This window comes from Xenorhabdus aichiensis, from assembly GCF_028598775.1.
In the GTDB taxonomy this organism is placed as follows: Bacteria; Pseudomonadota; Gammaproteobacteria; order Enterobacterales; family Enterobacteriaceae; genus Xenorhabdus; species Xenorhabdus bovienii.
In genome coordinates this window covers 1-46,186 of the sequence record NZ_JAQRFO010000037.1, presented here as the reverse complement: position 1 = coordinate 46,186, position 46,186 = coordinate 1, and the positions used below count along the sequence as shown (strand labels likewise).

35 protein-coding genes and 6 tRNA genes are annotated in these 46,186 nt (G+C 45.7%); 31 read left to right on the top strand and 10 right to left on the bottom strand.

Translation table 11 applies throughout. The features are described 5' to 3' along the window. Nucleotides 1-58 precede the first annotated feature (58 nt). Nucleotides 59-135: transfer RNA gene (locus PSI22_RS15400), tRNA-Asp, on the top strand. Nucleotides 136-143: 8 nt separating this feature from the next. Further along, nucleotides 144-219: transfer RNA gene (locus PSI22_RS15395), tRNA-Trp, on the top strand. 150 nt (nt 220-369) lie between these two features. Here the strand turns inward: PSI22_RS15395 and hdfR are convergent. Further along, complete coding sequence (gene hdfR, locus PSI22_RS15390) at nt 370-1,206, bottom strand: HTH-type transcriptional regulator HdfR (RefSeq protein ID WP_273580511.1); 837 nt, start codon at nt 1,204-1,206, stop codon at nt 370-372. A gap of 116 nt (nt 1,207-1,322) precedes the next feature. Between hdfR and PSI22_RS15385 the strand changes: the two genes are divergently transcribed. After that, nucleotides 1,323-1,661 carry a MaoP family protein gene (locus PSI22_RS15385; RefSeq protein ID WP_273580510.1) on the top strand — a complete coding sequence of 113 codons (339 nt, stop codon included), beginning with the start codon at nt 1,323-1,325 and terminating at the stop codon, nt 1,659-1,661. A gap of 56 nt (nt 1,662-1,717) precedes the next feature. Here PSI22_RS15385 and PSI22_RS15380 read toward each other — a convergent pair whose 3' ends face one another. Further along, complete coding sequence (locus PSI22_RS15380) at nt 1,718-3,244, bottom strand: YifB family Mg chelatase-like AAA ATPase (protein ID WP_273580509.1); 1,527 nt, start codon at nt 3,242-3,244, stop codon at nt 1,718-1,720. Nucleotides 3,245-3,824: 580 nt separating this feature from the next. Between PSI22_RS15380 and ilvL the strand changes: the two genes are divergently transcribed. The 6 genes from ilvL to ilvA all read left to right on the top strand — a co-directional run bounded on the left by ilvL (nt 3,825) and on the right by ilvA (nt 10,396). Further along, a complete protein-coding gene (ilvL, locus tag PSI22_RS15375; RefSeq protein WP_071647081.1) occupies nt 3,825-3,923 on the top strand; it encodes an ilv operon leader peptide in 99 nt (32 codons plus the stop codon). A 133-nt stretch (nt 3,924-4,056) separates the two neighbouring features. Next, the gene (gene ilvG / locus PSI22_RS15370) at nt 4,057-5,703 is read left to right on the top strand and encodes an acetolactate synthase 2 catalytic subunit (protein WP_273580508.1); all 1,647 of its coding nucleotides are present in this window, start codon (nt 4,057-4,059) and stop codon (nt 5,701-5,703) included. Next, on the top strand, nt 5,700-5,957 hold the full coding sequence (gene ilvM, locus PSI22_RS15365; RefSeq protein ID WP_038248454.1) for an acetolactate synthase 2 small subunit: 258 nt from the start codon (nt 5,700-5,702) through the stop codon (nt 5,955-5,957). Before ilvG ends, ilvM begins: the two co-directional genes overlap by 4 nt. Nucleotides 5,958-5,981: 24 nt before the next feature. Further along, nucleotides 5,982-6,908, top strand: coding sequence for a branched-chain amino acid transaminase (locus tag PSI22_RS15360; RefSeq protein ID WP_038184417.1), 927 nt, complete (start codon nt 5,982-5,984; stop codon nt 6,906-6,908). 87 nt (nt 6,909-6,995) lie between these two features. Beyond that, nucleotides 6,996-8,846 (top strand): dihydroxy-acid dehydratase, encoded by a 1,851-nt coding sequence (gene ilvD, locus PSI22_RS15355; RefSeq protein ID WP_273580507.1) that lies wholly within the window; start codon nt 6,996-6,998, stop codon nt 8,844-8,846. 2 nt (nt 8,847-8,848) lie between these two features. Beyond that, nucleotides 8,849-10,396 carry a threonine ammonia-lyase, biosynthetic gene (gene ilvA, locus PSI22_RS15350; RefSeq protein WP_238097872.1) on the top strand — a complete coding sequence of 516 codons (1,548 nt, stop codon included), beginning with the start codon at nt 8,849-8,851 and terminating at the stop codon, nt 10,394-10,396. A 66-nt stretch (nt 10,397-10,462) separates the two neighbouring features. Here ilvA and ilvY read toward each other — a convergent pair whose 3' ends face one another. Continuing rightward, on the bottom strand, nt 10,463-11,344 hold the full coding sequence (gene ilvY, locus PSI22_RS15345; protein WP_273580506.1) for an HTH-type transcriptional activator IlvY: 882 nt from the start codon (nt 11,342-11,344) through the stop codon (nt 10,463-10,465). Between the two features lie 145 nt (nt 11,345-11,489). On the opposite strand from ilvY, the gene ilvC reads away from it, so the two are divergent. Next, nucleotides 11,490-12,968 (top strand): ketol-acid reductoisomerase, encoded by a 1,479-nt coding sequence (ilvC, locus tag PSI22_RS15340; protein WP_273580505.1) that lies wholly within the window; start codon nt 11,490-11,492, stop codon nt 12,966-12,968. 88 nt (nt 12,969-13,056) lie between these two features. Here ilvC and PSI22_RS15335 read toward each other — a convergent pair whose 3' ends face one another. Further along, a complete protein-coding gene (locus PSI22_RS15335) occupies nt 13,057-14,172 on the bottom strand; it encodes a histone deacetylase-like amidohydrolase (RefSeq protein ID WP_273580504.1) in 1,116 nt (371 codons plus the stop codon). A 795-nt stretch (nt 14,173-14,967) separates the two neighbouring features. On the opposite strand from PSI22_RS15335, the gene rep reads away from it, so the two are divergent. Continuing rightward, nucleotides 14,968-16,998 (top strand): DNA helicase Rep, encoded by a 2,031-nt coding sequence (gene rep, locus PSI22_RS15330; RefSeq protein WP_273580503.1) that lies wholly within the window; start codon nt 14,968-14,970, stop codon nt 16,996-16,998. Nucleotides 16,999-17,045: 47 nt separating this feature from the next. Here the strand turns inward: rep and gppA are convergent, their stop codons facing one another. Both gppA and rhlB read right to left on the bottom strand, forming a co-directional pair. Beyond that, nucleotides 17,046-18,554: a guanosine-5'-triphosphate,3'-diphosphate diphosphatase gene (gene gppA / locus PSI22_RS15325; protein WP_273580502.1), complete on the bottom strand. Its 1,509-nt coding sequence runs from the start codon at nt 18,552-18,554 to the stop codon at nt 17,046-17,048. 8 nt (nt 18,555-18,562) lie between these two features. Next, entirely contained in the window at nt 18,563-19,846 is a 1,284-nt protein-coding gene (rhlB, locus tag PSI22_RS15320) for an ATP-dependent RNA helicase RhlB (RefSeq protein ID WP_273580501.1), read from the bottom strand. A gap of 135 nt (nt 19,847-19,981) precedes the next feature. Here rhlB and trxA point away from each other — a divergent pair, with 135 nt between their 5' ends. From trxA to PSI22_RS15225, 19 genes are all read left to right on the top strand, one after another. Then, nucleotides 19,982-20,308, top strand: coding sequence for a thioredoxin TrxA (gene trxA / locus PSI22_RS15315; protein ID WP_038192803.1), 327 nt, complete (start codon nt 19,982-19,984; stop codon nt 20,306-20,308). A gap of 683 nt (nt 20,309-20,991) precedes the next feature. Beyond that, nucleotides 20,992-22,251, top strand: a complete 1,260-nt coding sequence (rho, locus tag PSI22_RS15310) for a transcription termination factor Rho (protein WP_012990443.1) — start codon at nt 20,992-20,994, stop codon at nt 22,249-22,251. Between the two features lie 331 nt (nt 22,252-22,582). After that, a complete protein-coding gene (wecA, locus tag PSI22_RS15305) occupies nt 22,583-23,671 on the top strand; it encodes a UDP-N-acetylglucosamine--undecaprenyl-phosphate N-acetylglucosaminephosphotransferase (RefSeq protein WP_273580500.1) in 1,089 nt (362 codons plus the stop codon). A 32-nt stretch (nt 23,672-23,703) separates the two neighbouring features. After that, a complete protein-coding gene (gene wzzE / locus PSI22_RS15300) occupies nt 23,704-24,759 on the top strand; it encodes an ECA polysaccharide chain length modulation protein (protein WP_273580499.1) in 1,056 nt (351 codons plus the stop codon). 162 nt (nt 24,760-24,921) lie between these two features. After that, complete coding sequence (wecB, locus tag PSI22_RS15295) at nt 24,922-26,052, top strand: non-hydrolyzing UDP-N-acetylglucosamine 2-epimerase (RefSeq protein WP_273580498.1); 1,131 nt, start codon at nt 24,922-24,924, stop codon at nt 26,050-26,052. Further along, entirely contained in the window at nt 26,049-27,311 is a 1,263-nt protein-coding gene (gene wecC, locus PSI22_RS15290) for a UDP-N-acetyl-D-mannosamine dehydrogenase (protein ID WP_273580497.1), read from the top strand. The genes wecB and wecC overlap by 4 nt, the downstream gene beginning before the upstream one ends. Continuing rightward, entirely contained in the window at nt 27,308-28,378 is a 1,071-nt protein-coding gene (rffG, locus tag PSI22_RS15285; protein ID WP_273580496.1) for a dTDP-glucose 4,6-dehydratase, read from the top strand. Before wecC ends, rffG begins: the two co-directional genes overlap by 4 nt. An 18-nt stretch (nt 28,379-28,396) precedes the next feature. Beyond that, a complete protein-coding gene (rfbA, locus tag PSI22_RS15280; protein ID WP_273580495.1) occupies nt 28,397-29,272 on the top strand; it encodes a glucose-1-phosphate thymidylyltransferase RfbA in 876 nt (291 codons plus the stop codon). Beyond that, a complete protein-coding gene (gene rffC / locus PSI22_RS15275) occupies nt 29,256-29,984 on the top strand; it encodes a dTDP-4-amino-4,6-dideoxy-D-galactose acyltransferase (RefSeq protein ID WP_273580494.1) in 729 nt (242 codons plus the stop codon). The genes rfbA and rffC overlap by 17 nt, the downstream gene beginning before the upstream one ends. A 1-nt stretch (nt 29,985) precedes the next feature. Beyond that, a complete protein-coding gene (gene rffA / locus PSI22_RS15270; RefSeq protein ID WP_273580493.1) occupies nt 29,986-31,116 on the top strand; it encodes a dTDP-4-amino-4,6-dideoxygalactose transaminase in 1,131 nt (376 codons plus the stop codon). A gap of 1 nt (nt 31,117) precedes the next feature. Further along, nucleotides 31,118-32,368, top strand: a complete 1,251-nt coding sequence (wzxE, locus tag PSI22_RS15265) for a lipid III flippase WzxE (protein WP_273580492.1) — start codon at nt 31,118-31,120, stop codon at nt 32,366-32,368. After that, complete coding sequence (locus tag PSI22_RS15260; RefSeq protein ID WP_273580491.1) at nt 32,365-33,444, top strand: TDP-N-acetylfucosamine:lipid II N-acetylfucosaminyltransferase; 1,080 nt, start codon at nt 32,365-32,367, stop codon at nt 33,442-33,444. The genes wzxE and PSI22_RS15260 overlap by 4 nt, the downstream gene beginning before the upstream one ends. Beyond that, a complete protein-coding gene (gene wzyE, locus PSI22_RS15255; RefSeq protein ID WP_273580490.1) occupies nt 33,444-34,862 on the top strand; it encodes an ECA oligosaccharide polymerase in 1,419 nt (472 codons plus the stop codon). Before PSI22_RS15260 ends, wzyE begins: the two co-directional genes overlap by 1 nt. Then, entirely contained in the window at nt 34,859-35,596 is a 738-nt protein-coding gene (gene wecG, locus PSI22_RS15250; protein ID WP_273580489.1) for a lipopolysaccharide N-acetylmannosaminouronosyltransferase, read from the top strand. The genes wzyE and wecG overlap by 4 nt, the downstream gene beginning before the upstream one ends. A gap of 284 nt (nt 35,597-35,880) precedes the next feature. Next, complete coding sequence (gene thrP / locus PSI22_RS15245) at nt 35,881-37,266, top strand: bifunctional threonine/serine APC transporter ThrP (RefSeq protein WP_273580488.1); 1,386 nt, start codon at nt 35,881-35,883, stop codon at nt 37,264-37,266. A gap of 148 nt (nt 37,267-37,414) precedes the next feature. Further along, a tRNA-Arg gene (locus tag PSI22_RS15240) sits at nt 37,415-37,491 on the top strand. A 96-nt stretch (nt 37,492-37,587) separates the two neighbouring features. Further along, nucleotides 37,588-37,663, top strand: a tRNA-His gene (locus tag PSI22_RS15235). 15 nt (nt 37,664-37,678) lie between these two features. Then, nucleotides 37,679-37,765: transfer RNA gene (locus PSI22_RS15230), tRNA-Leu, on the top strand. Between the two features lie 30 nt (nt 37,766-37,795). Further along, nucleotides 37,796-37,872, top strand: a tRNA-Pro gene (locus tag PSI22_RS15225). Nucleotides 37,873-38,626: 754 nt separating this feature from the next. Here PSI22_RS15225 and hemY read toward each other — a convergent pair. From hemY to hemC, 4 genes are read right to left on the bottom strand one after another with little or no spacing between them, the layout of a single operon-like run. After that, a complete protein-coding gene (gene hemY, locus PSI22_RS15220) occupies nt 38,627-39,832 on the bottom strand; it encodes a protoheme IX biogenesis protein HemY (RefSeq protein WP_273580487.1) in 1,206 nt (401 codons plus the stop codon). Nucleotides 39,833-39,834: 2 nt separating this feature from the next. Continuing rightward, nucleotides 39,835-41,022 (bottom strand): uroporphyrinogen-III C-methyltransferase, encoded by a 1,188-nt coding sequence (gene hemX / locus PSI22_RS15215; protein ID WP_273580486.1) that lies wholly within the window; start codon nt 41,020-41,022, stop codon nt 39,835-39,837. Nucleotides 41,023-41,042: 20 nt separating this feature from the next. After that, nucleotides 41,043-41,783 carry a uroporphyrinogen-III synthase gene (gene hemD, locus PSI22_RS15210; protein ID WP_273580485.1) on the bottom strand — a complete coding sequence of 247 codons (741 nt, stop codon included), beginning with the start codon at nt 41,781-41,783 and terminating at the stop codon, nt 41,043-41,045. Then, nucleotides 41,780-42,721, bottom strand: a complete 942-nt coding sequence (hemC, locus tag PSI22_RS15205; protein ID WP_273580484.1) for a hydroxymethylbilane synthase — start codon at nt 42,719-42,721, stop codon at nt 41,780-41,782. Before hemC ends, hemD begins: the two co-directional genes overlap by 4 nt. A gap of 637 nt (nt 42,722-43,358) precedes the next feature. Here hemC and PSI22_RS15200 point away from each other — a divergent pair. Continuing rightward, on the top strand, nt 43,359-45,959 hold the full coding sequence (locus PSI22_RS15200) for a class I adenylate cyclase (protein ID WP_273580483.1): 2,601 nt from the start codon (nt 43,359-43,361) through the stop codon (nt 45,957-45,959). The last annotated feature ends 227 nt before the right edge of the window (nt 45,960-46,186 follow it).

Below are 46,186 nucleotides of genomic sequence, written 5' to 3'. Positions count from 1 at the left end.
CCGGCTCATAAGCAGAAGTCGGCTGAAGTTCCAGTCAAATGGATAAAAGAAATTCGGTGGTGCGGTAGTTCAGTTGGTTAGAATACCGGCCTGTCACGCCGGGGGTCGCGGGTTCGAGTCCCGTCCGCACCGCCACCGTATTTAGGGGCGTAGTTCAATTGGTAGAGCACCGGTCTCCAAAACCGGGTGTTGGGAGTTCGAGTCTCTCCGCCCCTGCCAGTTAACAACTAAGTAATAATTGATATAGCTTTCAGATTAATAGCCCAGCTAAATTTAGCTGGGTTTTTTCTTGTTTGTAATTTACCTCGTGTTCATTGTCTACTTGTAGAAATTCTCTTTAAAATCCCAATTATTTTCACAATACGGTTCTTAGCTTGTTATAGGCGCTTTTTCGACAGGAATTTTTAACAACTGCTGAATAAATGTTTGTTGATCACTGTTTTGCAACCATACCGCATATAATGGGCGTTTGATTAGTTCTCTATTAGGTGACGTTACCAGCTTAGGATAATCTTCCTGCCAATGCACGGGCAGAAAAGCTGCAGCATTTACGCTATTCAGCAATTCTCTGGCAATATGTGCTGATGTGGTTGTAATGATCGGTGGATAGTCATTTTTTAAAATCTGTTGCTCTTGCTGGTGAAAATCAGCTCCCCACTCCAACTTGATGTAATTTTCTACGCCTTGTTTAAGATTATGTTGCGTTGTCAATAAAACGAGCTGGATATTACCGATCAATTGACTTTGGAATTCATCCATTTTGGGCGGTTCTGTCGTGATTAAGAGATCTAATTCACGGGAGTGTAGTTGTTTGACCAGAATTTGGCGTGTAGAAACTCGAGATTCAATTCTCATCCCTTGATGATGCTGATAAAAAGTATTCAGCCAAGATATCAGGTAGCCCTCCCATAAGGACGCAGTAGCACCGATAGAAAGTTCTGTATGCTGTGAGACATAACTGATTTCTTTCTTTGCTAACTGCCAAGTATTCATTAGTGATTCTGCATAGGGTACAAGGCGTTCCCCTGCGGCTGTCAGGCGAATATTATTACGATGCCGTGTAAATAAATTGGTACCCAGCTGATTTTCTAATTGGCGGATCCGAAAGCTAACAGCGGATTGTGTTAGATAGAGTGATTCAGCTGCCCGACCAAAGTGACGAGTCTTACTGACTTCCAAAAAGGTTTTCAGTAATTCAGTGTCCACATGTATCTCCAATAGTTTTTGTCGTTAAGATTTAAATATTTTGTTTTACAGAATGTCAAGCCTACCTAATACTCCGCGCCATAATTAGTATGACAGTAGAGTTAGGAGTGTGTCAGATGGCTGAAAGCTTCATCACGACTAATCGTTTTTTTGATAATAGAAATTATCCACGCGGATTTTCCCGTCATGGTGATTTCAACATCAAAGAGGCCCAATTGCTAGAACGTTATGGCCATGCGTTCAATGAATTGGATCTTGGTAAACGTGAACCTCAAACAGAAGAAGAAAAACTGTTTGTTGCCGTTTGCCGAGGTGAGCGTGCCCCTGCAACGACAGAGGAAAAAGTATGGACAAAGTATTTGGCAAAAATCAGCCGTCCAAAACGTTTTCATACTCTTTCCGGCGGAAAACCGCAGATAGATTCTGCGGAGGACTATACCGATACTGATGATTAATATCATCATTGATAGTAATGATCCATCAAGAGGGGCGAAATAGCCCCTCTTCCAGATTATCCGGCTTGTTTCTGTAGTTGAATAAGTAACCTATCGATACTCCGGTAGCTGAGTGCTTCCATAATATCTGGTCTTTCTATTCTTTGTTGTTCTTTCAGGTCTGCAATCGTGCGTGAAACTTTGAGTATTCGGTGCCAGGCACGTACAGATAAGCCTAATTTCAGTAGCGTATCTTCCAGAAAAATTGAATCTTCCATCTTAAGTTTACAAGCGTTATCAGTTTGTTTGCGATTGAGGTAAGCATTCACATGTCCACATCGTTCTATTTGCACTTTTCTGGCGATTTGTACCCGTTTTTTGACTTCATGGCTACTTTCACCATGTTTTTCTGATGACTGGCTTAAGATACCTGGAGGAAGTAAGGGAACTTCAATTGAGAGATCAAAACGATCTAAAAAAGGGCCCGATAATTTGGAGAGATAGCGTAATATCTGCTGTGGGCTACTGCGATTGTGCAATCCCTGATGATATCCAGTTGGGCTTGGGTTCATGGCGGCAATCAGTTGGACTTGAGCAGGGAAGCAGACTTTCGCTCTTGCACGGGATATGACTATTTCGCCGGATTCTAATGGCTCACGTAGCGCATCCAAGGCACCCCGGCTGAATTCAGGCAATTCATCCAAAAATAATACACCATTATGCGCAAGGGAAATTTCCCCTGGCTTAGGAATTGAACCTCCACCAACGAGAGCCGCCATTGATGAACTGTGATGAGGCGCTCTAAATGGGCGTGTATGCCATTTTTGAGGATTAACCGAGTTACCCGTTAGACTGTTGATTGCAGCGACGTCTAGAGCCTCTAGATGCGTTAAGGGTGGTAGTAAGCCACACAATCGGCTGGCCAGCATAGTTTTGCTTGTGCCAGGAGGGCCAAGTAGAAGAAGATTATGACCTCCAGCGGCGGTAATTTCCAGTGCACGCTTGGCTTGCTCTTGCCCGATAATATCCCGTATATCTAAAACAAGAGGGTCGGCCTGTAACGTAATGGGAGGTGGGGAGGATAAAATGGCGGTTTCTCCTCGCAGGAAGTGGCAGACTTGAAGTAAGTGATTGGCCACCAATGTTTCATTCTGGGATAAGATAGCCAGTTCAGCTTGATTTTCTATGGACAAAATCAATTGTCTTCCTGCTCTTTTCGCACTCAGTGCTGCGGGGATGGCACCCATGACTCGGCGTATTTCGCCAGACAATGCTAACTCCCCTAAAAATTCATAATTATGTAGCTTATCTGTCGGTATCTGATCTGATGCTGCTAAAATCGCGATGGCGATAGGTAAATCATATCTTCCCCCCTCTTTAGGGAGATCGGCAGGCGCCAGATTGACGGTGATCCTTTTTGGTGGATAAGTAAAACCGCTGTTGAGCAACGCGCTTCTGACCCGATCTCTCGCTTCCTTGACGGTGGTTTCAGGTAGACCAACAAGCGTTAAGCCGGGCAGGCCATTACTGATATGTGCTTCTATCGTGACAATGGGGGAATCAACGCCTATTGTTGCTCGAGTATAAATGACGGCGAGTGTCATGGTGCTCTCCTTAGCAAGAAAGTCGCTATCATGAATTGATAAAAAATAATAAAAAGTATTTTGTTATTATTTTGCGAAGAGGCTCGTAAATATATTGACTGCTATTGGTATTTTGAAATTCATTCACCATTTGGTTTTTCTAATTAACATTTTGTTATATATGAATAATTTAATATTTTAGGTGCTTTTTATAAAGAGAGTGAATGAAATCTGTATGATATTATTCGTCAGTTATTATATATAATTTATATTAATGAATTATCTGTTGTCCCATTTGTGCATAATAATGGGAGTAGATAAAAAATATCTGCTTGGATGTTACTTCCTATAGAAAGGTGATTAAGTCGAATTTTTATTATTTTCTGTATTAATTATTTTATTAAATATGCAGATGGCAATTTTTTCTGATAGCAAGAAGCATAAACGCCAGTGCATTTATCTGTTTAAATATCTATCTATATGAAAAATATAGTTAAAATAATTTTTTTGTGAAAAAAATAAAATTAATCGTTGTCAATAATCATGGAAAATGATAACTCTTAAATATACGTTGAGCATACGAGTTAAAACGAAAAAAATTATGAACACATTTGTCCTAGTGATTAGCCTAATTATCGTGAGCGTGGTGGTGATTATTATCCCACCGTGCGGGGCTGCACTTGGACGAAGGAAGGCTTAAACAGAAAAATAGCCAGATTTCACAAAGACCCCCGCACCGAAAGGCGCGGGGGTTTTTTTTGACACGTAGAAACGCATAACAAAACAACATCACAGCAAGCCATTTACAAGCTAAATACAACAGGGGAATGACAATGAACGGGGCGCAATGGGTTGTACAAGCATTACGAACACAGGGAGTTGAAAAGATTTTTGGTTATCCTGGTGGAGCAATTATGCCAGTTTATGATGCACTGTATGACGGGGGAATTGAACACTTGTTGTGTCGTCATGAACAGGGAGCGGTGATGGCAGCAATCGGCTATGCAAGGGCGAATGGCAAACCCGGCGTTTGCATCGCGACATCAGGGCCGGGGGCAACAAACTTAATCACCGGATTGGCGGATGCGCTGCTGGATTCTGTCCCCGTTGTGGCTATCACCGGTCAGGTAAGTTCTGAATTCATTGGCACTGATGCCTTTCAGGAAATCGATATGTTGGGGCTTTCCCTTGCTTGTACAAAACACAGTTTTCTGGTCGATTCGCTGGATAAATTACCCCAAATCATGGCTGAAGCCTTTGTCATAGCAACAAGTGGCCGCCCCGGCCCTGTACTGATTGATTTACCGAAAGATATTCAGTTAGCTCAAAGCGATTTAGCGCCTTACCTGATACCTGTTGTGTCCGAATCTTTCCTCCCTGAACGAGAATTGGAACAGGCTCGTTACATGATGCTCATGGCTCAAAAACCCATTTTGTATGTAGGTGGCGGTATTGGCATGGCTGATGCAGTACCTGAGCTGCGACGTTTTGTTACCGAAACGGGATTACCCGTTGTTTCCACGCTGAAAGGCTTGGGAGCTGCGGATGCCGAGCATGAATGTTATTTGGGGATGTTGGGGATGCATGGCACAAAGGCTGCCAATCTTGCTGTCCAATCCTGTGATTTATTGATTGCCGCTGGAGCCCGTTTTGATGATCGCGTGACAGGAAAATTAAATACTTTTGCCCCCCATGCCAAAGTGATCCATGTAGATATCGATTCTGTTGAATTCAATAAATTACGTCAGGCACATGTTTCATTACCGGGGAATTTAAAAACATTATTGCCCCACTTACAGCAACCTTTATCGATCGAATCCTGGCAACAGGAAGTCAAACAATTAAAAAACGAACATACATGGTGTTATGACTATCAAGGCGTAAGTATTTATGCGCCATCACTATTAAAACAGGTATCTGAACGTAAGCCATCCAATGCGGTAATCACAACTGACGTTGGACAGCATCAGATGTGGACAGCGCAGCACATGACATTTGATGGGCCGGAAAATTTTATTACTTCCAGTGGATTAGGCACGATGGGTTTTGGCATTCCAGCGGCGATTGGCGCCCAGATGGCTCGTCCGGAAGATATGGTGCTCTGCATATCCGGTGATGGTTCTTTCATGATGAATGTACAGGAGTTAGGCACCATCAAGCGTAAGCGGTTGCCGATCAAGATTATTTTATTGGATAACCAGCGTCTGGGCATGGTTCGACAGTGGCAAGAACTGTTTTTTGACAAACGCTATAGCGAAACGATCTTAAACGATAATCCTGATTTTATTGCCTTGGCAAAAGCTTTTGATATTCCTGGTCAACAAATCACTGATAAAACCCAAATCAATGCAGCGCTGGATGCTTTGTTCAGCAGCGAAGGTCCGTATTTATTACACGTATCCATTGACGAATTAGAGAATGTCTGGCCATTGGTTCCACCAGGCTCAAGCAATGCAACCATGTTGGAGAAGTCATTATGATGCAGCATCAACTTGCTATTCAGGCACGGTTTTGTCCTGAGATTTTGGAACGAATTCTGAGAGTTGCCCGTCATCGTGGATTTCAGATATGTGCATTGAATATGGATCATACAACAGATAGTGATAATGTAAGCATTGAACTCACAGTCGCCAGTCAACGCTCTGTAAATTTACTTTTTTCTCAACTGATGAAATTAGTCGATGTTGCTGGTGTTGAGATCCGGCACAAAGAATCACAATTAATAAGCGCATAAGGCGCAATTGAAGGAAATTGAAGAATGACAAAGCAAGCTGATTATATTTGGTTCAACGGTGAAATGGTTCCTTGGGCCGATGCGAAAGTCCACGTTATGTCTCACGCCCTGCATTACGGAACTTCTGTATTTGAGGGCGTTCGTTGCTATAACTCTCACAAAGGGCCAGTTGTTTTTCGTCATCGTGAACATATGCGGCGTTTGCATGACTCAGCCAAGATTTACCGTATGCCCGTGAGCCAGAGCGTTGATGAATTAATGGAAGCCTGTCGTGAAACACTCCGTAAAAATAAATTAGTCAGCGCTTACATTCGCCCATTGGTTTTTATTGGTGATGTTGGAATGGGGGTCAATCCTCCAGACGGTTATAAAACAGATATCATTATTGCGGCTTTTCCATGGGGGGCTTATTTAGGAGAAGAGGCGCTGGATCAGGGTATTGATGCGATGGTTTCTTCATGGAATCGTGTGGCAGCCAATACGATCCCAACAGGGGCAAAAGCAGGTGGTAACTATCTTTCCTCTCTGCTGGTGGGCAGTGAAGCACGACGCCATGGTTATCAGGAAGGTATTGCACTGGATGTTCATGGCTATATTTCAGAAGGCGCGGGGGAAAACCTGTTTGAAGTGAAAGATGGGGTGCTGTTTACGCCTCCATTTGCGTCATCAGCGCTGCCAGGGATTACCCGTGATGCCATTATCAAACTGGCGCAGGATCTTGGTCTGGAAGTGCGTGAACAAATACTTACCCGTGAATCGCTTTATTTGGCTGATGAAGTATTTATGACGGGGACAGCGGCAGAAATCACGCCGGTTCGTAGTGTTGATGGCATTCAAGTGGGTATTGGTAAATGTGGGCCAATCACTAAAAAAATCCAGAATGCCTTCTTTGGCTTATTTGATGGTACGACAGAAGATAAATGGGGCTGGCTGGACGCCGTTAATCCTTAATAAAAAAAGACAAAATGTAACAGGCGGCTCGTTCCCCGCCTGTTTTGATTGCTGATACTCATTAGATAAGACACGGGAGTGAAAACAATGCCTAAATACCGTTCTGCCACGACAACTCATGGCCGTAATATGGCGGGAGCACGAGCCTTATGGCGTGCGACGGGTATGACTGATGAGGATTTTGGAAAACCTATTATTGCGGTTGTGAACTCATTTACTCAGTTCGTGCCCGGGCATGTTCACCTGAGGGATTTAGGAAAACTGGTAGCAGAACAGATTGAGGCATCAGGAGGTGTCGCGAAAGAATTCAACACAATTGCAGTTGATGATGGTATTGCGATGGGGCATGGCGGAATGCTCTATTCCTTGCCTTCGCGTGAGTTGATTGCTGATTCTGTGGAATATATGGTCAATGCCCACTGCGCGGATGCGATGGTGTGTATCTCCAACTGTGACAAAATCACACCGGGCATGTTGATGGCATCAATGCGTCTGAATATCCCGGTTATTTTTGTTTCTGGTGGCCCGATGGAAGCCGGTAAAACCCGCCTGTCTGATCAGATCATCAAACTGGATCTGATTGATGCGATGATTCAGGGAGCCAATCCCAATGTCAGTGATGAAGAAAGCAATCAGATAGAACGTTCAGCTTGTCCGACATGCGGTTCCTGCTCAGGCATGTTTACGGCTAACTCCATGAATTGCCTGACTGAAGCATTGGGACTTTCGCAGCCGGGTAATGGTTCACTGCTCGCCACGCATGCGGATCGCAAGGCGCTGTTTTTAAATGCGGGCAAACGCATCGTCGAGCTGACCAAACGCTATTATGAGCAAAATGATGATAGCGCTTTGCCTCGTAACATCGCGACCAAAGCTGCCTTTGAAAATGCGATGATACTGGATATTGCGATGGGCGGGTCTACCAACACGGTACTGCATCTGCTGGCGGCGGCGCAGGAAGGCGATGTTGATTTCACTATGGCGGACATTGATCGTTTGTCTCGTCTAGTGCCTCATTTGTGTAAAGTGGCACCAAGCACCCAGAAATATCATATGGAAGACGTACATCGTGCAGGGGGAGTCATCGGGATCCTCGGTGAACTGGATCGTGCGGAGCTTCTGAATCGTGATGTGAAAAATGTTTTGGGGCTGGATCTGCCGCAAACGTTGGCTCAGTACGACATCATGCTGACACAGGATGAAGGTGTTAAGAGCATGTATTCTGCGGGGCCAGCAGGTATTCGAACCACTAAAGCCTTTTCGCAGGATTGCCGTTGGCCGTCATTGGACACAGATCGCAAGGAAGGGTGTATCCGTGAACGTACTCATGCTTATAGCCAAGATGGTGGTTTGGCAGTGCTGTCTGGTAACGTCGCGGCTAATGGCTGTATCGTAAAAACCGCTGGGGTGGATGAAGGAAGCCTGATTTTTCGTGGCCCAGCCAAGGTTTATGAAAGTCAGGATGATGCAGTAGAGGCGATTCTGGGAGGCAAAGTTGTTGCGGGTGATGTTGTGGTTATCCGCTATGAAGGCCCGAAAGGCGGTCCCGGTATGCAGGAAATGCTCTATCCAACCACCTATTTGAAATCGATGGGACTGGGTAAAAGCTGTGCTCTTATCACTGATGGTCGTTTTTCAGGCGGAACATCAGGGTTGTCGATTGGCCATGTTTCCCCTGAAGCGGCTAGTGGTGGTGTGATTGGGTTGGTTTATGATGGCGATATCATCGATATTGATATTCCGAACCGTAAAATCCATCTGGATGTTAACGAAACAGAATTGGCAGTACGTACACAGGCTGAACTATCTCGTGGAGATCAGGCATGGACACCTAAATCCCGTGATCGTCAGGTCTCTTTTGCCCTGCGGGCTTATGCTTTACTGGCGACCAGTGCCGATAAAGGTGCTGTACGCGATAAAGCAAAATTAGGGGGCTGACTGTGGCAGTTTATCCTCTTAATGCTGAGCCAAAGGGAGCGGAATACCTCAAAGCCGCCTTGAGTGCACCGGTTTATGATGTCGCCCAGGTTACCCCGCTGCAAGAAATGGAAAAAATCTCTGCCCGTTTAGCGAATACCATTTTAGTTAAACGGGAAGATCGTCAGTTAGTACACAGTTTCAAACTGCGTGGTGCATACACGATGATCGCGGGTTTGACTGAGGAGCAGAAAGCCAAAGGCGTGATTACCGCTTCTGCGGGCAATCATGCGCAGGGGGTGGCACTTTCTGCCAGCAAAGTGGGCACCAGAGCCATCATTGTCATGCCGATTGCCACAGCAGACATCAAAGTTGATGCAGTACGCAGTTTTGGTGGTGAAGTCCTGTTATACGGTGCTAATTTTGATGAAGCTAAGGCAAAAGCCATTTCGGTGGCAAAAGAGCACGGCTATACCTTTGTACCGCCGTTTGATCACCCTGCTGTGATCGCGGGGCAGGCAACACTGGCAATGGAACTTTTACAGCAGGATGTTCACCTTGATCGCATTTTTGTGCCGGTTGGCGGTGGCGGTTTGATTGCGGGTGTCGCAGTATTGATCAAACAACTTGTACCGGAAATGAAAGTCATTGGAGTGGAGGCCGAAGATTCCGCGTGTCTGAAAGCAGCACTGGAAGCAGGGCATCCAGTCGATTTACCGAGGGTGGGGCTGTTTGCAGAAGGCGTTGCAGTCAAACGTATCGGTGATGAAACATTCCGTTTATGCCAGCAGTATGTTGATGATGTCATTACGGTGGATAGTGATGCCATCTGTGCCGCCATGAAAGATATTTTTGAGGATGTCAGGGCGATTGCCGAACCTTCCGGTGCTCTGGCGCTGGCGGGTTTGAAGAAATACGTGCAGCAGCATCAGATTCAGGGAGAAAGGCTGGCGCATATTCTCTCAGGTGCCAACGTGAATTTTCATGGCCTGCGTTATGTTTCTGAACGCTGCGAACTGGGAGAACAGCGTGAAGCATTACTGGCTGTCACAATTCCTGAGCAAAAGGGAAGTTTCCTGAATTTTTGTCAGACGCTGGGAACGCGTGTTGTGACAGAATTTAGTTATCGTTATTCGGATGCGACTAACCCTGCTGAAGCCTGTATTTTTGTTGGCGTACGGCTGAATCGAGGCAATGCAGAACGTCTTGAAATCATCAATGAGTTGAAAGCATCGGGTTATCAGGTCGCTGACTTTACCGATGATGAAATGGCAAAACTGCATGTTCGTTACATGATCGGTGGCCGTCCTGCCAAGCCATTACAGGAACGGCTATACAGTTTCGAATTTCCTGAATCGCCGGGGGCTTTATTGAAGTTTTTGCAGACACTGGGAACACATTGGAATATCACACTATTCCATTACCGCAGCCATGGGATGGATTACGGTCGCGTATTGGCTGCCTTTGAACTTTCCGGCGCGGAAGTGCGTTTTGCTCGCCATCTTGATGATTTGGGTTATGAATACCATGATGAAACGAATAATCCTTCTTTTAACCTGTTGTTGAAATAGGATTCTTTGATCATCGGCATAAAAAATAGCACCTTGGCAGGTGCTATTTTCAGAATAAAGAATTGTTCACAACATCCCCCAAAATGCTTTAACCAACGGTTCCTGTAAGCGCTTACTCAGCGTACAGACGCCTAACTCAAATGGTTCGACCAGCGCAATATTCTCTAATAGCGATATACGATTGCGTACAGGCTCTGGGCTATTTTCGACGACAACCGCCGGGATCAATGCGATCCCGCAACCTAACGCAACCATCGAAACAATGGCTTCATGGCCTGAGACGGTAGCGTAAATCAAAGGATTAGGGATTTTATTCCGGCGGAACCAAAGTTCGATGCGTGTACGTGAAGGCCCATGTTCCGGCAGAATAAAAGGAATGGCATTCCAGTCAGGTTGTTCCTGTGTGGCAAGTGTTCTCACAGCACAAGGCAGGGAAGGGGCAATCAATACCAAAGGGATTTCGCCTATCTTGGTAAAACTGACATTATGGGGCAGTTTTTCCGGTTTGCCTGCAATGCCTAAATCGGCTTGGTCAGATTGGATCCTATCGACGGCATCAGCGGCATCTCCCGTTGTCAGTTTTATTTCTACCAAGGGATGCTCTGCACGAAATTTATCCAGTACCTGCGGAAGATGGCTATAAGCCGCCGTAACCGAACAGAACAGGCGTAATTCACCGCTCAATGAGGGACTCTGGTGATTTAATGAATGGTGTAACTGCTGATATTGCAGGAGTGTCTGCTGAGCAAATTGCTTTAGCTGTTCACCTGCGAAAGTGAGCTTGACTGTCCGGTTATCCCGCAGAAATAACGGATGCCCTAATAGTTCTTCAAGTCGTTGGATTTGGCGTGAAAGTGTGGATGGACTGACGTGTATAGCTTTGGCCGTGCGTCCAAAGTGACAACTTTCTGCAAGATGTAAAAACAGTTTTAAATCGCGTATATCCATCGAGTTCTGGCCTTCTTACCGTGACAAGTTTAATGTTGCATAAAATGCAACATAGTCTTGTTAATATATCAATTTAAGCAATGGCTTTCATGGCATATATTGGAATGATGCAAACGACCTCACAACAATAACATCGGAGTCACCCATGGCTAATTATTTTGATACGTTGAACCTGCGCCAGCAATTGGCGCAGTTAGGCAAATGCCGTTTTATGGCGCGGGAAGAATTTGCTGACGAAGCAGGATATTTAAAAGGCAAGAAAGTGGTCATTGTCGGCTGTGGTGCGCAAGGGCTGAATCAGGGTCTAAACATGCGTGATTCTGGTTTGGATATTGCCTATGCATTGCGTCAAGAAGCGATTGAAGAAAAACGCGCATCATGGCGTAAGGCAACGGAAAACGGCTTCAAGGTCGGCACCTATGAAGAGTTGATCCCACAGGCCGATTTGGTCATTAACCTGACGCCAGACAAACAGCATTCTGCGGTGGTTCAGGCAGTTCAGCCTTTGATGAAAGAAGGTGCAGCACTGGGATATTCTCACGGTTTCAATATCGTGGAAGTGGGCGAGCAGGTTCGTAAAGACATCACCGTCGTAATGGTTGCGCCTAAATGCCCAGGTACGGAAGTTCGCGAAGAATATAAACGTGGTTTTGGTGTCCCTACTTTGATTGCCGTGCATCCAGAAAACGATGTGAAAGGTGAAGGCATGGCGATTGCAAAAGCATGGGCTGCTGCAACGGGGGGTCATCGCGCTGGTGTGCTGGAATCTTCTTTCGTGGCTGAAGTGAAATCAGACTTAATGGGCGAACAGACCATTTTATGCGGTATGTTACAGGCGGGTTCTCTGCTTTGTTATGACAAGCTGGTGGCAGAGGGAACAGAGCCGGGTTATGCCGGTAAGCTGATTCAATTTGGCTGGGAAACTATCACGGAGGCATTGAAGCAGGGCGGTATCACATTGATGATGGATCGTCTGTCCAACTCAGCAAAACTGCGTGCTTATGCCCTTTCCGAGCAGTTGAAGGTTATTTTAGCACCGCTGTTCCAGAAACATATGGATGACATCATTTCCGGAACGTTTTCTTCTACCATGATGGCAGACTGGGCAAATGACGATAAAAACCTGCTGACTTGGCGTGCAGAAACAGGCCAGACACCATTCGAAAACTACCCGGATCACAGCGGCAATATCAGCGAGCAGGAATACTTTGATCATGGCGTGCTGATGATAGCGATGGTCAAAGCTGGGGTGGAGCTGGCGTTTGAAACTATGGTGGATGCCGGCATTATTGAGGAATCAGCCTATTATGAATCGCTGCATGAACTGCCATTGATTGCGAATACCATTGCTCGTAAGCGTCTGTATGAAATGAATGTGGTGATTTCCGATACGGCGGAATATGGTAATTACCTGTTCTCTCACGTTGCGGTTCCATTACTGAAAGAGAAATTTATGGCTACCTTGCAGGCAGGGGACATGGGTAAACCCGTGGCAGACAGCAGTATCGACAATGCCCAATTACGTGATGTTAACGAAGCGATTCGTCACCATCCGATTGAGACTATTGGTCATACTCTGCGTGGTTATATGACCGATATGAAGCGTATTGCAGTGGGTGGATAATTTACTTATCAGGCTGCTCTTATCGAGATGAACTCCTATAAAACAACGCCCGATGAAATTCTATCGAGCGTTGTTTTTTTATGGGCGTTTACAGGTCAAACCGTTGTTTCAGATCATCGATGGCCTGACGCTGTAAAATTTCAAAAGGTGCTCTCGGTTGCTGTAATTCGAGCATGGCAAGAGCTGGATCAATGACTTCAGTGCGAACACCTGACAATTCTTCCATGACGGCCAAGCCACAGAAAGGCACATAGGCTTCGGAATAACCGCCTTCGTGTACCATCACCAGTTTGCCATGACAGAGCTCATCCGCTACCTGCTGCATTTTACGCGTCATCTCACGGAAACTGTCACTGTGCAACTGCATCCGTGCCAGCGGATCAAAGCCATTGGCATCATAGCCACAGGCAATGATAATCAGCTCAGGCTGGTAACGTCGCAGTGCCGGCATGACAATTTGATCCATGGCATACATGTAGCTGTCATGGCCGGCACCAGCCATCAGTGGAATATTGATATTGAACCCTTCACCCGGACCTTCACCGATATCGTCTTCGCCACTGTAACCTACGGGATAGCAGCGATCCTGATGCAGTGAAATTGTCAGTACATCATCCCGTTGCCAAAAGATATGTTGTGTTCCATTACCGTGGTGTACATCCCAGTCGACGACTGCTACTCGGCCGAGGCCCAGTTGCTCTTTTGCTTTTTCAATCGCAAGAGAAATATTGGCGAGGAAACAGAAGCCCATGGCTTGATCGGGCAGGCAATGATGGCCGGGGGGACGAGAAAGGCTGTAGGCATTATCCAGTTCACCGTGTAATACGGATTTTACCGCAGCATAAGCCAGCCCCGCAGACAGTTTGGCAATATCATAACTGCCTGCTCCCAGCGATGCTTCAGACCCCAATGTACCGCCACCGTTATCGCTCAGGTACTTAAAGCGCTGTAAATAAGATTCTGTGTGAACGAGCCTTAATGTTGCTTCATCGATAGGTTCGGCGCTCATTAGCTGCAATGAATGACTTAAACCGGAAACATCCATTAAACTTTTCATTCTGCGTTTGGTTTCCGGTGACTCAGCATGTCCTGCACCACACGGCGGTTGTACCCATCCACCTACGGGAAATATGAAGGTATGTTGGGAACCCGTATTGTGCCAGAAACAAAGTTCATCAAAGAAAAAACCCGTTTTACGTAGCATATTGCACCCATTTTATTGATTCGATGATAATAAGATTATAGTGCTAATTAAGTTAAACAGATATTATGTGTTACTGTAAATAGAGGTTCACTATTGCATAGAAGAAGGGAATAAATCTATTTTTATAGAAATAACTTTAATCTTTATCACAAAATTAAATTATAAATAATAATGATCACATGACTAATTAAAATTGTTAATAAATATAAAATTTTTTGTATTAATTAATTTATTGATTTTTAAATAAAAACATTGAAATAAATATTTATTATCATGATTTGACAAGGTAGTGAATAATATATAATCAGGATGTTTTTTCGCTAATATGTACGGATGTTAAATAATAAATGTTAAATAATAAATGTTAAATAACAATAGGATATAAATTGTTATCGTTAAGGTTATGGTTAGTGTTTATTAATATTAATGCAAACAGAATGTCGTAAAAATTTATTTTTTCTTAATAATATAGTTACTGAAATAGAATAAATAATTTTAAAAAAGACTGGTGCGTATTTATGTATGAGAAGTATCTGTAAATATTCTATTTTAGCTCATGTGACTTTATTAAGTTAATAATAAAAATCAATATTTAATTTGTTAATGGTTTATTATGAAAAATGTTTATTTTTTTATTTCAATATAATTTTAAAAACAATTTTCATATAAATTAGGGTTAAAAAATAGAATGACTTAATTATTTTATCTCGCGATAACCAATTTATGTAAAGGAAACCTCCTTTCTGCTACACTTCTTACCCTCGATGTTTATCCTGATATAACCCTCTAAAGAGTATGCGATTAAATCCTAGTCAACAACAAGCGGTTGAATTTGTCACAGGGCCTTGTCTGGTTCTGGCAGGTGCAGGCTCTGGCAAGACCAGAGTGATCACCAATAAAATTGCCCACCTGATCCGTGCCTGCGGTTATCAGGCGCGTCATATCGCCGCAGTGACTTTCACCAACAAGGCGGCACGGGAAATGAAAGAGCGTGTCGCGCAGACTTTGGGGCGCAAGGAAACCAGAGGGTTGATGATTTCGACTTTCCATACTCTGGGTCTGGAAATCATCAAGCGTGAATACAAAGCGCTGGGCATGAAGAGTAACTTCTCGTTGTTCGATGATCAGGATCAAAGGGTATTGCTGAAAGATCTGACGGCGGATTTGCTGGAGGAAGATAAGGATCTACTGCAAAAACTGAGCTCCAGCATTTCCAACTGGAAAAATGATCTGATGTCACCAGAGCAGGTGATTAGGCAGGCTCGTTCGGCGCAGGAGCATCAATTTGCGGAGTGTTATCGCCGTTATGATCTGCATTTGAACAGTTGCAACGTTCTCGACTTTGATGACCTGATTACCAAACCTACATTGCTGTTAATGCAGAATGAAGAGGTTCGGGAACGTTGGCAAAATAAAATTCGTTATCTGCTGGTGGATGAATATCAGGATACCAACACCAGCCAGTATCAATTGGTGAAACTATTGGTGGGCAATCGGGCGCGTTTTACCGTAGTGGGTGATGATGATCAATCCATCTATTCATGGCGTGGTGCTCGCCCACAAAACTTGATTCTGCTGAATGAGGATTTTCCTCAATTGAACGTGATCAAACTGGAACAGAATTATCGTTCATCAGGGCGGATATTGAAGGCCGCGAATATTCTGATTGCCAATAATCCCCATGTATTTGAGAAGAAACTGTTTTCAGAACTGGGCTATGGTGATCTGCTCAGGGTGATTGAAGCGAATAATGAAGATCATGAAGCGGAGCGAGTAGTGGGAGAATTGATTGCTCATCACTTTATTAATAAAACCGAATATAAAGATTACGCCATTCTATATAGAGGCAATCACCAGTCTCGTATTTTTGAAAAAATGCTGATGCAAAACCGTATTCCTTATCGCATTTCTGGGGGAACTTCATTCTTTTCCCGCCCTGAAATAAAGGACTTACTCTCTTATCTGCGGGTGTTGACCAATCCCGACGATGACAGTGCATTTCTACGAATCGTCAATACCCCACGCCGAGAAATCGGCGCGGTGACAATCCAAAAATTGGGCGAGTGGGCGAATCAGCGTAACAAAAGCTTGTATCACGCCAGTTTCGATCTCGGTCTGGAGCAGAGTCTGACAGGGCGCGGGTTGGCTGCCCTACAGCACTTTACCCACTGGATGGATGAAATTTCCCGCCAGACCGAGCGTGAGCCATTGCTGGCGGTGCGGGATTTGCTGCGCGGTATGGACTATGAAAGCTGGCTGTATGAAACGTCACCTAGCCCAAAAGCGGCTGAAATGCGGATGAAAAACGTCAATCAGCTTTTTACTTGGATGAGTGAAATGTTTGAAGGGGATGACCTGAATGAACCGATGACGCTGTCGCAAGTTGTGGCGCGTTTTACCCTGCGAGACATGCTGGAACGTGGGGAGGACGATGAGGAATTGGATCAGGTTCAGCTGATGACATTGCATGCATCCAAGGGGCTAGAGTTCCCTTATGTTTTTCTGGTGGGTATGGAAGAAGGTTTGTTGCCGCATCAAAGCAGCATTGATGAAGATAATATCGATGAAGAGCGACGTCTGGCTTATGTCGGGATTACCCGAGCACGACGGGAGCTATTTTTTACCCTCAGCAAAGAGCGTCGTCAGTATGGTGAGCTGATTCGGCCTGAACCGAGTCGATTCTTGCTGGAGTTGCCGCAGGATGATTTGCACTGGCCGAGAGGCAAAAAGATGATCAGTGCAGAAGATCGAATGAAGCAAGGGCAATCGCGTCTTGCCGATATCAAATCCCGTTTGGGGCTTGGTCAGAAAAACAGCGGAAAATAAAATCGGATGAATACCCTGTATTCGCGTTGAATACAGGGATAGGTAGATTATCCGAGATGGGAGTTATTCTGCTCTTCAAGGAACAATGTCCACTGAATATAACTTTGCCACTGGATTTCCTGATGTAAGGCTTCAGCCCTGAGTGGATGCTGCATTTGCCATTGATAGGGCAGGATGATGGTGAGCGTCTCATTTTCAACCCGCAGCCGCAAGGCCGGTAAAATATCGTCTCGCCGACGGCTGGCAAAAATAATGGCCAGACGCAACAAGCGGCATAATCGCTGTGCCTGTAACGGTGGCAAGGCATTTTGCTGACTGAGTGAGGCCAGATCGACAGAACCGCTTTGATTGTTCAACAGCGTTGCCAGCAATCGTTTTTGAGCGGGGGTATAACCGGGAAGATCCAAATGACTGATGAGATACGCTGAGTGAGCCGGGCCTTGGCGAAAATCGACACACAGGCCGATTTCATGAAGTAGACAGGCGCTGGTCAACAACTCGCGACATCGTGCATCCAGATTCCATGCCGTGGCGACCTGCTGACAAAAATGTTCGGCCAGTTGCTTGACGCGCAGAGCTTGTTCAATATCCAGTTGAAAACGGTGTTGAATATTGCACAGAGTTCTTGTACGGATATCCTGCTCAATGGGTAAATCCAGCATCCCATAAACCAGCCCCTCACGCAGTGCGCCTCCCGCAAGGATCATGCTTTCGATGTTCAGTGCCTGAAAGATGGCAATTAAAATTGCCAGCCCGCTAGGGAAAACTAATGCCCGTTCTAATGTCAGCCCGTCGATTTCAAGCTCTTCCAGCTTGCCGCACTCAATCGCCTTGTATTTAAGCTGTTGTAGCTTCGGCAGGGTGATAAGTTCATCCATCCCCTGTGCAATCATGATTTCCTGCAACGCCTGTACTGTACCGGAGGCACCAACACAAATCTGCCAACCCTGCTTAAGCAGGGTCGTGGTGATAGGGGCGAGAATATGGTGGGCAGCGGATTCTGCCTGTGCAAAGTTTTCTTCTGTCAGGCTGCGATCATTGAAGTAGCGCTCCAGCCAAGTGACGCAGCCCACTTCAAGGCTGAACAACTGATTGGCTTTTGCTCCGGTGCCTGTGACCAATTCTGTACTGCCACCACCAATATCCACCACAAGACGCTTTTCAGACCCACCTGTCGTGTGGGCAACACCTTGATAAATCAGCTGAGCTTCTTCTTCACCACTGATGACTTTGACTGGACTCCCCAATATTTCAGAGGCTTTCCCGACAAAATCAGCCGAATTTACAGCCAATCGCAATGTTGCCGTAGCGACAACGCGGATCTGCGAGGCAGGGATATCCTGTAAATATTCGGAAAATAGGCGAAGGCACTGCCATCCCCGCTCCATTGCCTGTTGTGATAAATGATTATTTTTATCCAACCCGGTGGCCAGCCTGACCTTGCGCTTGATGCGGGTGACCACTTGAATGCTACCAGACACTTCACGGACAACCAGCATGTGAAAACTGTTTGAGCCTAAATCGATAGCGGCATAGAGCGAAGAAGAACTCAGCATAGTATTATTCAGCCTGGATGTTTACGGTTGCGAGTTGGATTTCCACGGCGCGACATATTGGTGCGCCGTGGGTGTCCTCCTGAACGAGCGCGGTTACGGCGCTTGGGTACAGGTAAATCCATCAGCAGTGCATCACTGTTATATTTGCTTACAGGGATCTGATGCTGGATATACTCTTCGATCGACGGTAGATTCAGAGCGTACTCTTCACATGCCAGACTGATTGAATGCCCGCTTTCTCCTGCGCGACCCGTGCGGCCAATGCGGTGGACGTAATCCTCACAGTCGTCCGGCAGGTCATAGTTAAATACATGGGTTACAAAAGGAATATGCAGACCGCGGGCAGCAACATCAGTGGCGACTAGAATATCCAGATTTCCCAGACTGAACTCTTCCAGAATACGCAGTCGTTTTTTCTGCGCAACATCACCTGTCAGCAGACCAACACGATGCCCATCGGCAGCCAGATGTGCCCAGATATCTTCGCAGCGGTGTTTGGTATTGGCAAAAATGATGCAGCGATCGGGCCACTCTTCTTCCAGCAGGGTCTGTAACAGACGCATCTTTTCTTCATTGGAAGGATAAAACAGCTCTTCCTGAATGCGATGCCCCGTTTTCTGCAAGGGTTCCACTTCCACATATTCAGGGCTATTCATCTGTTCAAAGGCGAGTTCACGCACTCGATAAGACAGGGTAGCGGAAAACAGCAGATTCATTCGCTGAGCGGCAACAGGCATCCGGCGGAACAGCCAGCGGATATCTTTGATAAAGCCCAAATCATACATGCGATCTGCTTCATCCAGTACCACAACCTGAACCGCATTAAGATTGACATATCCTTGTTTGGTGTAATCGATTAAACGACCGGTTGTGCCAATCACGATATCGACGCCAGATTCCAGAACCTTAAGCTGCTTATCATAGCCGTCGCCACCGTAGGCGAGCCCCATTTTCAGTCCCGTGGCTTCTGCCAACTCCTCCGCGTCAGAGTAAATCTGGACGGCTAATTCGCGGGTGGGGGCCATAATCAGCGCCCTTGGCTGATTAGTTTTGTGATCTGCCGCAGCAGGATGGGTCAGTAAATAATGAAAAGTAGACGTCAGAAATGCTAGCGTCTTGCCCGTTCCGGTTTGTGCCTGCCCCGCAACATCTCGGCCTTCGACAGTAAAAGGCAAAGTTAGCGCCTGTATTGGCGTGCAGTTGGAAAAGCCCTTTTTATCAAGGGCTTCAATGACCTTGGGGTGCAATGCGAAGTCGGAAAACTTCTTTTCTGTCAAATGTGTTTTGCTCATAGTGTGGTAGAATATCAGTTAACTATTGCTTTAAGAAAGTGTATCCGCTGAAATAAAGACACGTTTATGTTGGTTAATGTACACTGGGACCGTAAAAAATTTTACTTTGGAGCAAAAATAATGAACGAGAAGATTATAAGTGATCGTATCATCCATTTGGCTGATGCGGATTTTGATGCAAAAAAATTAAACGTAAAAGGCGCCGTTCTCGTCGAATTCTGGGCTGAATGGTGTGGTCCCTGTAAAATGATTGCCCCTATTTTGGACGAAGTTTCCGAAGAATACGCAGGCAAGCTGACAGTTGCCAAACTGAACGTTGATGATCACGAGCAAGCACCAAAAGCTCATGGTATTCGCGGTATTCCAACACTGATCTTGTTTAAAGATGGTGAAAAGGCCGCAACGCAAGTAGGTGCTTTGTCAAAAACGCAACTGAAAGCGTTTTTAGACTCACATATCTAATTTAGAGTCTGATCACAGTAATCACGGGCGTTTAGCGGATAAAGTGATTTATCTTACTGACCGCTAGACGTCTGCAACGAAGCGTGGTAAGTTAGCAGTCATGTGCTTGTATGAAGCATTGCATCAGTGGATTCTTCAATTTATATAAAGAATTGACATTAAGCGTGTTACATACTAAACAATCTGTAGTGTCTGATAAATCTGTTATCTCTGGTTCATCTGAAGTATCTGATGGCATATCGCATTTGGCAAAGTATTTGAGAGCATATATACGGGAATCATTCGGTATATAGCTTGGTGCTGACAGCGTCTCTATGTTAAGCATCTTTATGTCGCGCTTTTTTATATCTCAATCGTTATTGAGATAGTATTTGCTGAAGTTGTGTTTACTGAGACAGTACTCACACTGAGATAATGCTTACGATAAGATAGTTTTTATGATGAGATAGTTCTTATATTTGAAATTAACCACGTTTCGTTACTATTATCTCAGCCGTGTTTTGACAGTTTGTCAGCCTTATTTTGAAATCAATCTGAGTACTTCAAACTATTGCCTTGTAATATTAGTTAATATGTTAAAAGGTTTTATTCGTTTCTGGTACAAATAAACAGGCACCGATAACGCTGCCATACCATTCACGTTCATAGTTCGAGATATACCCCGAGTTAAAGAACCCACCATTATGAATCTTACCGAATTAAAGAATACGCCGGTATCTGAGTTGATTACTCTCGGCGAAAATATGGGGCTGGAAAACCTGGCTCGTATGCGCAAGCAAGACATTATTTTTTCTATTCTCAAACAGCATGCGAAGAGTGGAGAAGATATTTTCGGAGATGGGGTACTGGAGATATTGCAGGATGGATTTGGTTTCCTCCGTTCCGGAGACAGCTCCTACCTTGCAGGTCCCGATGATATCTACGTTTCTCCTAGCCAAATCCGCCGTTTTAACCTCCGTACTGGTGATACCATTTCAGGTAAAATTCGCCCACCAAAAGAAGGTGAACGCTATTTTGCCCTGTTGAAGGTTAACGAAGTTAACTTTGACAAGCCTGAAAACGCCCGTAATAAAATCCTGTTTGAGAACCTGACTCCACTTCATGCCAACAATCGTCTGCGCATGGAGCGTGGCAATGGTTCTACTGAGGATTTGACTGCCCGTGTTCTGGATTTGGCAGCACCTATTGGCCGTGGTCAGCGTGGCCTGATTGTTGCTCCGCCAAAAGCGGGTAAAACCATGCTGCTGCAAAACATTGCGGCTAACATTGCCAACAACTACCCAGACTGCGTCTTGATGGTTTTGCTGATCGATGAACGTCCAGAAGAAGTCACTGAAATGCAGCGTCTGGTAAAAGGTGAAGTGATTGCTTCAACCTTTGATGAACCTGCTTCCCGTCACGTACAAGTGGCTGAAATGGTTATCGAAAAAGCAAAACGTCTGGTTGAGCACAAAAAAGACGTTATTATCCTGCTGGATTCCATTACCCGTCTGGCTCGTGCGTATAACACTGTAGTTCCTGCTTCCGGTAAGGTACTGACCGGTGGTGTGGATGCTAATGCACTGCATCGTCCAAAGCGTTTCTTTGGTGCGGCCCGTAACGTTGAAGAAGGTGGTAGCTTGACCATCATCGCGACTGCGCTGGTTGATACGGGTTCCAAGATGGACGAAGTGATTTACGAAGAATTTAAAGGTACAGGTAACATGGAACTGCACCTGTCCCGTAAGATCGCTGAAAAACGCGTCTTCCCTGCCATTGACTACAACCGCTCTGGTACACGTAAAGAAGAATTGCTCACTACGCAGGATGAACTGCAAAAAATGTGGATCTTGCGTAAAATCATCCATCCGATGGGCGAAGCTGATGCGATGGAATTCCTTATCAACAAACTGGCTATGACAAAAACAAACGAAGAATTCTTCGACTTTATGAAACGTTCATAGTTTGTAAATGATAAATAGTCATTTCGTCAAAACGCCACATTCTTGTGGCGTTTTTTTTATCAAGGGATTAACTTGTTCGCCTGAAATGGTACATATTTTGCATCTTTTTCATCAGATTAAGTGAGTGTTTTCTGGGCACAGCCATTTACAAATGCTTAGGAAACCATAATTAATCACGCTCTACAGCTTACATTGTCTATTTGCTTTATTTTTATACATAGCAGAATGTCTTCTTTTTAATAGGGAGCTTATGGATTTGGTGTCGAATGGAGCATCCATAAGTCAATGAATAATAGATGAACCATCATTATTTTTACAGAGAGTTGTTATTGTGAATATTCCCAGTATGAGTGTCGAAATTTTTTGCATATTTATATTTTCATCCGTGTTTCTGTTTCTGGCACGCAAGGTGGCAAAAATTATCGGCCTTGTTGATAAGCCGAATTACCGCAAGTGCCATCATGGATTAATCCCTCTGGTAGGTGGTATCTCTGTCTTTTTTGGCGTTTGTTTTGCTTTTGCTATAACAAAAGAATTTATACCTCATAAATGGTTATATCTGGCTTGTGCGGGAATATTGGTTTTTGTCGGCGCGTTAGATGACCGTTTTGATATCAGCGTGAAAATTCGGGCAACAATTCAGGCACTGGTTGGGATCAGCATGATGTATTTTGCTGATCTCAAAATTGAAAGTTTGGGCAGCGCTTTTGGCCCATGGGAAATGACATTGGGTCCATTCAGCTATGTTGTTACTCTGTTTGCTGTCTGGGCTGCCATTAACGCCTTTAACATGGTTGATGGGATTGATGGCTTATTGGGAGGTCTGTCCAGTGTTTCTTTCGGAGCATTGGGAATTTTGCTATATGCAAACGGTAATACAGCACTGGCATTTTGGTGTTTTGCGTTTATCGCGGGGATATTACCTTATATTCTTCTCAATCTGGGGCTACTCGGGACGCGCTTCAAAGTTTTTATGGGAGATGCGGGAAGCACTCTGATCGGCTTTACCATTATCTGGTTGCTGACCGAAACGACTCAGGGTGAACACAGTTCGGTTAATCCAGTGACTGCATTGTGGATTATTGCGATCCCATTAATGGATATGGTTGCAATTATGTATCGCCGACTGCGCAAGGGTATGAGTCCGTTTTCGCCCGATCGCCAGCATATTCACCACTTGATCATGCGTGCGGGTTTCACTTCCCGTCAGGCATTTATCTTAATTACCGTGGCCGCTGCTTTATTGGCATCGATAGGGATCATTGGTGAACAACTGAGTTTTGTGCCTGAGTGGGTCATGTTGGCATTGTTTTTGCTTGCATTTATGTTGTATGGCTATTGCATCAAACGAGCATGGCGGGTGGCCCGTTTTATTAAACGGTGCAAGCGTCGTATGCGCCGGGCAGTAAGCCATCACTAAAAACATTTGACTTATCAAAGAGGTTTTGGGCAGTGATAAACTCAGAAACGAAATCTAAGCAGGATCAATCTGTTATAGAGCATGAGTTGGATATTCGTGCACTGTGTCATGCTCTGTGGCGCGGAAAGATATGGATTATCGCACTGGCAATGATTTTCGCTGCCGTTGCTTTAGGTGCATCGTACCTGATGCAGCAGAAATGGAGCGCAACCGCTATTGTGGATTTACCGACGACCAATGATCTGGGGAGTTATTATTCACAACAACAATTTCTGCGCAATCTGGATACCCACATCAATGCCTCTCCAGAGGCACAACTGCCGACTATTTCAGATGGTGCATACAAAGAATTCATAACACAGGTGGTGGCGTATGATACCCGTCGCGAATTCTGGCTTCAGTCTGATTATTACAAACAGTACAGGGAAGGTAATGAGAAAGCAGATGCGGTATTGCTGGAAGAGTTAATTAATACGATTCAAGTGTTACGGCGTGATGATAAAAAATTACCGAATGAAGTCATAAAATTGACGGCAGAAACGGCAGTGAATGCCAATCAGTTCCTGCGAGAGTATATGGCGTTTGCTAATCAACGTGCGAGTACTCACCTGAACAATGAGATTAAAGGTGCGTGGGCAACCCGTATCCAGTCGATGAAAGCGCTGGTCAAGCGTCAGGAAATGGTCGCCAAGGCGATGTACGGCCGCAAATTGAATGTCTTGCAGCAATCATTGAAAATAGCTGAAAAACAAGGCATCCACCGTAATCAAACAGATATTCCCATTGAAGAATTACCTGAATCCCAGATGTTTATGATGGGAGCGCCATTGCTGCAATCACAAATTGAAACCTTGGAAGTCACTGGGCCTAATTACAGCATCGATTATGATCAAAACATAGCGATGTTGGCTACATTGAATGTTGGCCCGACTCTGCAAAATACTTTCCAGACCTACCGTTACCTCAGAACCCCTGAGGTGCCTGTCAACCGAGACAGTCCCCGCCGTGTATTCATGATGATTATGTGGGGAGCGATTGGTCTGTTGGTTGGCGCTGGAGTCGCGCTGACAAGGCGTTCGCACACATAAAATCAGCTCAAATAAGTTTTATTCAGGGGAATACAAATTAATGACTGTTTCCGATGGTCTGTATTCTACATTCACATTTATCGGAAGCAGGGATAGAAATGGCGGTAAAAAACGCCCTTTCCTGGAAGCATCAGTAATGATTGACAAAATAAGAGAGTCACTGTGAAAGTGTTGACTGTGTTTGGTACTCGGCCGGAAGCTATCAAAATGGCTCCTTTGGTACACGCATTGGCCAAGGATGCTGCCTTTGACGCAAAAGTGTGTGTGACTGCACAGCATCGGGAGATGTTGGATCAAGTACTGAATTTGTTTGAGATCACGCCAGATTTTGACCTCAATATCATGAAAAAAGGGCAGGATCTCACGGATATCACGTGTCGTATCCTTGAAGGCATGAAGCCAGTATTAGAAGAGTTCAAACCAGATGTAGTGTTGGTGCATGGTGATACTGCGACCACAATGGCGACCAGCTTGGCCGCTTTCTATCAGCGCATTCCGGTAGGCCATATCGAAGCGGGCTTGAGAACCGGCGATCTTTACTCCCCGTGGCCGGAGGAGGCCAACCGTAAAATCGCAGGTCATCTGGCGATGTATCATTTTGCGCCGACAGAAAATTCTCAAAATAACCTCTTGAAAGAGTCTATTGCCGGAAGCTCTATTTTTGTGACGGGCAATACGGTTATTGACGCTCTGCTGTGGGTACGTGATCGCATTGTGAGTGATGACGCGCTGAGTGGTCAGCTTGCTAAACTTTACCCCTTTATTGACCCGAATAAAAAAATGATCCTGGTGACATGCCACCGCCGTGAGAGCTTTGGCGGCGGATTTGAGCGTATTTGTGAAGCGTTAGCACAGGTAGCCAGAGCACACCCTGAAGTTCAGGTCGTTTATCCTGTTCACTTAAACCCGAATGTGAGCGAGCCGGTTAAACGCATTCTGCATGACATTGATAACGTTATTCTCATTAATCCACAGGACTATCTGCCATTTGTCTACTTAATGAATCATGCCTACATGATTCTGACAGACTCTGGTGGGATTCAGGAAGAAGCCCCTTCTCTAGGAAAACCCGTTCTGGTTATGCGCGATACCACGGAGCGGCCAGAAGCCGTTGATGCGGGTACAGTGCGGCTGGTGGGAACAAAAACGCAGACCATCGTTGAGGAAGTCACGCGCCTATTAACGGATGACATCGCTTATCAGCAAATGAGCCGCGCTCATAACCCTTATGGTGATGGTCAGGCTTGCCAGCGAATTCTTGAAGCATTGAGGAAAAATCAGGTGACATTATGAGCTTTGAAACAATTTCTGTGATCGGTCTTGGTTATATCGGCTTGCCAACTGCTGCGGCATTCGCTTCCCGCAAAAAAAACGTCATCGGTGTGGATGTCAACCAACATGCGGTAGAGACAATTAACCGTGGTGCGATTCATATTGTTGAACCTGATCTGGACAAAGTGGTGAAAACTGCTGTTGAAGGCGGTTACCTGAAGGCCGTGACTTATCCGCAGCCTGCGGATGCTTTCCTGATTGCAGTACCAACGCCGTTTAAGGGCGAGCATGAGCCTGACATGGCCTATGTGCGTTCTGCGGCAGAATCGATAGCGCCAGTTTTGAAAAAAGGGGATTTGATCATTTTGGAATCCACTTCTCCCGTTGGTGCGACCGAACAGATGGCAGAATGGCTGGCAGCGGCACGTCCTGAGCTCTTATTCCCACAGCAGGCAGGCGAAAATGCAGACATTGATATCGCGTACTGTCCTGAGCGTGTTTTACCGGGTCAAGTCATGGTGGAATTGATCAAGAACGATCGCGTAGTGGGCGGCATGACACTGAAATCGTCCCGCAGGGCGAGCGAGCTGTACAAAATTTTCCTTGAAGGCGAATGCGTTGTTACTAATGCTAAAACGGCAGAAATGTGCAAATTGACTGAAAACAGTTTCCGTGATGTCAATATTGCCTTTGCCAACGAGCTCTCTCTGATTTGCGCCGAACAGGGGATCAATGTCTGGGAACTAATCAGTCTGGCAAACCGTCATCCACGCGTCAATATCCTGCAACCAGGCCCTGGCGTAGGCGGGCACTGTATTGCGGTAGATCCGTGGTTTATCGTATCCCAGAACCCGGCACAATCTCGCTTGATTCATACTGCGCGTCTGGTGAATGATGGCAAGCCGCTTTGGGTGGTTGACCAAGTGAAAGCCGCAGTAGCGGACTGTCTGGTGGAGAGCGGTAAACGGGCGGATGAAATTAAAATAGCCTGTTTTGGTCTGGCTTTTAAACCGAACATTGATGACTTACGGGAAAGCCCTGCTGTTCATATCACGAAGATGGTGGCACAGTGGCATGTTGGTCAAACTGTGGCGGTTGAGCCGAATGTTCATGAATTGCCTAATTCGCTGAAAGATCGTGTGGAATTAGTTGATATGCAACAAGCATTGAATGAAGCTGACGTTGTTTTGATGCTGGTGGATCACAGCCAGTTCAAGGCAATTGCCGGCAGAGAAATAAAACAAAAATGGGTTGTTGATACAAAAGGAGTTTGGCGTTGAAACGTATTCTGATTACGGGTGGTGCGGGCTTCATTGGTTCTGCTGTTGTTCGCCATATTATCAATCATACCGAAGACAGCGTTGTTGTTGTTGATAGTTTGACTTATGCGGGTAATCTTGAGTCACTGTCATCGGTGGTCGATCATCCACGTTATGCCTTTGAGCAGGTTGATATCTGCCAGCGTGATGCATTAGATCGTGTATTTCAGCAGTACCAGCCGGATGCTGTCATGCATCTTGCGGCCGAAAGCCATGTGGATCGCTCCATTGATGGGCCTGCCGCCTTTATCGAAACCAATATCATGGGTACCTATGTTTTGCTGGAAGCATCCCGCGCATTCTGGCAGCAACTGGATCAGGAAAAGCAGGCTGCATTCCGTTTCCATCACATTTCAACTGATGAAGTGTATGGCGATTTGTATGGCGATGAGGGTTTCTTCACAGAAACTACGCCTTATGCACCAAGTAGCCCTTATTCCGCTTCGAAAGCATCCAGTGACCATTTAGTCAGGGCCTGGCGTCGTACTTATGGCTTACCGACCGTGATCACCAACTGTTCGAATAACTATGGTCCTTATCACTTTCCGGAAAAATTGATCCCTCTGATCATCTTGAATGCATTGGCAGGAAAGCCATTGCCTGTCTATGGCAAGGGAGAGCAGATCCGTGACTGGTTGTATGTAGAAGACCACGCGCGTGCGCTGCATCTCGTCGCTACCACGGCAGAACCGGGTGAAACTTATAACATTGGTGGTCATAACGAGCGCAGAAACCTTGATGTCGTAGAGACCATCTGTGAACTGCTGGAAGAGCTGCGTCCTGTAAAACCCGCAGGTATTGTCTGTTACCGTGACCTGATTACTCATGTGGCTGATCGTCCGGGGCATGATATGCGTTATGCCATTGATGCGGCGAAAATTGAGCGCGAATTGGGCTGGACTCCGCAGGAAACCTTCGAATCCGGTATTCGCAAGACCGTGCAATGGTATCTGGAGAATGAGACTTGGTGGCGGAGAGTTCAGGACGGTTCTTATGCGGGTGAACGTCTTGGTCTGGCGAATGAATAAACCTGTCTGGGGGATAGTATGAAAGGAATTATACTCGCGGGAGGTTCTGGCACCCGTCTGTATCCAATAACACGCGGCGTCTCAAAGCAGTTATTGCCCATTTATGATAAGCCGATGATCTACTATCCACTGTCAGTCTTAATGCTGGCAGGGATACGCGATATCCTGATTATTTCCACGCCGGAAGATTTGCCTGCTTTCAAACGCTTATTGGGCAGTGGCGAACAGTTTGGTATTCGCCTGAGCTATGCAGTGCAGCCTTCGCCCGATGGCTTGGCACAGGCATTTATCATTGGTGAAGAATTCATTGGCAATGATGCCTGCTGTCTGGTGCTCGGAGATAATATCTACTTTGGTCAGGCGTTTAGTCCGAAATTGCAAAGTGTCGTTGCCCGTCAGACTGGAGCAACGGTATTCGGTTACCAAGTGATGGATCCTGAACGGTTTGGTGTCGTGGAGTTTGATGAGCAATACCGCGTACTCTCGATTGAGGAAAAACCAGTCCAGCCGAAATCAAACTGGGCAGTGACAGGGCTCTATTTCTACGACAACAAAGTGGTGGATTTAGCCAAACAAGTGAAACCTTCTGTCCGTGGTGAGCTGGAAATTACCAGTATTAACCAGATGTATCTGGAGCGCGGAGAATTGAACGTTGAACTATTGGGACGCGGGTTTGCGTGGCTGGATACCGGCACCCATGACAGCCTGATTGAAGCCAGTACTTTTGTGCAGACCGTCGAAAAACGACAGGGATTCAAAATTGCCTGTCTAGAAGAGATTGCATGGCGTCGTGGTTGGTTGAATGATGAACAGTTAAAAGCCGCTGCTGCCAACTTGGCAAAAACGGGTTACGGTAAATATCTGATGGACTTGCTCCATGTCTATTCGCGCTAATATTGAACCACTGGCATGGGATAGCCAATTTTTCGGTTTGCCCACTGCCCGTTTGAACTTTTCACCGCAGGCATCAGTGCTGACGACGGCTCAGTTAGATGAGTATGCACTGGTGCAGGCGAAAGTCCCTGCCCAGCAGATTAACACCATTGACGGCTTATCTGCCTTGGGGTTTTCATTGGTGGAAGGTGAAGCAGATTTTTTGCTGCCGGTGGATTCTGGCGCGATGTGTTGTAGGGATGCGACCGGAATTCAGTCGAAACAAGCGCTGATTTCCGCAACACCGCAGGACATACCTGTATTGACGGCAGCAGCAGCCAGTGTATTCAAGGCCAGCCGCTTTCGGGCACCTTGGTATCAGCCTGATGATAGCGGCCGGTTTTACGCGGCTTGGGTTGAAAAAGCCGTTTTGGGTACTTTTGACCATGAATGCTTGCTCGTCAACGATGAGTACGGCCAAATTATCGGCTTTGTCACCCTGAGAGATATCGGTAGCCATGAAGCCCGTATTGGCTTACTGGCAGCCCTTCCGGGCAATTATCACCGGGGCATTGGTAAAAAATTAATGTCGGCGGCGCAGCGGTGGTGTGAAAACCACCAGATACAGCGGCTGAGAGTGGCAACACAAATCAGCAATATCACTGCCTTGCGCCTTTATACACGTAGTGGTGCAACAATTGAGAGCACCGCATATTGGTTATACAGAGGATGAGATGATTCCATTTAACAAACCACCAGTAGTTGGCACGGAACTGGAATATATGCAACAGGCGATGGGCAGTGGAAAATTATGCGGCGATGGCCACTTCACTAAACGTTGTGAAGAGTGGATGGAGCAGCATTTTAACTGTCTGAAGGTGTTGCTGACGCCCTCTTGTACAGCAGCATTGGAAATGGCAGCTATTTTGTTGAATATCCAGCCGGGTGATGAAATCATCATGCCGAGCTACACCTTTGTTTCGACCTCCAACGCCTTCGTCCTGCGTGGTGCAACCATCGTTTTCGTGGATATCCGCCCAGACACGATGAATATGGATGAAACCAAGATTGAAGCAGCCATTACAGACAAAACCCGTGCCATTGCGCCAGTGCATTATGCGGGTGTTGCTTGTGAAATGGATACCATCATGGCGCTGGCGGAAAAATATAACCTGTATGTGGTGGAAGATGCAGCTCAAGGCGTGATGTCCACCTATAAAGGCCGCGCACTCGGTACTATTGGTCATATCGGTTGTTTCAGTTTCCACGAAACCAAGAACTACTCTTCCGGCGGTGAAGGTGGTGCGATATTAATCAACGATGAATCGATGATCGCTCGGGCCGAAATCATTCGTGAAAAAGGGACTAACCGTAGCCAGTTCTTCCGTGGACAGGTGGATAAATACACGTGGCGTGATATTGGCTCCAGTTATTTGCTGTCTGATCTGCAAGCGGCGTATCTTTGGGGGCAGCTGGAAGTCGCTGAGAACATTAACCAGCGCCGCCTATTCCTGTGGGATAACTATTATCAGGCATTGAAGCCGTTCGCAGATGCGGGTCGCCTGAGCTTACCCGTTGTGCCAGAAGGCCTGGAACACAATGCTCACATGTTCTATATCAAACTGAAAGATGTCGAGGAGCGCGGCGTATTCAATCGCTATATGCAAGAGACGAATATTCTGACAGTGTTCCATTACGTGGCATTGCACACGAGCCCGGCGGGTGAAAAATGTGGCCGTTTCCACGGAGAAGATCGCTTTACGACCAGTGACAGTGAGCGGTTGGTACGTTTGCCTATGTATTACAATATTACTGACGAAGAGCAGCAAGCAGTGATCAACCGTATCAAGGAATTTTTCGCCTGATATGTCACTTGCTAAAGCCTCTGTATGGACGGCGGGTTCCACACTGATCAAAATCGGTGTGGGGCTGCTAGTCATTAAACTTCTGGCGGTGTCCTTCGGTCCAGCGGGTGTTGGGCAGGCGGGCAATTTTCGCCAACTGATTACTGTACTGGGCGTGCTGTCTGGTGCGGGAATTTTTAATGGTGTCACCAAATATGTGGCGGAACACCATCAGCAGCCGGAAAAACTCAGGGCGATACTGGGTACTTCGTCTTCGATTATTCTGGGTTTTTCCACCTTGTTGGCCGTTGTTTTTCTCTTGTTCACCGACGCCATCAGCATCGGCCTGTTTGGCCACAATAATTACAAAACAGTGGTGCAGGCGCTCGCATTTATCCAAATGGGCATTGCTTACGCCAACTATTTTCTGGCCATCCTGAAAGGTTTCAGGGATGCTCAGGGCAACGCACTGTCGATTATTCTGGGTAGCCTGACAGGAATGATTGCCTATGGCCTCTGTTATTGGCTGGGAGGCTATGAAGGCGCGCTAGCGGGCTTGGCTTTGGTGCCGGCTTTGGTGGTTCTGCCGGCGGGATTGATGATCCTGCGCAGTAAGGTGATTACGTTTTCAGCATTAAAGCCCATGTGGGATCGCGTGATTGCCAGCCATCTGGGGAAATTTACGCTGATGGCGCTACTGACGTCTATTACGCTGCCAGTGGCTTATATCATGATGCGAAATCTGATGGCAGAGCGTTATAGCTGGGAGGAAGTCGGAATTTGGCAGGGTGTGAGCAGCATTTCGGATGCCTATTTGCAGTTTATCACCGCCTCTTTCACCGTCTATTTGTTGCCGACACTCTCCCGATTGGAAAGTAAGCAAGAAATTACTGGCGAAATCGTCAAGGCGCTGAAGTTTGTGTTACCCGCCGTTGCCGCAGCCAGCTTTTCAGTTTGGCTGTTGCGTGATTTTGTGATTTGGCTGCTGTTTTCAGATAAATTCACCGCGATGCGGGATCTATTCGCATGGCAGTTAGTGGGCGACGTTTTGAAAGTTGGTGCTTATGTCTTTGGTTATCTGGTGATAGCGAAAGCGGCACTGCGTTTTTATGTACTGACTGAAATTAGTCAATTTCTGCTGCTGACAGGCTTCTCTCATTGGCTGATACCCGAAAATGGAGCGTTGGGGGCGGCGCAGTCATACATGGCAACTTACATTATTTATTTCATCCTTTGTTGTAGTGTATTTATTATTTATCGCAGGCGAGCATGACAACCCTAATTCACGTCTTGGGATCGGATATTCCACATCACAATCAAACGTTATTGCGTTTCTTTAATGACGTCTTGGCTCAGGAAATGATTTTTCCAGCCAAACCGTGTTTTATGGTGGTGTCCAAAGACCACACATGGCTATCTAATTACCCGGCCTTGGCGATCACGGTTTATGGCAGCAAAGCTGCTTTGGCACGGGCTGTGATAGAGAAAGCGCAGGCAGACAGAAAGACCCGTTTCTTTTTCCACGGCCAGTTCAATGCGGCTTTGTGGCTGGCTTTATGGGTTGGCAAAATCAAACGCCATCAATTCTGGTGGCACGCTTGGGGGGCTGACTTATATGAAGACTCCCGACAGCTAAAATTCCGTTTGTTCTATCAGCTTCGTCGTTTGGCACAGAAGCGGGTGGGGCAGATTTTTGCCACGCGTGGTGATCTCCAGTATTTTAGCCAGTCCAATCCCAATGTACCGTCAACACGGCTCTATTTTCCAACGCGTATGGAGCCATCACTGACCGTAACGGAAAAAATATGCTCGCCAGAAGGGATCACTATTCTGCTGGGTAACTCTGGCGATCAGTCTAACCGCCATATTGAAGCGTTAAACAAGATTCACCGTCAATTTGGCAATGAAGCACGAGTGATTATGCCAATGGGCTACCCCGGTGATAATCAGGCTTATGTTCAAAGCGTGGAGCAAACCGCATTGTCGCTGTTTCGGGCGGAAAACGTCCATATTTTGAAAAATAAAATGGCTTTTGACGACTATCTGTCATTGCTGCGTCAATGCGATTTAGGCTATTTCATTTTCAATCGCCAGCAGGGAGTCGGAACTCTTTGCCTGTTAATTCAATTTGGTATTCCGTTTGTCCTGAGCCGTCAGAATCCATTCTGGCACGATCTGACAGAACAGCAGATCCCCGTTTTGTTTGATGGAGATGAACTGAATAAACACTGGGTGCAGGAAGCACAGCGTCAAATGCTGTCCCTCGATAAAAAGGCGATTGCCTTTTTTGATCCCAATTTCATTGAAGGGTGGAAAGCTGCCCTGTCGGCTGCATTGGGAGAGTATTAATGACTTTGACGCAATTCAGCGGGTTATTTGTTGTTTACGTGATCTCGCTATTCTTTATCCTAACCCTGACATATCAAGAGTTCCGGCGCGTTCGCTTTAACTTTAATATCTTTTTTTCACTGCTTTATTTGCTGACATTCTATTTTGGCTTTCCGTTGACCTGTATGTTGGTGTTCCATTTTGAGGTGCAGATAGTCCCTGTAGACTCATTGTTGTACGCGATGCTGGCTTCTGGCTGTTTTTATGCTATTTACTATGTCAGTTATAAAACACGTCTCAGTTATAAGACGCCAGCCCGTAAGACAGCCTCGTTTAGCACACCATCTTCTGTCGTGTCTCGCCGGCCGTTGTTCACCATGAATCGGGTGGAAACTAACCTGACGTGGCTGTTGCTGGCTAGCATTGCTATCTTCACCGTTGGCTCGTTTTTTATGCAGAACGGTTTCTTACTGTTTAAGCTACAGTCGTATAGCCAGATATTTTCTAATCAAGTTTCCGGCGTGGCACTCAAGCGGTTTTTCTACTTCTTTATTCCTGCCATGCTGGTGGTGTTTTTCCTGAAACCCACTAAAACCCGCTGGTTGTGCTTTTTGGTGGCGACAGTCGGGTTTGGCATCCTGACTTATGTGATAGTTGGGGGAACACGAGCTAACATTATTCTGGCTTTTGCATTATTCCTGTTTATTGGAATTGTCCGTGGTTGGATCACTTTGTGGATGCTACTTTTGGCGGGTGTCATCGGGATCGTCGGCATGTTCTGGCTGGCATTGAAACGTTATGGGCTTGATGTGAGCGGTTCGGAAGCATTTTATACTTTCTTGTATCTTACAAGGGATACCTTTTCCCCGTGGGAAAACCTCGCTTTGCTGCTGGATAACTACGGCAAAATTGATTTTCAGGGGCTGGCGCCGATTGTCCGTGATTTCTATGTTTTTATTCCAAGTTGGATGTGGCCGGACAGACCTAATCTGATATTGAATACTGCAAACTACTTTACGTGGGATGTGCTGGATAATCACTCTGGTCTGGCGATCTCTCCAACCTTGATAGGCTCATTGGTGGTGATGGGTGGCGTATTCTTTATCCCCTTTGGTGCGATTGTTGTCGGATTGATTATTAAATGGTTTGACTGGGTCTATGAAGCGGGGAAACAGGAAGCCAATCGCTATAAAGCGGCAATTTTACAGGCTTTCTGTTTTGGAGCGATTTTTAACATCATTGTCCTCGCCCGTGAAGGTGTGGATTCTTTTGTTTCCCGAGTAGTGTTTTTTTGCCTCATTTTTGGTTTGTGTCTGGTGGTAGCAAAAGTGCTGTATTGGTTGTTTGAAAGCGCAGGATTGGTTCGAAAATTTGTTATCAGCAATGTGCCTGCGTCGCAGAAAGTATCCGCTATTGCGGATGTTAAGGAAGAAAAATGACACTGAATAACATTCCAAAATACCGTATCCGTGGCTTCAGTCTCTGGGGCTTTCGTGGAATGTCGCATTTCCTCGATCATCTTTTTCAGGATGGGCAGGTAAAAACAGGCACATTGGTTGCGATTAACGCAGAAAAAGTCCTCACTGCGGAAAAAGACAATGCGCTGAACATATTGCTGGATGAGGCTGAATACTTATATGCCGATGGCATTAGTATTGTGCGTGCTATTCGCCGTAAATATCCCGATGCGCAGGTGTCCCGCATTGCGGGAGCGGATTTATGGGAAGCTTTGATGGAACGCGCGGGCCGGGAAGGCACGCCGGTATTTCTGGTGGGTGGAAAACCGGATGTTCTGGCGCAGACAGAAAACAAACTGCGTAGTCAGTGGAACGTTAATATTGTTGGCAGTCAGGACGGTTATTTTACCCAGGAAGGGCGTGATGTGGTGTTTGAGCGTATCCATGCCAGTGGTGCCGCCATTGTCACGGTAGCAATGGGATCGCCTAAACAGGAAATTTTCATGCGTGATTGCCGTAAAGTGCATTCTGGCGCACTGTATATGGGCGTAGGGGGAACGTATGATGTCTTTACCGGACATGTCAAACGTGCACCGAAAATTTGGCAAAATTTGGGATTGGAGTGGCTTTATCGTCTGTTATCGCAGCCAAGCCGCATCCGGAGGCAAATCAAGCTATTGAAATTTCTGGGTTATTATTACGGTGGTAAGCTGTAAACCTGTTATTTAGCTATTATTGACCCCACTGTATCAATATCGGTGATTAGGATGGATAGAGTGGGTTTGACCTGCCTCGCTAATTTCTTTTCATTCCATACGTCCATTTTGTCTGCTATTTACTATGCATAATGAAACAGGCTTTGACTCGATTTTATAATTTTTTATTTCACTGATGGGCAAAACGTGTTTTGATCCCTGCCTTTTTTTACAATGATTGATTATCAATTCCTGTAATTTTCTGCTTGCAAATAGAGACATCATAAAAATGGATAGGGAGTTTTATGAGTGATTCAAAACAGAGCCTGCAAAGGGGACTTGAGGCACGTCATATTGAGCTGATTGCGCTAGGTGGCACAATCGGCGTTGGACTGTTCATGGGATCTGCCAGCACATTGAAATGGGCGGGTCCTTCGGTTCTGCTGGCTTACATCATCGCTGGGCTTTTTGTTTTTTTCATCATGCGTTCGATGGGGGAAATGCTGTTTCTTGAACCCGTCACTGGCTCATTCGCCGCGTTTGGACATAAGTACCTCAGCCCTTATTGGGGATGTCTGACGGCTTGGGGCTACTGGTTTATGTGGGTTTCCGTGGGGATCTCAGAAATCACCGCTGTGGGGGTCTATGCGGAATTCTGGTTCCCAGATCTGCCTCAATGGGTTTCTGCATTGGTTGCTGTCGGGTTGGTTGCCCTGGCGAACTTGGCGGCCGTGCGCTTGTATGGGGAGCTGGAATTCTGGTTTGCCATGATCAAAGTGACCACGATTATCGTCATGATCCTGATTGGTATCGGTTTGATCTTTTTCGGACTGGGTAATGACTGGCAGCCTATTGGCTTGGATAATTTGACCGCGCATGGCGGCTTTTTCTCTGGTGGCTGGAAAGGGTTCTTGTTTGCCCTCTGTATCGTGGTGGCCTCGTATCAGGGAGTGGAACTGGTTGGCATTACCGCAGGGGAAGCTAAAAACCCACAGGTAACACTTAAAAAGGCCATTAACAATATTCTGTGGCGTATCCTGATCTTTTATGTCGGTGCGATTTTTATTGTTGTGACCCTGTTCCCGTGGACAGAAGCTGGCACGCATGGCAGCCCGTTTGTTATGGTTTTTTCCAAAGTAGGGATTGCTTCTGCCGCAGCGGTCATTAACTTTGTGGTGCTGACTGCTGCGCTTTCGGGATGTAACAGCGGCATGTACAGTGGTGGCAGGATGCTGTATGCCTTGGCGAAGAATCGCCAGTTACCGGCTTCATTGCTGAAATTGTCAAAAAATGGCGTACCTGTGAGATGTATTGCGATCACCATTGGCTGCCTGATTGTAGGTTCCAGCCTGAACTACCTGATCCCAAATCCACAGTCGGTATTCGTTTACGTTTATAGTGCCAGCGTATTGCCCGGTATGGTGCCGTGGTTTGTCATTCTGGTAAGCCAGTTGCGTTTCCGCCAGCAGAATCAGGAAGCATTGAAACAGCATCGGTTTAAGTCGCTCCTTTTCCCTTACGTCAATTACCTGACTCTGGTATTTCTGAGTTGTGTTCTGATAGGGATGGCGATTAACCCGGATACGCGTTTTTCACTGATGGTCGGTGGCGCATTTTTACTATTTGTGTCACTGGTTTATTGGCTGGGGAAATTTATTTGCGGCAAAACGCAAAATAGTTCGTTAGATTAATTCTTGACCAAACAAACCCTTTGCGGTGGAAATATGCTGGCTTTATCAACGAAGTGATTGAAGTGTAATCAAACAAATCATTTCCTTAAAAAAAGCACTGGACAGTTCGACATTAAATCCGTACTATCCTCCACCGCAACGGCGTTAAGCGCCCGTAGCTCAGCTGGATAGAGCGCTGCCCTCCGGAGGCAGAGGTCTCAGGTTCGAATCCTGTCGGGCGCGCCATTTAAAGCGTGCGAGAGCAGTGGCAGTGGGTTATCGTGGTGAATGACGTTGTAAGCAGTTTGTGAAAAGATAACTTTCGAAAAGATAGTTGTTATGGTGGCTATAGCTCAGTTGGTAGAGCCCTGGATTGTGATTCCAGTTGTCGTGGGTTCGAGTCCCATTAGCCACCCCATCTTTTTTATGACACGCGATGGTGGCGGAATTGGTAGACGCGCTAGCTTCAGGTGTTAGTGTCCTTACGGACGTGGGGGTTCAATTCCCCCCCTTCGCACCATAAGAAAGAGATTGTAGAAGAAGTACATTTCGGCGAGTAGCGCAGCTTGGTAGCGCAACTGGTTTGGGACCAGTGGGTCGGAGGTTCGAATCCTCTCTCGCCGACCAAATTCTGAGAAAGCCCTGCTATTTGCAGGGCTTTTTCTTTTTGTATCTCTGGGAGAGATGCTATTCCTAATCGTTATTTCCCAACTATCAAAAAGCCCTTCATTTCTTTTTGTCATTTCCCACTTTTAGCTTGAAATCTATTATTTTTGCACTTTTATAGGTGTTATAACTATTTGTTTTTAAATGTCTTTTATGTATGGTGTTGTATTTCCGCGACAAACATACTATTGAATGTCTCGGTTTGGAGACATTTAACTCATTGATTATTATCTTCTATATGTAAACTGCTGAAAGGGCGTCTCAAATGAGAGACGGTATTGTTCGATTATTCTTAGTGAAAAGTCGAATGCCTGTTGTCGGGGATCTGATACACCTTGAGTAAGAGAGAATTAACCTGATGACTAAAAATTGGCACGAAACGTGCTTATAAAGAATTGTAGATACTCATCCCACTCCTTATGACAGCACAGGCTTCATAAACCTCGGGATGATGTAGAGCTGATTATCAGTGCCTATGGTCCACGTTATAGATGAATAAGCATTTAGTCTTTTCATCACCAACCGGACACAACGTTGAGTGAGGCACTATCCGTCTGTAGACCTGATTGTATTTATACACCTGTCTTTTTTGATAGGTGTTTTTTTTTGCTTGTACCCTGAGATTTGCATGATGCACCAAGGTTAACGATTCAATAGTATCGATAGGTATTGCAATCGTTAACCTTGGTGAATTATCATCTAAAATGAAGGCGTCTTATTCTTCTGTATCACTCTCACGCTTCAGAGTCAGCATAAAGCCTTTGCTACGTGTTTGAGCGGCTTCTTCACGCTTATGCTGTCTGTCGAACGCATCGGCAAGCCAAGCATAATCATGGGCGTCAGGACGCTGTGAAAGAGCCGCCTTGAATGCTGTTTCAGCCTCAGCCCACTGACCGTGGTGTAAGGCTACCTGCCCAAGTGTACTGTTCAGTAATGGTGTCGCTCCATGCTGCTTTAATAAATACGCCAGTGATTTTTGCACGGCTTCGGCATCATCTGTCTTTAAGTGTGGAATTAACAGCAGCAGGCGTTCGTCATATTGCTGCTTTAACCCATTGAGGACAATCTGCTGTGCAGTGTCGTGATCATTACACTCAATCAGATGTTCGGCCATGGCGACTTGTAGCACGATATCATTGCGGAGTTTGCGATTTTGATCTTTCCACCATGCCTTCAATCCTGTACTGCCTTTTTCTGCCATGATCTGATTCATCAACCCGATGTAGGCTTGCTGGCGCAATTGATGAATATGTTCTTCATCACACAAACCAACCTTTATCAGAGAAGGCAGGATATCGATGAGGGATTGGTAGGCTCCTGACTGCGTATAAGCCTGCTCTGCTAGTCTTAGTACTTCAGGGTGGCGCGGTGCGTGGTTCAGTAGCTTATCCACACCATTGCGGGCGGCATGAACTTCGCCTTGTGCCAGTTGGATACGGACTCGGGTTATATCGACAGGCAACTGATCTTTATCGGCGACTTCTGCGGCACGTTCAATATACTGGTTGGTACGGAGGTAATCGCCACGCTGCTGGGCGGCTTCTGCGGCCAGTAAATAGTTGACGACGGGGTTTTCCGCATGGTCAGCATTACGGGTCATCAAATGTTCAACCTGCTTGAAGTCCCCTTCGGCCAATTTGAGCAGGGCCTGTTTGGTCTGCAAACGTGCCCGGCTGCGTTTGTATCCGCCAAAGAGCCAACTGTGGGTGAACGTACTGGTACGTATCAACCTGCGGTAACACCAGCCGATTAAAATCAGCAGGAATTGTAACAGAACAAACATAATCACCATCGCAGTGACGCTGGTGGTGATGTTGTGATTGTCTGTTTGGATCAAAACGTATCCCTGATGCCCGGACAACAGAGGGCCGAGCACAACACCTACGATGAGGATAATGAACAGCAATAATACTTTCAGCATGTTCAACCCTCCTGAACAGGCGTTTCTGCCTGACCAGATGTTTCTGCGGGCTTCGGCTGGGGTTGAACCTCTGATTGAGGCTGAACTTGAGGGTCTGACTGATGCGGCAAATTGTAGATACGCTTGCGCACTAGGTCTGCCAGTATTGGCTGACTGCTCAGGTGTTCAGGGAGTTCAATAGAAAGCGGTTTCTGCGCCAGCGAATCAATATCCTGCAAAAAGGTTTTTGTATCTGGGGAAGCAGTATCGAAATAAGACCTCACCCAACTTGAAACGGCTTCCAATGATTGTTTATAGACTTCATTCTGGTGACGGGGAACCGCTTGGGCTGCCACCAGTAGTTTGGAGCGGATGTTTTCACGCAGGTAAACGTCTTGGTTCGGAGCCAATAATGGTACTACGGAGTTGTCACGACGTTTGATAGTAATGAAATTCTCCATAAAGCTGTCCCAGCTCTTACTCAGGTTTTTACGCCAGTCAGAGAGTGAAGCACTGATTCCTCCATCGTCTTCATCCATTGGCGCTTCTTGTTCTCCATTATCTTCCAGCCGTAAATTATCGATCTGATTTGATAAGCGATTCAGAGTAAGAATAATGCCATCTAAATCAAGCTGATTAATTTTAGAGAGCGTATTGATATCTTCCATGATGGCTTGGCGAATGTGTAGCAGGCTGGGATCATCCATCTCGGCAAGGCTTTGGTCGGCATTTTTCAGCAGTGCGATTGCGGTAGTCGTATCTTGTTCGGCCCATATTTTGCGGCCAGCCATCTTCACGAGATAATTTGCTTGTGCCAGGTGCCAGTTTTCGAGATCCGTATTTGAAATCTCTGATAAGCGGGTCTGAAGCTCCAACATGCGGCTGTCTGTTTGTTTATTTTGCAGTTTGGCCTGTTGCAAGTCGCCCTCTAGCTTCTGAAACTGGGTAGCAAAATCTTGTTTGTCGCTAGACTGTTGTTGTGCGAGAGAGGCAACCTGCTGCTGAAGAGCAAGGTTTTCGGCTGTTAATACTGCATTTTGTTGCTTGCCATAATGGTAAAGGTAAATGGCACCTGCACCGATCGCCAGCGTAATGGCAATTGAGAGTGTATTTCCCACCCATCCATAACGTTTGGGTTTATGGGGAGCCGTTTCAGGCTGCTGAGGGTGTTTTGTCTCAACCGCATCAGTGGATTGCTTTTGTTCCGTCATAATGGACATCCCATATTGGTTTATTCTAGTGCCTGCATTAAGGCGTCATTATCTGCACTCTTGGCTATTTTTATTGCCTGCCAGCCCAGTGTTTGGGCAATATCGGCAAGGCGTTCGCTTACCACAATCAAGTCGCAACTCAATAACCACGTTTTGCCATCACCATCAGTGACTAAGTTATATAACAGTTGCAGCATTTCGCCACTGGTAACAACGAGGGTTTTTATACCATATTGTTGCCAATGGCGACTGAAATCAGCGACATGATATTTGATAGGCTGGCGTGAATAACACTCACAATAATCGACTTCCCCTCCCCGGCTTCTCAATGTTGAAGCGATAACTTCACGACCTCCATTGCCCCGGAGCAATAAAATCTTTTTATCATTCACCCGCTGCAAAATGGGGAGTTGCAGTAGATCTTCACTCGTTTCACCTTGTTCAGGCCAGAGGATCTCCAACCCGGTTTTTTGATAAAACATCAGGGAAGTTGATTTGCCGATACCATAATAGGATAGCTTATCAGGCCATGATAGACCTTCTTGCATAAGCTGTTCATTGGCATAGTGAACGGCGTTTTTTGATAACAGGAAGACTAAATCACCCGCCGACAGCCGTTGGAGTTTCTGTGACAGTAACGGTAGATCGCCTCCGGGATAAATCGCAATGAGTGGTGCACTGAATGCCATTTTTCCTATAGCCCTCAGTCGCTTGACTAACTGCTCTCCTGCGGGATTTGGGCGGGTGATCAAGATGCTCATTCAGGAGAGTTCCTCTGGTAGACATCAGCCAGAATCTGGCGTGCGCCTTTCTCCAATAATTCTTCCGCCAATTCCACACCCGCTCGACAGGCCTCTTCTGGTGATACGGTTTTTTCACCACGTACAGTCATGCTGCCATCGGGAGCTCCGACAAGCGCGCGCAGCCAGATATTGTTTCCCTGCCAGATAGCATAGCTGCCAATTGGCACCTGACAGCCTCCCTCAAGGTGGGTATTCATGGCGCGTTCAGCCAGAACGCAGATTTCTGTTCCTGTATGGTTTAAGGGAGCAAGTAACTCACGGGTTTGCTTATCATCAAGGCGGCACTCAATACCGACTGCACCCTGACCGACTGCGGGTAGCAGTAACTCCGGTGCCAACGGCATACGAATGCGATCTTCCAGCCCTAACCTTTTCAGACCCGCAGCGGCAAGGATAATGGCATCATAATCGCCGTTATCAAGCTTGCCCAGACGGGTACCTACATTGCCACGCAGGTCACGGACCACCAGATCAGGACGTAACTGACGAAGCTGGCATTGGCGGCGTAAACTGGATGTACCGACGATACTGCCAATGGGCAGCTCATCAAGCGAGGCGTATTTTACTGAAACAAAGGCATCCCTTGGATCACCCCGTTCGCAAATTGTGACCAACCCTAAGCCGTCAGGAAATCTCACAGGGACATCTTTCATGGAGTGGACGGCAATATCAGCCCGATTTTCGAGCAGTGCCAACTCCAGTTCTTTCACAAATAATCCCTTACCGCCCACCTTTGCCAGTGGAGTATCGAGGATCACATCCCCGCGTGTCACCATGGGAACCAGCTCCACTTTCAGTTCTGGATGAAACTGTTCCAGTTGCTTTTGGACATATTGAGCTTGCCACATAGCCAGCGGGCTTTGGCGGGTCGCGATACGAATGATTTTCATTGTCATTGATAATTATATTGGGTAATCGTATTAATAACGGTATTTAGGGGCTTTTGAGCCGCTAAATTGCGAGAAAATAGAGTCAGTTTTAACATTTCAATACGTTTTTTTCCAGTTAGGTCAAAGCCAGAAAAAACCTGAATAGATTATAGATATACAGGTTGTGAAATAAAAATAATTTTAAATATTAAAATAATATTTTATTTAAATAGAGAAAATAAACAAACAGATTGATTTAAAAGCAAATTACTATTTGAAATTTACCCTGATGAAAAAACCGAAGGAGAGGTATTTACTAATTAAAAATATCATTAGCTGAAGTATTTATGTAAACCTTATGGCATTACAATGCTTTACATAACCTATATGAAAAATAATCAACTATAATTCCTCTTTCAAAAAACATAATATTATGTCTATTTTGTGATTAATGTAATATTTTACAATGAGTTAGTTTATTGTTGACTGTTGTGGAGAAGGCGGAAAGGTGGTATTGCGTACTTTACGCTTCGACCGCAAGGTGTTAGATTGATCACGTTTCCGACAATAATTTTGTAAAATTTTTTAAAAGTCATCTTGCAATACGATGCTTTATCGGAAACGGGGGTTACTTTAGGCACTGGAACTCAATCAGGCGAAACTCTTGTATCTCTATATTGAAACTCTGAAGCAGCGACTGGATGCAATTAACCAGCTTAAGTTAGAGCGTGCGACCAGCTCAATGAGTCCCGTTTTTAAGCAGGTTTATAATTTAATTCCGGTATTATTGCATTATCATCATCCAATGATGCCAGGCTATATCAAAAGCAACGTACCTCATGGCGTTTGCTTCTTCACGTCTGATGAATCTCAGCAATTTTGGATTAATGATCTGGCATGCCAGTCTGCTGGTATTTTGTCACACACTCCCAACGGTGAGTTGCCGATTACGGGTATTTACTCGATGGGCAGCACCTCTTCCATAGGGCAAAGCTGTTCTTCTGACCTGGATATCTGGGTCTGTCATCAATCCTGGCTGGATCATAGTGAAAAAGCGTTACTGGAACAGAAATGCACTCTGATAGAACAGTGGGCGGAGTCGCTGGGTATTGAAGTGACATTTTTTCTGGTTGATGAAAATCGCTTTCGTCATAACGCCTGTGGCAGCCTGAACGGGGAAGACTGCGGAACAACCCAGCACATCCTTCTGCTGGATGAGTTTTATCGCACGGCGGTCTGCATGGCAGGTAAGCGCTTGTTGTGGATGATGGTTCCTGTGGAAGAAGAGGGGCAGTATGACGAATATGTGCTTTCTCTTTATGCCCAAGGTGTTTTGACGCCAAACGAGTGGCTGGATCTGGGCGGGTTGAGTGAACTGTCAGCAGAAGAATATTTTGGGGCAAGCCTGTGGCAGCTCTACAAGAGTGTTGACTCTCCGTATAAAGCAGTTTTGAAAAGTCTGTTGCTGGAGGCCTATTCATGGGAATATCCGAACGGAAAATTGCTGTCAATGGAGATGAAACAGCATTTCCATGATGGTTCTATTGTTTCCTTCGGCCTTGATTCTTATAGCATGATGCTTGAGCGTGTAACTCGCTATCTCACCGCCACGAACGATTTCACGCGTCTGGATCTGGCGCGCCGTTGTTTTTACCTGAAAGTTTGCGAAAAGATGCTGGGAAGTCACGAGGATAAAGGCTGTACAGGATGGCGCCATCAGGTCATGTCGCAGCTGGCGCATGAATGGGGTTGGGATGCCCACAAATTGGCAATGCTGGATAACCGTAATTCATGGAAAATCGGGCTAGTGCGTGATGCTCATAATGAATTACTGGATACCATGATGATGAGTTATCGCAATTTGATCCGTTTTGCCCGGCGTAACAATTTAAGTGTGAGTGCCAGCCCACAGGATATTGGCGTACTGACCCGTAAATTGTATGCAGCATTTGAAGCCTTGCCAGGTAAAGTCACTCTGGTGAATCCACAAATTTCACCGGATCTGACAGAACAGGATCTGACATTCATCTATGTTCCACCCGGGCGTGTAAACCGTAGCGGCTGGTATCTTTACAATCAAGCGCCAACGATAGAATCGATCATCGGCCACCAGCCACTGGAATATAACCGCTATTTAAATAAATTGGTGGCGTGGACTTATTTTAACGGTCTGCTGACGAAAGGATCTCGTATCCATATTCATCACGGGAAGTCGCAATGTGACCGGAATAACCTGTGTGATTTGGTGAACGATATCGCTACCCATTTTCCAATCCGCCTGCCTGCACCGACGCCAAAAGCGTTATATAGCCCCTGTGAGATTCGTCATCTGGCGATTATTGTTAATTTGGAAAAAGATCCCACTACGGACTTTTCCAATCGGATCGTGCATTTTGATTTCAGAAAGCTGGATGTTTTCAGTTTTGGTGAATTGCAGCAATGTCTGGTGGGGAGTATCGACCTGCTTTACCGTAACTCGTGGAATGAAGTGAGGACATTGCATTTCAGTGGTGAACAATCCATGCTGGAAGCGTTGAAAACTATCCTGGGAAAAATGCATCAGGATGCGGCACCACCCGCTGAGGTTGACGTGTTCTGTTATAGCGAGCATTTGCGTGGATTGATCCGAACTCGCGTTCAGCAGTTAGTTTCAGAATGTATAGAGTTGCGTCTGTGTAGTAATCGTCAGGATCCCAATCGTTTTAAGGCGTTGCGCATTTCAGGCCAGACGTGGGGTTTATTTTTTGAACGGTTAAACGTTTCGGTACAGAAATTAGAAAATGCGGTGGAATTCTATGGCGCGATTTCCAATACTAAATTGCACGGCCTGCCAGTTAAGATTGATAACAAAGAAAAGCACTTACCTCCTGTGATCGATGGGTTTGCCTGTGAAGGTATTATTCAATTTTTCTTCGAAGATATTGAAAGAAGTCAGGGGTTCAATATTTATATTCTTGATGAGTCAAATCGAGTAGAAATTTATTCCCATTGTGAGGGCAGTAAAGAAGAATTGGTACGTGACGTCAGTCGTTTTTATTCTTCATCGCATGATCGTTTTACTTATGGCTCCAGTTTCATCAACTTCAATTTACCGCAGTTCTATCAAATCATCAGGAAAGGTGAGCGTACCCATGTTGCTCCATTTATAGATGGTGTGTTTCCACCGGATAATACGGAACATAATGATACCGCGTGCAGTATTGATGTACATCTGGATGACTCGTGTAGGTCACACGATCCTTGCCATTCGCTGTATCCCTATTGATATAAAACGAATAGTTTGCAAAATACGTCAATTTTCGGCATAACATCTATTATATTTAAAGCGTATTTTATTATTTGTGGAATTAATTAAATATAGATTTTTACTGTATTTTGCTATAATGAAAAATTGTTATTTAATTTAATTGAAATATAAAATCAATTAATTATTAATAATATTTTTTCGTTAATTCCTATATTTCATGTTTATATTAATAATTTTATGTGTTA

Bases quoted from the DNA above. Each gene is read 5' to 3' on its own strand.
- PSI22_RS15380 (WP_273580509.1), bottom strand. From the start codon at position 3,244: ATGACACTCGCCGTCATTTATACTCGAGCAACAATAGGCGTTGATTCC.
- ilvL (WP_071647081.1), top strand. From the start codon at position 3,825: ATGAACACATTTGTCCTAGTGATTAGCCTAATTATCGTGAGCGTGGTG.
- hemY (WP_273580487.1), bottom strand. From the start codon at position 39,832: ATGCTGAAAGTATTATTGCTGTTCATTATCCTCATCGTAGGTGTTGTG.
- thrP (WP_273580488.1), top strand. From the start codon at position 35,881: ATGAGTGATTCAAAACAGAGCCTGCAAAGGGGACTTGAGGCACGTCAT.
- hemD (WP_273580485.1), bottom strand. From the start codon at position 41,783: ATGAGCATCTTGATCACCCGCCCAAATCCCGCAGGAGAGCAGTTAGTC.
- PSI22_RS15360 (WP_038184417.1), top strand. From the start codon at position 5,982: ATGACAAAGCAAGCTGATTATATTTGGTTCAACGGTGAAATGGTTCCT.
- rep (WP_273580503.1), top strand. From the start codon at position 14,968: ATGCGATTAAATCCTAGTCAACAACAAGCGGTTGAATTTGTCACAGGG.
- ilvY (WP_273580506.1), bottom strand. From the start codon at position 11,344: ATGGATATACGCGATTTAAAACTGTTTTTACATCTTGCAGAAAGTTGT.
- ilvC (WP_273580505.1), top strand. From the start codon at position 11,490: ATGGCTAATTATTTTGATACGTTGAACCTGCGCCAGCAATTGGCGCAG.
- gppA (WP_273580502.1), bottom strand. From the start codon at position 18,554: ATGCTGAGTTCTTCTTCGCTCTATGCCGCTATCGATTTAGGCTCAAAC.
- wecC (WP_273580497.1), top strand. From the start codon at position 26,049: ATGAGCTTTGAAACAATTTCTGTGATCGGTCTTGGTTATATCGGCTTG.
- rffC (WP_273580494.1), top strand. From the start codon at position 29,256: ATGTCTATTCGCGCTAATATTGAACCACTGGCATGGGATAGCCAATTT.
- wzxE (WP_273580492.1), top strand. From the start codon at position 31,118: ATGTCACTTGCTAAAGCCTCTGTATGGACGGCGGGTTCCACACTGATC.
- wecG (WP_273580489.1), top strand. From the start codon at position 34,859: ATGACACTGAATAACATTCCAAAATACCGTATCCGTGGCTTCAGTCTC.
- PSI22_RS15385 (WP_273580510.1), top strand. From the start codon at position 1,323: ATGGCTGAAAGCTTCATCACGACTAATCGTTTTTTTGATAATAGAAAT.
- ilvM (WP_038248454.1), top strand. From the start codon at position 5,700: ATGATGCAGCATCAACTTGCTATTCAGGCACGGTTTTGTCCTGAGATT.
- wzyE (WP_273580490.1), top strand. From the start codon at position 33,444: ATGACTTTGACGCAATTCAGCGGGTTATTTGTTGTTTACGTGATCTCG.
- hemX (WP_273580486.1), bottom strand. From the start codon at position 41,022: ATGACGGAACAAAAGCAATCCACTGATGCGGTTGAGACAAAACACCCT.
- PSI22_RS15335 (WP_273580504.1), bottom strand. From the start codon at position 14,172: ATGCTACGTAAAACGGGTTTTTTCTTTGATGAACTTTGTTTCTGGCAC.
- rffA (WP_273580493.1), top strand. From the start codon at position 29,986: ATGATTCCATTTAACAAACCACCAGTAGTTGGCACGGAACTGGAATAT.
- ilvG (WP_273580508.1), top strand. From the start codon at position 4,057: ATGAACGGGGCGCAATGGGTTGTACAAGCATTACGAACACAGGGAGTT.
- PSI22_RS15260 (WP_273580491.1), top strand. From the start codon at position 32,365: ATGACAACCCTAATTCACGTCTTGGGATCGGATATTCCACATCACAAT.
- rho (WP_012990443.1), top strand. From the start codon at position 20,992: ATGAATCTTACCGAATTAAAGAATACGCCGGTATCTGAGTTGATTACT.
- rhlB (WP_273580501.1), bottom strand. From the start codon at position 19,846: ATGAGCAAAACACATTTGACAGAAAAGAAGTTTTCCGACTTCGCATTG.
- ilvD (WP_273580507.1), top strand. From the start codon at position 6,996: ATGCCTAAATACCGTTCTGCCACGACAACTCATGGCCGTAATATGGCG.
- hemC (WP_273580484.1), bottom strand. From the start codon at position 42,721: ATGACAATGAAAATCATTCGTATCGCGACCCGCCAAAGCCCGCTGGCT.
- rfbA (WP_273580495.1), top strand. From the start codon at position 28,397: ATGAAAGGAATTATACTCGCGGGAGGTTCTGGCACCCGTCTGTATCCA.